Source organism: Thermomonospora catenispora, assembly GCF_006363815.1.
Taxonomy (GTDB): Bacteria; Actinomycetota; Actinomycetes; order Streptosporangiales; family Streptosporangiaceae; genus Thermomonospora; species Thermomonospora catenispora.
Genome location: NZ_RRYT01000011.1, coordinates 1 through 56,770, shown reverse-complemented (window position 1 = coordinate 56,770; position 56,770 = coordinate 1). Strand labels below are relative to the sequence as shown.

General features: G+C 74.2%; 51 protein-coding genes, 1 tRNA gene and 2 riboswitches. Of the genes, 34 read left to right on the top strand and 18 right to left on the bottom strand.

Going from position 1 to position 56,770, the window contains the following annotated elements; genetic code table 11:
- Nucleotides 1–69: 69 nt before the first annotated feature.
- Both qcrB and EIO00_RS11045 read right to left on the bottom strand, forming a co-directional pair.
- Nucleotides 70–1,701, bottom strand: coding sequence for a cytochrome bc1 complex cytochrome b subunit (qcrB, locus tag EIO00_RS11050; protein WP_140177849.1), 1,632 nt, complete (start codon nucleotides 1,699–1,701; stop codon nucleotides 70–72).
- A 285-nt stretch (nucleotides 1,702–1,986) separates the two neighbouring features.
- The gene (locus EIO00_RS11045; protein ID WP_140177847.1) at nucleotides 1,987–2,571 is read right to left on the bottom strand and encodes a hypothetical protein; all 585 of its coding nucleotides are present in this window, start codon (nucleotides 2,569–2,571) and stop codon (nucleotides 1,987–1,989) included.
- A 210-nt stretch (nucleotides 2,572–2,781) separates the two neighbouring features.
- On the opposite strand from EIO00_RS11045, the gene EIO00_RS11040 reads away from it, so the two are divergent.
- Nucleotides 2,782–2,858, top strand: a tRNA-Arg gene (locus EIO00_RS11040).
- A 544-nt stretch (nucleotides 2,859–3,402) separates the two neighbouring features.
- Nucleotides 3,403–4,209 carry an inositol monophosphatase family protein gene (locus EIO00_RS11035; protein ID WP_140177845.1) on the top strand — a complete coding sequence of 269 codons (807 nt, stop codon included), beginning with the start codon at nucleotides 3,403–3,405 and terminating at the stop codon, nucleotides 4,207–4,209.
- Nucleotides 4,210–4,323: 114 nt separating this feature from the next.
- On the opposite strand, the gene EIO00_RS11030 is transcribed toward EIO00_RS11035, so the two are convergent.
- The 5 genes from EIO00_RS11030 to EIO00_RS11010 all read right to left on the bottom strand — a co-directional run bounded on the left by EIO00_RS11030 (nucleotide 4,324) and on the right by EIO00_RS11010 (nucleotide 8,957).
- On the bottom strand, nucleotides 4,324–5,166 hold the full coding sequence (locus EIO00_RS11030; RefSeq protein WP_140177843.1) for an ABC transporter ATP-binding protein: 843 nt from the start codon (nucleotides 5,164–5,166) through the stop codon (nucleotides 4,324–4,326).
- Nucleotides 5,163–6,203 (bottom strand): FecCD family ABC transporter permease, encoded by a 1,041-nt coding sequence (locus tag EIO00_RS11025; protein WP_206664104.1) that lies wholly within the window; start codon nucleotides 6,201–6,203, stop codon nucleotides 5,163–5,165. The genes EIO00_RS11030 and EIO00_RS11025 overlap by 4 nt, the downstream gene beginning before the upstream one ends.
- Nucleotides 6,200–7,234: a FecCD family ABC transporter permease gene (locus EIO00_RS11020; RefSeq protein ID WP_140177841.1), complete on the bottom strand. Its 1,035-nt coding sequence runs from the start codon at nucleotides 7,232–7,234 to the stop codon at nucleotides 6,200–6,202. The genes EIO00_RS11025 and EIO00_RS11020 overlap by 4 nt, the downstream gene beginning before the upstream one ends.
- Before the next feature lie 4 nt (nucleotides 7,235–7,238).
- Complete coding sequence (locus EIO00_RS11015) at nucleotides 7,239–8,258, bottom strand: iron-siderophore ABC transporter substrate-binding protein (protein ID WP_140177839.1); 1,020 nt, start codon at nucleotides 8,256–8,258, stop codon at nucleotides 7,239–7,241.
- Nucleotides 8,259–8,324: 66 nt separating this feature from the next.
- The gene (locus EIO00_RS11010) at nucleotides 8,325–8,957 is read right to left on the bottom strand and encodes an MSMEG_1061 family FMN-dependent PPOX-type flavoprotein (protein WP_140177837.1); all 633 of its coding nucleotides are present in this window, start codon (nucleotides 8,955–8,957) and stop codon (nucleotides 8,325–8,327) included.
- A gap of 104 nt (nucleotides 8,958–9,061) precedes the next feature.
- Here EIO00_RS11010 and EIO00_RS11005 point away from each other — a divergent pair, with 104 nt between their 5' ends.
- The 6 genes from EIO00_RS11005 (at nucleotide 9,062) to EIO00_RS10980 (ending at nucleotide 15,708) form a co-directional block, all read left to right on the top strand.
- A complete protein-coding gene (locus EIO00_RS11005; protein ID WP_241661271.1) occupies nucleotides 9,062–9,874 on the top strand; it encodes a phosphotransferase in 813 nt (270 codons plus the stop codon).
- Complete coding sequence (locus EIO00_RS11000; protein ID WP_140177834.1) at nucleotides 9,858–10,799, top strand: cobalamin biosynthesis protein; 942 nt, start codon at nucleotides 9,858–9,860, stop codon at nucleotides 10,797–10,799. The genes EIO00_RS11005 and EIO00_RS11000 overlap by 17 nt, the downstream gene beginning before the upstream one ends.
- Nucleotides 10,796–12,289 carry a cobyric acid synthase gene (locus EIO00_RS10995; protein WP_140177832.1) on the top strand — a complete coding sequence of 498 codons (1,494 nt, stop codon included), beginning with the start codon at nucleotides 10,796–10,798 and terminating at the stop codon, nucleotides 12,287–12,289. Before EIO00_RS11000 ends, EIO00_RS10995 begins: the two co-directional genes overlap by 4 nt.
- 61 nt (nucleotides 12,290–12,350) lie before the next feature.
- Nucleotides 12,351–13,004, top strand: coding sequence for a DUF1444 family protein (locus EIO00_RS10990; RefSeq protein ID WP_140177830.1), 654 nt, complete (start codon nucleotides 12,351–12,353; stop codon nucleotides 13,002–13,004).
- 137 nt (nucleotides 13,005–13,141) lie between these two features.
- A complete protein-coding gene (locus tag EIO00_RS10985; RefSeq protein WP_140177828.1) occupies nucleotides 13,142–14,578 on the top strand; it encodes a hypothetical protein in 1,437 nt (478 codons plus the stop codon).
- Nucleotides 14,572–15,708: an ARPP-2 domain-containing protein gene (locus tag EIO00_RS10980; protein WP_140177826.1), complete on the top strand. Its 1,137-nt coding sequence runs from the start codon at nucleotides 14,572–14,574 to the stop codon at nucleotides 15,706–15,708. The genes EIO00_RS10985 and EIO00_RS10980 overlap by 7 nt, the downstream gene beginning before the upstream one ends.
- Nucleotides 15,709–15,785: 77 nt before the next feature.
- Here the strand turns inward: EIO00_RS10980 and EIO00_RS10975 are convergent, their stop codons facing one another.
- Nucleotides 15,786–16,145, bottom strand: a complete 360-nt coding sequence (locus tag EIO00_RS10975; RefSeq protein ID WP_241661282.1) for a cupin domain-containing protein — start codon at nucleotides 16,143–16,145, stop codon at nucleotides 15,786–15,788.
- A 317-nt stretch (nucleotides 16,146–16,462) separates the two neighbouring features.
- Nucleotides 16,463–16,587, top strand: a riboswitch (cobalamin riboswitch).
- 59 nt (nucleotides 16,588–16,646) lie between these two features.
- Here EIO00_RS10975 and cobN point away from each other — a divergent pair.
- Complete coding sequence (cobN, locus tag EIO00_RS10970) at nucleotides 16,647–20,360, top strand: cobaltochelatase subunit CobN (protein ID WP_140177822.1); 3,714 nt, start codon at nucleotides 16,647–16,649, stop codon at nucleotides 20,358–20,360.
- Here cobN and EIO00_RS10965 read toward each other — a convergent pair.
- Together EIO00_RS10965 and EIO00_RS10960 are read right to left on the bottom strand one after the other, a co-directional pair.
- Nucleotides 20,321–20,722 carry an RloB family protein gene (locus EIO00_RS10965; RefSeq protein ID WP_241661281.1) on the bottom strand — a complete coding sequence of 134 codons (402 nt, stop codon included), beginning with the start codon at nucleotides 20,720–20,722 and terminating at the stop codon, nucleotides 20,321–20,323. The genes cobN and EIO00_RS10965 overlap by 40 nt on opposite strands.
- Nucleotides 20,670–22,079: an AAA family ATPase gene (locus EIO00_RS10960; RefSeq protein WP_140177820.1), complete on the bottom strand. Its 1,410-nt coding sequence runs from the start codon at nucleotides 22,077–22,079 to the stop codon at nucleotides 20,670–20,672. Before EIO00_RS10960 ends, EIO00_RS10965 begins: the two co-directional genes overlap by 53 nt.
- Nucleotides 22,080–22,273: 194 nt before the next feature.
- Between EIO00_RS10960 and EIO00_RS10955 the strand changes: the two genes are divergently transcribed.
- Nucleotides 22,274–23,239 (top strand): alpha/beta hydrolase, encoded by a 966-nt coding sequence (locus EIO00_RS10955; protein ID WP_140177818.1) that lies wholly within the window; start codon nucleotides 22,274–22,276, stop codon nucleotides 23,237–23,239.
- Here EIO00_RS10955 and EIO00_RS10950 read toward each other — a convergent pair.
- Nucleotides 23,212–24,879, bottom strand: coding sequence for a serine/threonine-protein kinase (locus EIO00_RS10950; protein WP_140177816.1), 1,668 nt, complete (start codon nucleotides 24,877–24,879; stop codon nucleotides 23,212–23,214). The two genes, EIO00_RS10955 and EIO00_RS10950, sit on opposite strands and share 28 nt — an antisense overlap.
- A gap of 293 nt (nucleotides 24,880–25,172) precedes the next feature.
- Between EIO00_RS10950 and EIO00_RS10945 the strand changes: the two genes are divergently transcribed.
- From EIO00_RS10945 to EIO00_RS10930, 4 genes are all read left to right on the top strand, one after another.
- Nucleotides 25,173–25,445, top strand: coding sequence for a hypothetical protein (locus EIO00_RS10945; protein ID WP_241661270.1), 273 nt, complete (start codon nucleotides 25,173–25,175; stop codon nucleotides 25,443–25,445).
- A 343-nt stretch (nucleotides 25,446–25,788) separates the two neighbouring features.
- Complete coding sequence (locus EIO00_RS10940) at nucleotides 25,789–27,264, top strand: MFS transporter (RefSeq protein WP_140177814.1); 1,476 nt, start codon at nucleotides 25,789–25,791, stop codon at nucleotides 27,262–27,264.
- Nucleotides 27,265–27,524: 260 nt separating this feature from the next.
- On the top strand, nucleotides 27,525–28,376 hold the full coding sequence (locus EIO00_RS10935; RefSeq protein WP_241661269.1) for a hypothetical protein: 852 nt from the start codon (nucleotides 27,525–27,527) through the stop codon (nucleotides 28,374–28,376).
- Nucleotides 28,377–28,378: 2 nt separating this feature from the next.
- Nucleotides 28,379–29,026, top strand: coding sequence for a class F sortase (locus tag EIO00_RS10930; RefSeq protein ID WP_140177812.1), 648 nt, complete (start codon nucleotides 28,379–28,381; stop codon nucleotides 29,024–29,026).
- Nucleotides 29,027–29,391: 365 nt separating this feature from the next.
- On the opposite strand, the gene EIO00_RS10925 is transcribed toward EIO00_RS10930, so the two are convergent.
- The 3 genes from EIO00_RS10925 to EIO00_RS10915 form a co-directional block, all read right to left on the bottom strand.
- Nucleotides 29,392–30,075 carry a DUF4328 domain-containing protein gene (locus EIO00_RS10925; protein WP_140177810.1) on the bottom strand — a complete coding sequence of 228 codons (684 nt, stop codon included), beginning with the start codon at nucleotides 30,073–30,075 and terminating at the stop codon, nucleotides 29,392–29,394.
- 86 nt (nucleotides 30,076–30,161) lie between these two features.
- Complete coding sequence (locus tag EIO00_RS10920) at nucleotides 30,162–30,494, bottom strand: hypothetical protein (protein WP_140177808.1); 333 nt, start codon at nucleotides 30,492–30,494, stop codon at nucleotides 30,162–30,164.
- A gap of 106 nt (nucleotides 30,495–30,600) precedes the next feature.
- On the bottom strand, nucleotides 30,601–31,788 hold the full coding sequence (locus EIO00_RS10915) for a sensor histidine kinase (protein WP_140177806.1): 1,188 nt from the start codon (nucleotides 31,786–31,788) through the stop codon (nucleotides 30,601–30,603).
- Nucleotides 31,789–31,978: 190 nt separating this feature from the next.
- Here EIO00_RS10915 and EIO00_RS10910 point away from each other — a divergent pair, with 190 nt between their 5' ends.
- The gene (locus EIO00_RS10910) at nucleotides 31,979–32,197 is read left to right on the top strand and encodes a hypothetical protein (RefSeq protein ID WP_140177804.1); all 219 of its coding nucleotides are present in this window, start codon (nucleotides 31,979–31,981) and stop codon (nucleotides 32,195–32,197) included.
- A gap of 307 nt (nucleotides 32,198–32,504) precedes the next feature.
- Here EIO00_RS10910 and EIO00_RS10905 read toward each other — a convergent pair whose 3' ends face one another.
- From EIO00_RS10905 to EIO00_RS10895, 3 genes are all read right to left on the bottom strand, one after another.
- Nucleotides 32,505–33,524, bottom strand: a complete 1,020-nt coding sequence (locus EIO00_RS10905) for an LLM class F420-dependent oxidoreductase (protein WP_140177802.1) — start codon at nucleotides 33,522–33,524, stop codon at nucleotides 32,505–32,507.
- Nucleotides 33,525–33,627: 103 nt separating this feature from the next.
- A complete protein-coding gene (locus EIO00_RS10900; RefSeq protein WP_241661268.1) occupies nucleotides 33,628–33,837 on the bottom strand; it encodes a DUF397 domain-containing protein in 210 nt (69 codons plus the stop codon).
- 5 nt (nucleotides 33,838–33,842) lie between these two features.
- Nucleotides 33,843–34,682, bottom strand: a complete 840-nt coding sequence (locus tag EIO00_RS10895; protein ID WP_140177800.1) for a helix-turn-helix domain-containing protein — start codon at nucleotides 34,680–34,682, stop codon at nucleotides 33,843–33,845.
- A gap of 179 nt (nucleotides 34,683–34,861) precedes the next feature.
- Between EIO00_RS10895 and EIO00_RS10890 the strand changes: the two genes are divergently transcribed.
- A complete protein-coding gene (locus EIO00_RS10890; protein WP_140177798.1) occupies nucleotides 34,862–35,416 on the top strand; it encodes an ATP-binding protein in 555 nt (184 codons plus the stop codon).
- A gap of 64 nt (nucleotides 35,417–35,480) precedes the next feature.
- On the opposite strand, the gene EIO00_RS10885 is transcribed toward EIO00_RS10890, so the two are convergent.
- A complete protein-coding gene (locus tag EIO00_RS10885; RefSeq protein WP_140177796.1) occupies nucleotides 35,481–36,356 on the bottom strand; it encodes an oxygenase MpaB family protein in 876 nt (291 codons plus the stop codon).
- Nucleotides 36,357–36,497: 141 nt separating this feature from the next.
- Nucleotides 36,498–36,567: riboswitch (cobalamin riboswitch) on the top strand.
- A 63-nt stretch (nucleotides 36,568–36,630) separates the two neighbouring features.
- Between EIO00_RS10885 and EIO00_RS10880 the strand changes: the two genes are divergently transcribed.
- The 18 genes from EIO00_RS10880 (at nucleotide 36,631) to ssb (ending at nucleotide 56,661) form a co-directional block, all read left to right on the top strand.
- Complete coding sequence (locus EIO00_RS10880; protein ID WP_175596188.1) at nucleotides 36,631–38,646, top strand: putative cobaltochelatase; 2,016 nt, start codon at nucleotides 36,631–36,633, stop codon at nucleotides 38,644–38,646.
- Between the two features lie 13 nt (nucleotides 38,647–38,659).
- A complete protein-coding gene (gene cobO / locus EIO00_RS10875) occupies nucleotides 38,660–39,262 on the top strand; it encodes a cob(I)yrinic acid a,c-diamide adenosyltransferase (protein WP_140177794.1) in 603 nt (200 codons plus the stop codon).
- Nucleotides 39,259–40,617, top strand: coding sequence for a cobyrinic acid a,c-diamide synthase CobB (locus tag EIO00_RS10870; RefSeq protein WP_140177793.1), 1,359 nt, complete (start codon nucleotides 39,259–39,261; stop codon nucleotides 40,615–40,617). Before cobO ends, EIO00_RS10870 begins: the two co-directional genes overlap by 4 nt.
- Nucleotides 40,614–41,147, top strand: coding sequence for a GNAT family N-acetyltransferase (locus EIO00_RS10865; protein WP_140177791.1), 534 nt, complete (start codon nucleotides 40,614–40,616; stop codon nucleotides 41,145–41,147). Before EIO00_RS10870 ends, EIO00_RS10865 begins: the two co-directional genes overlap by 4 nt.
- A gap of 36 nt (nucleotides 41,148–41,183) precedes the next feature.
- On the top strand, nucleotides 41,184–41,903 hold the full coding sequence (gene cobI, locus EIO00_RS10860) for a precorrin-2 C(20)-methyltransferase (RefSeq protein ID WP_140177790.1): 720 nt from the start codon (nucleotides 41,184–41,186) through the stop codon (nucleotides 41,901–41,903).
- Nucleotides 41,900–42,721, top strand: coding sequence for a precorrin-4 C(11)-methyltransferase (gene cobM / locus EIO00_RS10855; RefSeq protein ID WP_140177788.1), 822 nt, complete (start codon nucleotides 41,900–41,902; stop codon nucleotides 42,719–42,721). The genes cobI and cobM overlap by 4 nt, the downstream gene beginning before the upstream one ends.
- Nucleotides 42,718–43,911, top strand: a complete 1,194-nt coding sequence (locus EIO00_RS10850; RefSeq protein WP_140177786.1) for a cobalt-precorrin-5B (C(1))-methyltransferase — start codon at nucleotides 42,718–42,720, stop codon at nucleotides 43,909–43,911. The genes cobM and EIO00_RS10850 overlap by 4 nt, the downstream gene beginning before the upstream one ends.
- Nucleotides 43,908–45,197, top strand: a complete 1,290-nt coding sequence (cbiE, locus tag EIO00_RS10845; RefSeq protein ID WP_140177784.1) for a precorrin-6y C5,15-methyltransferase (decarboxylating) subunit CbiE — start codon at nucleotides 43,908–43,910, stop codon at nucleotides 45,195–45,197. The genes EIO00_RS10850 and cbiE overlap by 4 nt, the downstream gene beginning before the upstream one ends.
- On the top strand, nucleotides 45,194–46,900 hold the full coding sequence (gene cobJ / locus EIO00_RS10840) for a precorrin-3B C(17)-methyltransferase (RefSeq protein ID WP_140177782.1): 1,707 nt from the start codon (nucleotides 45,194–45,196) through the stop codon (nucleotides 46,898–46,900). The genes cbiE and cobJ overlap by 4 nt, the downstream gene beginning before the upstream one ends.
- A complete protein-coding gene (locus EIO00_RS10835) occupies nucleotides 46,891–47,091 on the top strand; it encodes a DUF362 domain-containing protein (protein ID WP_140177780.1) in 201 nt (66 codons plus the stop codon). Before cobJ ends, EIO00_RS10835 begins: the two co-directional genes overlap by 10 nt.
- Complete coding sequence (locus EIO00_RS10830) at nucleotides 47,088–47,705, top strand: precorrin-8X methylmutase (protein WP_140177778.1); 618 nt, start codon at nucleotides 47,088–47,090, stop codon at nucleotides 47,703–47,705. Before EIO00_RS10835 ends, EIO00_RS10830 begins: the two co-directional genes overlap by 4 nt.
- Nucleotides 47,702–48,616 (top strand): sirohydrochlorin chelatase, encoded by a 915-nt coding sequence (locus tag EIO00_RS10825; RefSeq protein WP_140177776.1) that lies wholly within the window; start codon nucleotides 47,702–47,704, stop codon nucleotides 48,614–48,616. Before EIO00_RS10830 ends, EIO00_RS10825 begins: the two co-directional genes overlap by 4 nt.
- Nucleotides 48,606–49,628 carry an Rv2231c family histidinol phosphate aminotransferase CobC gene (gene cobC, locus EIO00_RS10820; RefSeq protein WP_140177775.1) on the top strand — a complete coding sequence of 341 codons (1,023 nt, stop codon included), beginning with the start codon at nucleotides 48,606–48,608 and terminating at the stop codon, nucleotides 49,626–49,628. The genes EIO00_RS10825 and cobC overlap by 11 nt, the downstream gene beginning before the upstream one ends.
- Nucleotides 49,629–49,721: 93 nt before the next feature.
- A complete protein-coding gene (gene cobT, locus EIO00_RS10815) occupies nucleotides 49,722–50,894 on the top strand; it encodes a nicotinate-nucleotide--dimethylbenzimidazole phosphoribosyltransferase (protein WP_140177773.1) in 1,173 nt (390 codons plus the stop codon).
- A gap of 204 nt (nucleotides 50,895–51,098) precedes the next feature.
- Nucleotides 51,099–52,391 (top strand): uroporphyrinogen-III C-methyltransferase, encoded by a 1,293-nt coding sequence (gene cobA, locus EIO00_RS10810; protein WP_241661267.1) that lies wholly within the window; start codon nucleotides 51,099–51,101, stop codon nucleotides 52,389–52,391.
- Complete coding sequence (locus EIO00_RS10805; protein ID WP_241661266.1) at nucleotides 52,388–54,256, top strand: AAA family ATPase; 1,869 nt, start codon at nucleotides 52,388–52,390, stop codon at nucleotides 54,254–54,256. Before cobA ends, EIO00_RS10805 begins: the two co-directional genes overlap by 4 nt.
- Before the next feature lie 85 nt (nucleotides 54,257–54,341).
- The gene (locus EIO00_RS10800; protein WP_175596187.1) at nucleotides 54,342–56,012 is read left to right on the top strand and encodes a GTPase family protein; all 1,671 of its coding nucleotides are present in this window, start codon (nucleotides 54,342–54,344) and stop codon (nucleotides 56,010–56,012) included.
- A 127-nt stretch (nucleotides 56,013–56,139) separates the two neighbouring features.
- The gene (ssb, locus tag EIO00_RS10795) at nucleotides 56,140–56,661 is read left to right on the top strand and encodes a single-stranded DNA-binding protein (RefSeq protein ID WP_140177767.1); all 522 of its coding nucleotides are present in this window, start codon (nucleotides 56,140–56,142) and stop codon (nucleotides 56,659–56,661) included.
- The last annotated feature ends 109 nt before the right edge of the window (nucleotides 56,662–56,770 follow it).

The following is a 56,770-nucleotide window of genomic DNA, read 5'->3' as shown; positions in this document are numbered from 1 at the left end:
CCGGGCCGTGGGCGGCCTTCCTCGAGCCCGGTCCCCGCGGGCGGGGACGATCGGCGCGGTCGATGCCCGTCAGCGCTTGCCGCGCTGCTCCACGGCCGGGCGTTCGGCGCGTTCCCCGTTCGGATGCGGGGCGACGGGCTCGCGCAGGTCCCGCAGGAAACGGCGGTTGAGCGCCAGCCGGAGCCGGCCGGGCGGCTTGGGGGCGCCGATGCCCTCGCCCGGCCGCTCCAGCGGGATCGCGGCGGGCCGCCGCTCGTCGGTGAGCGGAGAGGCCGCCTCCTTCGACAGCGGCACCTCCATCTCGGAGAAGGCGCCCTCGGGGGACATCTGGATGACCCCGGTCTCCAGGCCGTGCTCCAGCAGCCGCCGGTCCCGCCGCTGCAACCCCAGGCACCAGCGGTAGGCGACGATGTAGCCGATGATCGGCCCCAGGATGACCGCGAACCGGAAGAACCAGGTGGTGCCGAACAACGGGACGTTGAAGGTCTTGGCGATGATGTCGTTGGCCCCCGCCAGCCACAGCAGACCGTAGAACACGATCCCGGCGACGCCGATCGAGGTGCGCACCGGCACGTCGCGCGGCCGGTCCAGCAGGTGGTGGGCGCTGTGGTCACCGGTCATCCAGCGTTCGATCCACGGGTACATCATCAGCCCGCCGAACAGCACCCCCGGCACCACCAGCGCCGGGATGATCACGCTGAGCGTGAGATTGTGCCCCCACAGCACGATCTCCCAGGAGGGCATCAGCCGCAGCGAGCCCTCCAGGAAGCCCATGTACCAGTCCGGCTGCGAGCCCGCGCTGATCGCCCCCGGGTCATAGGGCCCGTACAGCCACACCGGGTTGATCTGCGCGAACGTCGCCAGGAACGTGCAGACCCCGAGCGTCCAGAACAGATAGGCGGTGGTCTTGGCGACGAACACCGGGAGGAACGGATAGCCCTTCTGCATCCGCTCCGTCGCGCCCCGGCCGGGGAACGTGGTGTGCGTCTGCCGCCAGGTCAAGATCACCGCGTGCAGCGGGACCAGCGCCAGCAGGATCGCCGGGATCAGCAGCACGTGGATGGTGAACAGCCGCGGGATGATCTCCTCGCCGGGGTATTCCCCGCCGAACAGGAACATCGCCAGGTACGAGCCCACCACCGGGATCGACAGCAACACCCCGTTCAGGATCCGCAGCCCGGTGCCCGACAGCAGGTCGTCCGGCAGCGAGTAGCCAAGCAGCCCGTTCAGCAGCACCAGCAGGAACAGCACGACCCCGATCACCCAGTTGGCCTCGCGCGGCTTGCGGAACGCCCCGGTGAAGAAGTTCCGCAGCATGTGCACCAGGATCGCGGCCAGGAAGAGCACCGTGGCCCAGTGGTGGATCTGCCGTACCAGCAGCCCGCCGCGGACATCGAAGGAGATGTGCAGGGCCGAGGCGTACGCCTCCGACATCTGCACGCCTCTCAGGTTGGCGTAGGAGCCGTCATAGACGATCGGGGTGGCGCTCGGCTTGAAGAAGAACGTCAGGAACACCCCGGTGAGCAGCACGATGACGAAGCAGTACAGCGCGATCTCACCGAGCAGGAAGCTCCAGTGATCAGGGAACGCCTTCTTGATCGACTTGATCCCGAACCCGCCGCCGCCGAATCGGTCGTCGATGGCGCGCCCGGTGGCCCTGAGCACCCCGGGAGCCTGTCCCGGCCGTTGCGGATCGGTCACCTCGGCCCACCTCCCGCGCTGGGGACACGCGGCGACGCCCCGGCGAGGGCGCCGCGGTGCCAAGAGTGCTACCCCCGCTTCCGATCCGCGCACCGGGCCGGGGAGCTATTTGACCGAATGAAGTGTTACGGCGGTTAAGTCAGGGTTTTCTTTGTCGCGGGATGGGCGGGCCTTGAAGGTGTGGAGCGGGTCGGCTCGAAGCCGCCCGCTCCGGCGGGCGCAGAACCGCTCGCCTGACGGCTTTTTGCCGTGAGCGCGGTCGTCGAGCGAGCGAGTGCCGAGGGCTCAGGACTTGTCGCCCTCGGGTTTGACGCATCCGGACTGCGCCGCGAAGCGCAGCTCCCCTCCACCGCTCCTGATGTACAGCTCGATGTTGTCACTCTCCAGGCTGGTGTCACTGTACGCCGTGACCCAGGGTTCGTTTTTCTCGTATCCTCGGGACTCTTCAATGTAGAAGTCGAGTTCCTTCTCCCAGAATTTCTCGATCTTCCGGGCCGTCGCGTTGATCTGCTGGGGGGTGAGTCCCTCTACTTCGGCCTTCATGGAGACCAGGACCTTGGTGTTCTTGCCGGTGATGAGGTTGACGCAGCTGTCGGAGGAGGACACGTCGAGCTCCTTCACTTTCACCGGCAGACCGTCGGCCTTCAGCACCTCGACGGTCCGCTGCATGTACCGCTCGATCTTCGGCTTGACCTCGTTCTCGGTCGCTGTGCCGCAGCCGGTCACCGCGAGCCCCAGCAGGGCCAGGGGCAGCATGATCCGAAGACCGCGCACCACCCGCTCCTCCCATCTCGATGCGTTCTGGATGTGACGCTCCGGTCCGATTCGCGGCAGGCGGCGTCCTTGTCCGCTCCGCGTTCGAACGGTCACGGTGGGGTGACCTCTTCTCAGACGCCGCCGCTTCGCCCGTGGACGTGTAATCCGCCTCACATCCGGCGCAGCGGGCTTCACCCTCTCTCGCGGCCTTTACCGCTGGAGCCCGCAAGCCCCCACCCCTACACTGTGGGGCGGCACCCGGCCCCGCGGGCCGGCCGATGCGAAGCCGTGGCCCGTGACCATCGGCGAGCAAGGTGAGTGCGAGCGCCCGTAGCTCAGCTGGACAGAGCACCGGACTTCTAATCCGACGGTCGCAGGTTCGAATCCTGCCGGGCGCGCCACCTCCTCCAACCGGCCGCTTCTGAGCTGGTTCTTCGCGCTTCCTCGGGGCCGTCCACGGGCGAACGCGAGCCCATGGGCCGCCCGTTCGCGGCTCTGAGCGGGGCCGCGGTGCGCACACGGGAGCGGTCCCGGCCGCCTCGCCGCGATCCGGCCGCGACCCCGCGCCCGTCCTTCACCCTCTCGCCTTCGCCGGACCGGTCGACCGGTCCGAGGGCGGTCGAACGCCGTCGCGTGCAGTCCGACGCGGCGGCTCGATGCGCGCCGCCCGACGGTCGGGCCGGTCGGGGATCGCCTCGGCCGCCGAGGCGAATGCGGCGGGGCTCGCCGGCGCAGGACCGCCGGGCGCGACCCGCGGCGTCGGATCGGGCGTGCGCGACGGCGCGCAGACGCCGCGACCGCAGGACGTCCCCAGGTCGTCGGGCTGCCGCGGTCCACCGGACGGTTCACCGGACATTTGTGTGCATACGCTCTCACCGGCACCACGAGCACCGGCCCTGCCGCGCGCCGGCCGGGTCCTCACCTGGGGGAAGGAGCAAGTCCGGTATGACCGTCGAGCCCGCCTCGCTGCTGCCCGTCGCCCTGGACGCGGTCGCCCTCGCCGCCGACCTCATGCGCACCCGCGCCCCTGGCCCGCTCACCGCCAAGGGCGACCGGGACATGGCCTCGGAGGTGGACTACGCCGTCGAACGCGCCGTGCGCGAGCACCTGCGCGCCAAGACCCCCGACATCGCCTTCCTCGGCGAGGAGGAGGGGCTCACCGGCGACGGCGAGCTGATGTGGGTGCTCGATCCGGTGGACGGCACCGCCAACTATGTCCGCGGCCTGCCGCTGTGCGGCGTCTCCCTGGGCCTCATCCACGGGGACCGGCCCGTTGTCGGCGTGATCGACCTGCCGTTCCTGGACGTCCGCTACCACGCCGCCCAGGGCGCCGGCGCCTTCGCGGGGGAACGCCGCCTGCGGGTCGGCGCGACCGACCGGCTGCAGGACGCCGTGGTCGCGATCAGCGACTACGCGGTGGGGGAGGGGGCCGACGCCGAGAACCGGATCCGGCTGGCGCTCAGCGGGCGTCTGGCCGCCACCGTCCAGCGGGTGCGCATGCTCGGCTCCGCCGCGTTGGACCTGGCGTGGGTGGCCGACGGGAAGCTGGACGCGGCGGTGCTGCTGTCCAACAAGCCCTGGGACACCTCCGCCGGGGTGCTCATCGCCCGCGAGGCCGGGGCGGTCGTGGTCGACCTCGACGGCACCGACCACACCACCGCCTCGACCGCCGCCATCGCCATCGCCCCCGCCCTCGCCGACCGGCTGATCGCCCTCATCCGCGAAGTCCACCCGGCCGCCTCCGGCTCGTGATCCGGCCGGCCCGCCGACGCGCCCGCGCCCCGGGCCGGCCGGGGACGTCCCGCACGGCCCCGCGACCGGCCGGGGCGCGCCGAACGCCTCCCGCCTGGGCGCGGCCGGGGGCGTTCAGCGCGGGCCGGACGAGGCGGAGGCGGGCGCGTCGGCGGCCGTCTTCCGGACGTGGTGGCGGCCCACCGGCACGACGAGCGGGGTGCCCGACACCGGATCCTCGATCACCCGGCACGGCATGGCGAACAGCTCGGTCACCGTCCGCTCGTCGACCACGTCGGCGGGCGGCCCCTCGGCGACCACCCGGCCGTCCTTCATCGCGAGCAGATGGTCCGCATAGCGGCAGGCCAGATTGAGGTCGTGCAGCACGGCCACCACGGTGGTGCCCTCGGAGGCGTTCAGATCGGCCAGCAGGTCCAGCACCTCGACCTGGTGGGCGACGTCGAGGTAGGTGGTGGGCTCGTCCAGCAGCAGGATGTCGGTGCGCTGGGCGAGGGCCATCGCGATCCAGACGCGCTGACGCTGGCCGCCCGACAGTTCGTCGACCGGCCGCTCGGCCAGTTCCAGCGTCCCGGTCGCGGCCAGCGCCGCGGCGACCGCCTCGTCGTCGGCCGGCGTCCACTGCCGGAACCAGCCCTGATGCGGGTGGCGGCCCCGGCCGACGAGGTCGACGACGGTGATGCCCTCGGGGGCGATCGGGCTCTGCGGCAGGATGCCGAGCCGGGTGGCGACCTGCCGGCTCGGCAGCGAGCAGATGTCCTTGCCGTCCAGGTAGACGGCTCCGGCCACAGGACCCAGCAGCCTGGCCAGCCCGCGCAGGAACGTGGACTTGCCGCAGGCGTTCGGCCCGACGACCATCGTGATCCGGCCGGGCGGGATCCGCACCGACACGCCGTCCACCACCGTGCGGGACCCGTAGCCGAGCCGGAGCCCTTCGGTGTGCAGGGTGGTCTCGTTCATCGGCGACGTCCTCCGCGGTCGGCGACGGCCAGCAGCCACAGCAGGTAGGGGGCGCCCACGGCGCCGGTGACGACCCCGACCGTCACCTGGGCGCCCGGGATCAGGTGCTGCGCGGCGAAGTCGGCCGTCACGGTGACCAGGGCGCCGACCAGGGCGGCGGGCAGCAGCCCGGGGGCGCCGCGGGTCAGGCGGGCGGCGATCGGGCCCGACACGAACGCCACGAACGCGACCGGCCCGGCGGCCGCGGTGGCCGCCCCGGTCAGCGCGACCGCGACGAGCAGCAGCGCCCGCCGCCGGCGTTCGGCGTCCACGCCCAGGCCGCGCGCCGAATCGTCGCCGAGCTGCAGGGCGCGCAGCGAACGGCCGAGCAGGAACGCGGCCGGGACCAGCACGGCCATCGCGGCGGCGAGCGGGGCCACATGGTCGGCCCGCCCGTACAGGCTGCCGGTCAGCCACAGCAGCCCTTCGGCCGCGACCTTGACGTCCGTCCTGGTCAGGAAGAACGACACGACGCCGTTCAGGCCGGCGGCGACGCCGACGCCGACCAGCGCCAGTCGATGCCCCGTCACCCCGCGCCGCCAGGCCAGCAGGTAGATCGCGGCGGCCGTCAGCAGCGCGCCGGCCAGCGCGCCCGCCGCCAGCGGCGGCCCGGAGACCCCCGCCAAGGCGATCAGCGCGATCGCGCCGACGCTCGCGCCCGAGGCCACCCCGATCACGTCCGGGCTGGCCAGCGGGTTGCGCACCACCTGCTGGAAGATCGTGCCGGCCAGGCCGAACGCGACGCCGACCAGCACCGCCAGCTCGGCCCGGGGCAGCCGCAGCCGGTGCACGACGTAGTCGACCGCCGGGGTGCCCCGCGCGGTCAGCGAGGCGATCAGGTCGCCGAGCCCGATCGGATAGTCGCCGACGCACAGGCTCAGCGTGAACATCGCCAGCACGGCCAGCGCCAGCGCGGCGCTCACCGCGCGCACCCGGGCGGCGCCGCGGCCGCGGGCGCGGGCGACGCTCCGCACGGCGTCCGGCGGTGCGCAGGTCACGGCGCCGCCGCCTTCCGCCGGCGGGCCAGCGCCACCAGGACGGGCGCGCCGAGCACCGCGGTGACGATGCCGGCCTGGATCTCGCCCGGGCGCGCCACCAGCCGGCCGGCGATGTCGGCCGCGAGCAGCAGCAGCGGGCCGAGCAGCATCGAGTACGGCAGCAGCCAGCGGTGGTCGGGACCGGTGACGGAGCGCGCCAGATGCGGCACCGCCAGCCCGACGAAGGCGATCGGGCCGGCCAGCGCGGTCGCCCCGCCGGCCAGCAGCACGATCGCCAGCCCGCACACCGCCCGGGTCGCCGTCACGTTCCGGCCCCAGGCCCGGGCCATGTCGTCGCCCAGGGCGAGCGCGTTGAGCGCCCGTCCGCAGCACAGCGCCAGCGCCATCGCCGCGACCAGGAACGGCGCGGCCTGCGCCACGACCGTCGCCTCCCGCCCGGCCAGCCCGCCGACCTGCCAGAACCGGAACTGGTCGAAGGACATGGTGTCGGTCAGCAGGACGGCGGTGGTGAGCGAGCCGAGCGCGGCGGTCAGCGCCGCGCCGGCCAGGGTGATCTTCAGCGGGGCGGCGCCGTCCCGGCCGAGCGAGCCGATGCCGTACACCAGCGTCACGGCCGCCGCCGCGCCCGCGAATCCGAACCACACGTATCCGGACAGGTCATGCACGCCCAGCACGCTGATCGCCAGGACGACCGCCAGGGCCGCGCCCGCGTTCACCCCGAGGATCCCCGGGTCGGCGAGCGGGTTGCGGGTCAGTCCCTGCACCATCGCCCCGGCCAGGCCGAGCGCGGCTCCGGCCAGCAGGCCGATCAGGGTGCGCGGCACGCGCAGCTCCACCACGATCAGGTGATCGGGGTCGCCGCGGTCCAGGTGGAGCAGCGCGTCCAGCACCGTGGACGGGGGAAGCTGCTTGGCGCCGACGGCGAGGCTGAGCGCGGCGGTCGCGGCGACCGCCGCGCCCAGCGCGACCAGCCCGGCGGCGCGGGAGCGGCCGCCGGAGGACGCGGTGACGGGCAGGCCGTTCGCGCTCACCGGCTCACTCGGTCAGGGCCTCGGCGAACTGCGGGACGACCTTGTCCAGCGCGTAGGTCATGCCGGGGACCGAGGCGCTGGAGAAGGCGTCGCTGACCGCCTTGTCCGACAGCACCACCGAACGCCCGGCCTTGACCGAGGGGACGGCCCGGTAGAGCGGGTCGCCGGTGACCTTCTCGGGGGTCTGGCCGATCAGGAACATCACGGTCAGGTCGGCGTCCAGCAGGTCCATCCGCTCCTTGGAGACGGCGACGGTGAACTGGTCCTTGGCGGCCAGGCTCTGGACCTTCGGGGAGTTGACGAAGCCCAGCCGCTTGAGGAACTCCACGCGCCCGTCGCCGTCGACGTAGGCGGAGTAGGCGTCGGCGGTGCGCGCGGCCGCCACGACGTGCTTGCCGGCGAACTCCGGGTGCTCCTTGCGGGCCCGGGCGAACGCGGCCTCCATGGCGGAGCGCAGCTTGTCGGCCTCGGCGCTCTTGCCCAGCGCCTTGCCGACCAGCTCCAGCTGCTTCTCCCACGGGGTCAGGTACGCCTTGGCGCCCGGGGGGATCCCGACGACCGGGACGCCGAGCTCGCTGAGCCGCTCATAGCGCTCCTTGGTGCCGTCGGAGCGGGTGTCCAGGATCAGGTCGGGGCGCAGCGCGGCGAGGGCCTCCATGTTCACCTCGAGGGTGCCCAGCATGACCGGGGGCTTGGTGTACCGGGCGGTCACCCAGGGGCCGAGCCCGTCGCCGCCCACCCCCAGCCAGTCGGCCGCCCCCACCGGCTCGACGCCCAGCGCGAGGGCGGTCTCGGCGTCGCTCCAGCCGAGCGCCACCACGCGCTGCGGTCGCTTGGGGATGGTGACGTCGCCGAACTCGGTCTGAATCGTCACTGGGAACGTTCCATCACCGTTCCCGCCGGAGCTCCCGGCGGCGTCGGTGGTGTTCGTGGCGGCGCACCCGGTCGTCAGCGCGACCACCGCGAGCGACGCGGCCAGCAGGCCGCGCAGCCGCCGGGCGAGCCGGGGCGGGGCAGAACGCATGCGCACTCCGATTGAGTCTGAGGGTGGATGAAGCTTAGGTAAGGCTAACCTAAATCATGGTCGGGTTCATGCCGAGGTCAGGTCCCGTCCCAGCTCCGCCATCCGGGCGGCCAGCATCTCCCGGCCCGACGGCGCCGCGTCGGGGGCGAGCCACTTCTCCGGCTTCCAGGCGTTGGAGAAGTTCAGCGACCGGGGACAGTGCATGAACACCTCCTGCGGCTCGACCAGCAGCACGGCGTTCGGCCGGTCGCCGCTTTCGGTCGGCATCCGCTCCAACAGGTCGGGCCGCATGCTGACCAGGGCCCGGCCGTTGACCCGGACCGTGTCCGGGCGGCCCGGAACGAGGAACAGCAGTCCCACGCGACCGGTCTCCACGACGTTGCGCAGCGTGTCCAGTCGCCGGTTCCCCTTCGCGTCGGGCATCGCCAGCAGCCGCTCCCCGAGCACCCGCACGAACCCGGGCGGACCGCCGCGGGGGGAGGCGTCCAGCCGGCCGTCGGCCCCCTGGCTGGCCACCACGACCAGGGACGAGGCGGCCACGAAGCGCGCCGTCGTCGCGTCGAGACGGTCGGAGACCTTGTCGATGACCAGCCGGTGCGGCTCGCCGTAGACCTCTCTGAGCCGGGCGGCCGAGTCGACGGCGTCGCGCTCGTAATCCGACAGCGACTCCTCAGGCATGTCCCAGGAACTCCTGCTCATCGGGGGAAGGACTGGCTTAGGTTAGCCTCCCCTAAAGCGGCCTCCCGGGTCGGGGGTCGCGGGCGGCGTGCGGAGGGCGCAGTGCGCGCCTATCGTTGTGCTCCGTGACTGCGGAGCGGGTGCGGGAGGTCGCCCTCGAGGGCGGGGACGTCACCGAGGGCGTCGTCCGCGTGGGGCGGACGGTGCGGCGGCCGCTGCGGGCGCACAGCCCCGCCGTGCACGGGCTGCTGAGGCACCTGGAACGGGTGGGCTTCACCGGCGCCCCCCGCTTCCTGGGGATCGACGAGCAGGGGCGCGAGGTGCTCACCTATCTGGAGGGCGAGGTCCCGGGCCGGCCCCTGCCGGCGTACGCGGCCGCCGACGAGGCGCTGGCGGGGGTGGCCCGGCTGCTGCGGCGGTTCCACGACGCCGTCGACTCCTATGAGCCTCCGCCGGACGCGCCCTGGGACACGGCGTTCACCACGAACGTGGACGACCCGCCGGAGCTGATCGGGCACTGCGACGTGACCCCCGACAACGTCGTCTTCCGGAACGGGGCGCCGTACGCACTGATCGACTTCGATCTGGCCCGGCCCACCACGCGGCTGTTCGACGTGGTCAACACGCTGCGCACCTGGGGGCCCCTGGCCGACCCGGCGGACCGGGAGGCGGTGTTCGCCCGGCTGGACGCCGACGCGGTGGCGCGGCGGATCCGGCTGTTCTGCGACGCCTACGGGCTGCCCGAGGACCAGCGCCGCCGGGTGCCGGCGGTGGCCCGGCTGCGGCTGGAGCGCTCGCATGCGTCGATGCGGGCGCGCGCCGAGCATCTGGGCGGCGGCTGGGCGCGGATGTGGCGGGAGGGCGTCGGCGACCGGATCCGCCGGGCGCAGGACTGGCTGGACCTCAACTGGGACGTGCTGGATGCCCGCCTCGTCTAGGGCGTCGGGGCTGCTGGCGGGGGCGGCCCTGGACGCGGTGTTCGCCGACCCGCGGCGCGGCCACCCCGTCGCGGCGTTCGGCCGGGCGGCGGGCGCGCTGGAACGCCGCATGCACGCCCCCTCCCGGCGGCGCGGCGCCGCCTATGCGGCCCTGCTGACGGGGGCCGCCGCGGCCGCCGGCCTCGCCGCCGAGCGCCTGGCCCGCACGCCGGCGGCGAGAGCGGCCCTCACCGCCGTCGCCGCCTGGGCCGTGGTGGGCGGCACGTCCCTGGGCCGGGAGGGGAGGGCCATGGCGGCGCTGCTGGAGGCGGGCGACCTGGACGCCGCCCGCGCCCGGCTGTCCCACCTGTGCGCCCGGGACCCCCGCGGCCTGACCGCCGGGGAGCTGGCCCGCGCCACCGTGGAGTCCGTCGCCGAGAACACCTCCGACGCCGTCGTCGCCCCCCTGGTGTGGGGCGCGGTGGCGGGCGTGCCCGGGCTGTTGGCCTACCGCGCCGTCAACACCCTGGACGCGATGGTCGGCTACCGCGACGACCGGTACGGCGCGTTCGGCTGGGCCTCCGCCCGCCTGGACGACCTGGCCAACTGGGCGCCGGCCCGCCTCACCGCCGCGCTCGCCGCGGCGTGCGCGCCCCTGGTCGGCGGCGACCCGCGCCGGACCTGGGCCGTGGTGCGGCGGGACGGGGCGGCCCACCCCAGTCCCAACGCCGGACGCTGCGAGGCCGCGTTCGCCGGGGCGCTGGGGGTGCGTCTGGGCGGCGTCAACGTCTACGGCGGCAGGAGCGAGCGCCGCCCCGGGCTCGGCGACGGCCCCCCGCCCGGCGTCGCCGACATCCGCCGCGCCGTCCGCCTGTCCCGGGCGGTCGGCGTCGCCGCCGCGGCCGTCTGCGCGGCGGTCGCCTGGACGCTGGAGAGGACACGATGAACGGCGCGCTGCTGGTCGCCGGGACGACCTCGGACGCGGGCAAGAGCGTGCTGACCGCCGGGCTGTGCCGGTGGCTGGTCCGCCAGGGCGTCCGGGTGGCCCCCTTCAAGGCCCAGAACATGTCGCTGAACTCGGCGGTCACCGCCGACGGCGCGGAGATCGGCCGGGCCCAGGCCCTGCAGGCCCAGGCCGCCCGGATCGAGCCCACCGCCCACATGAACCCGGTGCTGCTCAAACCCGGCGGCGACCGGCGCAGCCAGGTCGTGGTGCTCGGCAGGCCGGTCGCCGACGTGGACGCCCTGGGCTACCGCGACCACAAGCGGTGGCTCCGCGACGTGGCCCTGGAGAGCCTGCGCACGCTTCGCGACCGGTACGACGTGGTGATCTGCGAGGGCGCCGGCAGCCCCGCCGAGATCAACCTGCGCGAGGGCGACATCGCCAACATGGGGCTGGCCCGGGCCGCCGGGCTGCCGGTGCTGGTGGTCGGCGACATCGACCGCGGCGGGGTGTTCGCCGCGCTGTACGGAACGGTCGCCCTGCTGGAGCCCGCCGATCAGGCCCTGATCGCCGGTTTCGTGATCAACAAGTTCCGGGGCGCGAGGGAGCTGCTGGAGCCGGGCCTGCACCAGCTGGAGAAGCTCACCGGACGCCCCACCTACGGCGTGCTGCCCTGGCTGGAGGGCGCCCGGATCGACGCCGAGGACAGCCTCGGCCTGGACGCCCCGCCCGCCGCCGCGCGCCCCCCGTACGGCGCCCAGACCCTGCGCGTGGCCGTCGTGCGGCTGCCGCGGATCTCCAACGTCACCGACATCGACGCGCTCGCCTGCGAGCCCGGCGTGGCGATCCGCTACGCCACCACCCCCGGCGAGCTGGCCGACGCCGACCTGGTCGTGCTCCCCGGCTCCCGCGCCACCGTCGAGGACCTGGCCTGGCTGCGCGCCCGCGGCATCGCCGACGAGATCGTCCGCCGGGCCCGCCGCGGGGCCCCCGTCCTGGGGGTGTGCGGCGGCTACCAGATGCTCGCCGAGGAGATCGTCGACGAGGTCGAGTCCGGCGCGGGCCGGGTCGAGGGGCTGGGCCTGCTCCCGGTGCGGGTGGAGTTCGCCCCCGACAAGACCCTCAGGCGGCCCACCGGCACCGAATACGGGCATCCGGTGTCCGGCTATGAGATCCATCACGGCGTCGCCACCGTGCGCGACGGCGCGCGTCCGTTCCTGGACGGCTGCCGGACCGGTAGCGTGTGGGGCACCACCTGGCACGGCGTGCTGGAGAACGACGACTTCCGCCGGGCGTTCCTGCGGGAGGTCGCCGAACTGGCCGGACGGGACTTCACCCCCGCCCCGGACGTCTCCTTCGGCGCGCTGCGCGAAGCCCGGCTGGACGCGCTCGGCGACCTGGTCGAACGACACCTCGACACCGCCGCGCTGTGGCGGCTGATCGAACACGGCGCCCCCGCCGGCCTGCCGGTGGTGCCCCCGGGAGGCCCGTGAGCGGCCGACGACGCCGGTAGGGTGGTCCGTTCTACAGGCCAGAGCCGCAGGAGGGTCGTGGATGATGCAGTCCCGACACACCGTCGCCCCGCCGCAGGCGGAGGCGCTCGCCCAGATCGTCCCGGTGATGCGGGCGCGCGTGCCGGTGCGGATGCAGCTGGAGTTCCCGCTGCCGGACGACGAACGGCCCGTCGTCGAGCCGTTCGTCGGCGACCTGCTGGTGGAGTACGCCTTCGACCGCGCCGAGGGCGGGCTGGAGCGGCTGGCCCCCCGGCACTGCGCCCGGCTCGGCGTGGACCCCGCCGAGCTGCGGGAACGCGCGGTGGCCAACCTGCGGGTGCGCCGCCCGGAGGTGTCGTTCACCTGGTACCCGGATGCACGGGCGGTGTCGGTGCGGGCGGGCGGCGACCTGGAGGCCGCGCTGATCCTCGACGAGGGATTCGCCGAGAAGCTCGCCCAGGACGTCGACGGCGACCTGGTGGTGGCGGTGCCCGCCCGGGACGTGCTGGTGGCGACCGGAACCGGGCATCCGGAGGGGATCGACAAGCTCCGCTGGGCGGTCGACCAGATCTGGACCGACGAGCGCTACCGGCGGCCCGAGGCCGAGCAGGCCACCGGCCTGCCGGCGGGCGGGGTCGCGCCCGGCCGGGCGTCCCTGCTGCTCACCCGGGACCTGCTGGTGCGTCGCGGAAATTCATGGGAAATCGTGACATAGGCGGTGTTACGGTACGGAAGCCGGCCGCGGGACTTGCGGTGCGACTTTCGGAATCGCCTTCGGCAGACGATGACCCGCTGTTCGCGCCCTCCATTCCCCGGCCGGCGCCCTGAGCCGGCATCGGGGGAGGGGGCATCGTGGAGACCGCCGCCGACCTGGTGGCCGCCGAGGACCTGCTGCTGTTCGTCAATGCGGCGATCACCTCCACCGGACAGCGCGAATTCCATTCTGACGCCGCCGAGCAGCAGGCCTCCCTGGAATTCCTGCACGAGTACGTACGGGTCAACTATCGCGACCTTTATGCGGCGGCGCTGGCGCTGGACGTCAACGACCACAATGCCGCGCTGATCGCCTGGAATCTGCTGATCAGCGCCGGGGAGGCGACGCCGGAGCAGCGCCGCCTCGAAGGGCGGCTGATCGCCCGCCGGCTGGAGCTGCTGCCGCCGCAGCGGGTGTACCGGCTGTTCCGGCGGCTGCGGCGGGCCGGGGTCAACAACCGGCGCACCCGGGCGATCATGCGAGACTGGCTGAACTCCCGGCCCGACCTGGCCTTCCACGCCGTCAAATACCGCGGCCTCCTCAAGGAGGCGTTCCGGCACGCCCATCTGAAGCCGCCGGGGGAGCTGGGCGACTTTTTGTTCCAGTGGCGCAGGCGGCGCCGGTACACCACGCCCGTGCTGGACGCCTGGCGCCGCGCCCACTACGAGCGGGAGGCGATCTACCGGCTGCCCTACACGGTCGCCGAGGGGTTCGCCGCTCACCACCGCATCCCCCGCAAGGTCTTCCTGGAGCGGATCGAACCCAACCTGACCCGCCTGGAACGGCTCCGCCTGCAGGAGACGGCCCGGGAGCTGAAGGTCGACGGCGTCCGGGCCGACCTGACCCGCATGCCGCTGACCCGGCTCGCCGGATACGTGCTGTCGCTGCCGCCGTCGACGCGGGCCGAGCGCCGGGAGGAGCTGACCGGGGCGCTGCGCGCCGCCGCCCGCCGGACCGCCGGCGACCAGGCCGGACGGTGGGGACGGGTGGTCGCGGTCCTGGACGACAGCTACTCCTCCTCCGGATCGGGGCACAAGCGCCGCCGTCCCCTGGCGGTGGCGCTGGCCTGCCACTTCCTGCTGGAGGCGCTGGCGGGGGAGTACACGCCGCTGTGGCTGTCGGGCCGTCGCGACGCGCTGCTGGCCCGCCCCTACGGGGCGACGCCGCTGGGGGAGTGCATCCTCGACGCGCTGGAGCTGGCCCCCGAACGGCTGCTGATCGTCTCGGACGGGTGGGACAACGCCCCGCCCGGCCTGGCCGCCGAGGTGCTGCGGGTGTGGCGGTCCCGGCTGGACCCCGACGGGCGCTGCGAGGTCGTCCACCTCAACCCGGTGTACGACGCCGAGGGCTACGACGTGCGGCGGCTGTCCCCGGCCGTGCCGACCGCCGGGGTGCGCAACGCCGAGAACATGCCGGCGCTGGTGGAGCTGGCGCGGTTCGCGTCCGGGCGCGGCGGCCTGGCCGAGCTGCGCGCGCATCTGGACCGGCGGGTCGCGGCGTTCCTGGGGGAGACGCGCCTGGGGGAGACGTGCTGACGCTGGACGGACTGACCGTCCGCCCCGCACAGGTGTGGGGCGGGGTGCGGCTCGTCCCCCTGATCCGGGACGAGCCGATCGAAGGGCTGCGCCTGGAACCGGAGCTCTATGAGGAGGCCTGCGGCGTGGTGCAGGTCGACGAGCGGACCTGCTACGCCTCCTACATCCCGCACGGGTTCGTGGCCCGCTGGTCGGCCGAGGGCGTGTCGGCCGCCTACGGCACCCAGCTGCGCGGGCGGACGGAGCGCAGGTACCTGCCCGCGCGCATGGCGATGCGCTTCCACCGGCGCATGGCGCGGCGGGCCGACACCGGGCGGCTGCGGTTCCTGCCGCTGCACCTGGCGATGGAGGGCTATCTGTCGCTGCACTTCGGGGGGCCGGAGATCGCCTGGGAGGAGTGGTCGCGGGAGGCGCTCCGCAAAGGGCTGTCGCCGCGCGTCGAGGAGGCCTACCACGGCGCGGAGATCCGGGGACTGGAGGACGCGCTGCGGATCTTCGAGATCCACCACGGCCAGTGCGGGGTGCTCCTGTACATCGGCGACGCCCTCGCCGCCGCGTTCATCGTCCCGCACCCGGCCGACTACCGGGCGCTGCACCCCACGCTGCTGCAGGACATGTACGGGGAGCTGCTGTACCACCACGCGGTGCTGGCGACGGCCGTGCCCGACTTCCGCGCCGCGATCGACGACGCCCGGGTGCGGTCGCTGGCGGACCTGCGGGCGGAGGCGGCCCGGCAGCACCGGGAGTGGGCGGCGTTCCACGACTCGGCGATGGCGGCGGGACTGCTGGAGGGCGAGTACACCGTGGAGGAGGTGTACCGGATGGGGCCGTTCCGGCTGTCGCGGTTCCTGCCGTCGTTCCGCCGGGACGCGGAGAACCACATCGGCGAGATCATCACCGACCAGGCCGGGCGGCCGGCCTATCTGAAGACCTTCCGGCTGTCGCGCGCCCAGGTCCGCCGCGGCCGTCTGCTCACCCTGCTCGCCGCCCACGACTGGCGGCTGTCCGCCGCCGCCGAGGCGCTCGGCGTCCCCGAGCACGCCCTGGGCATGCGACTGGAGGCCGCCGGGCTGGGCGCACTGCTCCGCCGGGACCTGCTGGAGCGCTTCCGCGCCCGGGCCCGCCGCTGACCGGCCGGGCCGCCGGGAGGGGGAGGGGAGGCGCGACGGCGGCCCCGCCGCGGCGGGGCCGCCGGAGACGGAGAAGATCAAGTGGCCTCGGCCTTGGCGTAGTCGTCGATGCTCCCGGAGAAGTCGTACATCACACAGGCCTCATCGCCCAGCACCCAGGCGTCGTGGCCGGGCGGGACGACGGCGATGTCGCCGGGGCCGATCTCCTGCTCGCTGCCGTCCCTCATCCGGATCCGCATCCGGCCCTGGACGCAGTAGAGGTTGTGGTGGAATTCGCACACCTCGGTGCCCGCGAGCGGCTTGACCGACTCCGACCAGCGCCAGCCCGGCTCGAACGTCGCCCGCCCGAAGACCAGGCCGGTGAGCTGGACGGTCTCCAGATGCCCCCGTGGAAAGTCCCGGCGTTCGTCGGGCTTGTCGAGAGTCTTCACTTCCATCATGGTGGGTCCCCCTTCCCCCTGAACCCTCACGCTTGCACCGTTCCACTACGCCGTCAAGGACGCCCTCGCCGGCGCGAACGCCGCCCCGGTCGTCGTCCGTCCGGCCGCGTCGCTCGGGCCCGGCCGCATCCGCCCGGAACCGCTCGGGCCCGACCTTGTGCACCCGGGTCCGGCCGCATCCGCTCGTGTCCGTCCGGGTCCGGCCGCATCCGTCCGCGTCCGGCCGTCCCGGCCCCTCCCGGCGTGCCGCGGCCCCGATCACCGAGGCCCGCCGCCCGAGGGGGCGGACCGTAGACTACCGACCGGCGGCAGGGCAGGAACCCGGTGCGAATCCGGGGCTGTCCCGCAACTGTGACCGGGGAGCGCCCCCCTCACCGAACGGCCACGGCGGACGCCGGAAGGCCGAGGGGGAGGCGATGATCCGGGAGCCAGGAGACTGCCCGTCGCCGTGTCCGCTTCGCTGCGAACCGGGGCGCGGAACCCCGGAGGAGGCGTCCGATGCGCATACTGCTGCTGTCCACGGCCGACACCGACCTGCTCGCCGCCCGGCAGGCGCAGGCGGGATACGTGACCGCCAACCCCGCCCGGCTCGACCCGGAGGACCTGCCCGCCCTCGCCCGCGACGCGGACGTGGCGGTGGTCCGGCTGCTGGGCGGCCGCAAGACCTGGCCGGAGGGCGTCGAGGCGCTGCGGGCGAGCGGGCTGCCGCTCGTGCTGCTGGGCGGGGAGGCCGACCCGGACGCCGAGCTGATGGCGCTGTCGACCGTCCCGGCCGGGGTCGCCGCGGAGACGCTGAACTACCTGCGCGAGGGCGGGGTCGCCAACCTGCGGGAGCTGGCCCGGTTCCTGTCGGACACGGTGCTGCTGACCGGCGAGGGCTTCCGGCCGCCGATCACCATGCCCGCCTACGGGGTGCACGGCGAGCGGTCCCGACGCGACGACAGGCCCACGGTGGGCGTGGTCTTCTATCGGGCGCACGAGCTGGCGGGCAACACCGCGTTCGTCGACGCCCTCTGCGACGCCGTCGAACGCAGGGGCGCCAACGCGCTGCCGGTCTTCTGCGGCTCGCTGCGCGGCGCCGACGAGGGGCTGCTCGCGCTGCTGGACGAGGCCGACGCCCTGGTGGTGACGGTGCTGGCGGCCGGCGGATCGACCGCGGCCGCGGCCGGCGCCGGGGGCGAGGAGGACGCCTGGGACGCCGGGGCCCTGGCCGCCCTGGACAAGCCGATCATCCAGGGCCTGTGCCTGACGACCTCCCGCCGGGCCTGGGAGGAGTCGGACGCGGCGCTGTCCCCGATGGACGCGGCGATGCAGGTGGCGATCCCCGAGTTCGACGGGCGGCTGATCACGGTGCCGTTCTCGTTCAAGGAGGAGGGCCCCGACGGCGTCCCCGTCTACCGGGCCGACCCCGAACGCGCCGACCGCGTCGCCGGGATCGCCGTCCGGCACGCCCGCCTCCGGCACACGCCCGCCGCGCGGCGCCGCGTCGCCATCGTGCTGTCGTCCTACCCCACCAAGCACTCCCGGGTCGGCAACGCCGTCGGCCTCGACACCCCCGTCTCGGCGGTCCGGCTGCTGCGCCGCATGGCCGAGGCCGGCTACGACCTCGGCCCCGACCACGCCCTCTGGCGGGACGCGGACGACGGCGACGCCCTCATCCACGCCCTGATCGCCGCGGGCGGCCACGACACCGAGTGGCTGACCGAGGAGCAGCTCCGCAACGCCGTCGCCCGCGTCCCCCTCGCCGCCTACACCGCCTGGTTCGACGCCCTCCCCGCCGACCTGCGCGACCGGATCCGCGAGCACTGGGGCGAGCCGCCCGGCGAGCTGTACGTGGACGGCACCGACATCGTCCTGGCCGCGCTGCGGTTCGGGAACGTGGTGCTGATGATCCAGCCGCCCCGCGGGTTCGGGGAGAACCCGATCGCGATCTACCACGACCCCGACCTGCCGCCGTCCCACCACTACCTGGCCGCCTACCGCTGGCTGGAGGAGGAGTTCGGCGCCGACGCGATCGTCCACCTGGGCAAGCACGGAACGCTGGAGTGGCTGCCCGGCAAGGGGCTGGGCCTGTCGGCCTCCTGCGCGCCAGACGCGGTGCTGGGCGAGTCGCCGATGATCTACCCGTTCATCGTGAACGACCCCGGCGAAGGCACCCAGGCCAAGCGGCGCGGCCACGCCACCGTGGTCGACCACCTGGTGCCGCCGATGGCCCGCGCCGACACCTACGGCGACCTGGCCAGGCTCGAGCAGCTGCTGGACGAGTACGCCACCGTGCAGGCCCTGGACCCGGCCAAGCTCCCGGCGGTGCGGGCGCAGATCTGGACGTTGATCAAGGCCGCGCGGCTCCACCACGACCTCCGGGTCGAGGAGATGCCGCCCGAGGAGGAGTTCGACGACTTCCTGCTGCACGTCGACGGCTACCTGTGCGAGGTCAAGGACGTGCAGATCCGCGACGGCCTGCACGTCCTCGGCCGGGCCCCGCAGGGCGAGGCCCGGGTCAACCTGGTCACGGCGATCCTGCGCGCCGCCCAGATCTGGGGCGGCGTCAAGGGCGCGTTCCCCGGCCTGCGCGCCGCGATCGCCCGCGTCCACGGCGTGGACGAGGGAGAGCTCCTCGCCGAGCCCGGTCGCAGGGTGCACGTCGAGGGGGAGGACCGGCCCGCGCCGGCCGGGGCGATCACCGTTCCGCGGCGGCTGGCCGCCCGCGGCGACCGGCCTCCGCGCACCGCCTCCGACGTGGTCGACATCCTGGAGGGGACGGCCCGCGAACTGGTCGAGGCCATGGAACGGCACGGCTGGCGGCCCTCCGCCGGCAAAGAGGTCTGCACGGCGGTCCTGGGCGGCGACGGCGCGGCCGTGGAGGCCGTTGCGCGGGTGCTGGAGTTCGCCGCCGAGGAGCTGGTGCCCCGCCTGGCCGCCACCGAGGGCGAGATCGACGCGGTGCTGCACGCCCTCGACGGCGGCCATGTCCCCGCCGGCCCCTCCGGCTCGCCCACCCGAGGGCTGGTGAACGTCCTGCCGACCGGCCGCAACTTCTACTCCGTCGACCCCAAGGCCATCCCCTCCCGCAACGCCTGGGAGGTCGGCGTCGCCCTCGCCGATTCGCTGATCAAGCGGTATCTGGACGACACCGGCGCCTATCCCGCCAGTGTCGGCCTCACCGTGTGGGGGACCAGCGCCATGCGCACCCAGGGCGACGACATCGCCGAGGTGCTGGCGCTGATCGGCTGCCGCCCGGTGTGGGACGAGGCCTCCCGCCGCGTCACCGGGTTCGAGATCCTCCCGTTGGAGGAGCTGGGCCGGCCGCGGATCGATGTGACGCTGCGCGTCTCCGGGTTCTTCCGCGACGCCTTCCCCCACGTCATCGACCTGATCGACGACGCCATCACCGCGGTGGCCGGGCTGGAGGAGCCCCCTGAGCGCAACCATCTGCGCGCCCACGCCCTGGAGGACCACGGGGTCCACGGCGACTGGCGGCGCGCCACCACGCGGATCTTCGGCTCCAGGCCCGGCGCGTACGGGGCGGGGCTGCTGCCGCTCATCGACGCCCGCAACTGGCGGGACGACCGCGACCTGGCCGAGGTGTACGCGGTGTGGGGCGGCCACGCCTACGGCCGCGGCCTGGACGGCCGGGAGGCCCGCGCCGACATGGAGGCCGCCTTCCGGCGGATCTCGGTGGCCGCCAAGAACGCCGACACCCGCGAGCACGACATCGTCGACTCCGACGACTACTTCCAGTACCACGGCGGCATGGTCGCCATGGTCCGCGCCCTGACCGGGAGCGATCCCGCCGCATACATCGGCGACTCGGCCGTGCCCGACCGGGTGAGGACCCGCACCCTGGCCGAGGAGACCCGCCGGGTGTTCCGCGCCCGCGTGGTCAACCCGCGCTGGATCGCCGCGATGCGCCGCCACGGCTACAAGGGCGCGTTCGAGCTGGCCGCCACCGTGGACTACCTGTTCGGCTACGACGCCACCGCCGGGGTGGTGGACGACTGGATGTACGCCGTCCTCGCCGAGAAGTACGTCTTCGATCCCGAGACCCGCGAGTTCATGACCCGGTCCAACCCGTGGGCGCTGCGCGGCATCACCGAGCGCCTCCTGGAGGCCGCCGACCGGGGCCTGTGGGCCGAGCCGGACCCGGCCGTCCTCGACCGCCTGCGGGAGACCTATCTGGAGCTCGAAGGGGACCTGGAGGGCGGGGACTGATCCCCCGCCTTCCCCGACCGTTTCATGGCGTCGACCAGCAGCCACACCTCGAAGCACGGATTGGACACCACGAGGTTGACGTTCTCCCGGCGGGCCAGTGACAGGGCGCTGTGGAGGGTGGCATGGTCGTCGACGTCGACGACGCACCAGACCGCGTCGTAGGCGAGGAAGGCGTCCTGTTGGGCGCGGGCCCGCTGACGGGCCTGGTCGCGGAGGCGGACCGCAAGCTCGACGGTGCTGTGGGGGTCGCGCCCCTTGCCCACGCAGTCGTACTCGACGACGTCCACGGGGATCGCCCGTAGATGGTCTTTAAGGCCGTCGAGATACCGCTTCTCGGTGACCGTGCCCTCGCAGACGACCAGCAGCCTGGCCTTCGGCCTGCGGGTCGCCGTCGTGCGCCGCAGGCTCCGAGGGCTGCGCCGATGCCTCATCCGACTCCGCTCTCAACTGCTGGAATATCGACCTGATGCGGTCAAAGCTGAGATACGGAACAGCACCGTAGCGGCCCTGCAGGTAGCCGCGCTCGATGTTCTCGTCACGTCGCGGCGTGAATTCGGCGAGCGAATACAGCGTAGTGGCGCCGGTCTCGTCTTTCTCGGTGAACCAGACCTCGTCCCGGTCGAGCAGGCCGTCGTCCAGCAGCGAGCCGAGCAGCGTGGTGTCGTGCGAGGCGAAGATGAGCTGAGAACGGTGGGGATTGACCGTCTCGTCCTTGAACATTCGGATGATGGTGGAGCTCAGGTGCGGGTGAAGGCTGGAGTCGACCTCGTCGACGAGCAGGACCGAGCGTCGCAACAGCGTGTCCAGTAGGGGCCCCACCAGCGAGAACCAGACCTGCGTTCCGGCGCTTTCCTCCCGGAAGTCGAAGGTCCGGACACCGTTCATTCCCGTGTGCACGAACTGGAGAACGGTCTCCAGCTCCCGGACGCGCCGCTCGCTCAGCGGCTCCCGCCCCGCCGAGGACAGCAGCCGCAGGGCGTCTTCGGGCAGCGGTCGACGGCTCAGCCTGACGTCGGAGATGCCCAGATCGGCGGCCTGCAGGAGCTGTCGGATGGAGTCCGCCACCTCGGCGTTCCGCAGCAGGTGCTGGGTGTACCTGGTGCGGATCCTCTGATCGGAGTCGGTCTGCCGGGCCAGCCGGATGTACCGGGTGAGCCAGTGGTGCAGGCCGCCCAGCAACGGATGGTCGTTGTTGGCGGCCGACGACAGGTACAGCGAGTTGGCGCGCGTGAGCTTGGCGATCCGGACGGTCTCGCCCTTCAGCGACCGGCCGAACTTGTATTCGTCCGGCCCGAAGCGCTCGAACAGCCGACGCGGCCGGCCTTCGGGGAAGGAGAACAGCCATTCGCCGAGCACCCGCTCGTCGTCGATCTCGAAGCCGTAGGAGTAGCGGGTGCCCCGGTGCACGAAGTCCAGCTCGTAGAAGGAGGGGCGGGCGGTGTCGGCGTCCTCGATCCGGAAGGGGTGTCGGGGGATTCCGCCGTCGGGGCTCCACCGGGTCTGGGACTCGTCGATGCACCGGAGCATGTAGGCCAGTGCGGACAGCACGTTCGACTTGCCCGAGGCGTTGGCCCCGTAGACGCCCACGACCCGCACGGTGGGGGGGATCTCGGCGGCTTTCGGTCTGCCCTGACCGCGCCGGGGCGTGGCGACGAAGGACAGCGTCTGCTCGTCGCGGATCGACCTGTGATTGGCGACCCTGAAGCGCAGCAGTGTCACTGGTCCTCCCTGCGGTCGATGGCAGAGTTCATGCAAGCACAGCGCGATCTACGACGTTCTTTCCCTTAAGAAAGCTTTTGCAAGCAGTCTCCAAGTCGTTATCGAGCCTGTGCGGCGTCACACGGCCGTTTCCCGCCCGCCGGGGTGATCTACGCTGACCCCGACACATGCGATGGGACGGGAAGGGAGCCGCCGTGGACGTTAAGGAGGACGTGCTCGGTCCCGAGTACGAGGCGATCGTGCTGCCGCTGGGGGAGGACTTCGAGGGGGAGGTCATCGCCACCCTGGTGCGGCGGCGGGCCGCCGCCCCCACCCGGCGGGCGGTGCTGTACGTGCACGGCTTCGTGGACTACTTCTTCCAGCGACACCTGGCCGACTTCTATGTGGAGCGCGGGTTCGACTTCTACGCCCTCGACCTGCGCAAGTACGGCCGGTCCCTGCTGCCCCACCAGACGCCCAACTTCATCCACAGCCTCAGCGAGTACTTCACCGAGATCGACGAGGCGGTGCGGATCATCCGTGAGGCGGACGGGCACGACGTGCTGCTGATCAACGCCCACTCCACCGGCGGGCTGACCACCTCGCTGTGGGCCGACCGGGTCAAGGGGAAGGGCCTGGTGCAGGGCCTGTTCCTCAACAGCCCGTTCTTCGACATGAACATCCCCGCGCCGGTGCGGATCGCGGGCGATGTGCTCTCCAAGGCCCTGCGGGCGCGCTGGCCCACCGTCAAGCTGCCCTCGCCCCGCGCCGGGCTGTACGTCCGCCACCTGCACCGCGACTACGAGGGGGAGTGGGACTTCGACCTGAACTGGAAGCCGATGTTCGGGTTCCCGGTGCGGGCGGCCTGGCTGGCGGCGATCCGGCGGGCGCACGCCCGGCTGCACGCCGGGTTGGAGATCGACGCGCCGGTGCTGGTGATGGCCTCCACCCGCAGCGCCCGCGGCAGGGCCGCCGAGCAGGCGGTGTCGGTCGCCGACATCGTGCTGGACGTGGATCACATCGCCTGCTGGGCGCCCAAGCTCGGCCCGCGCGTGACGGTGGTGCGGATCAAGGACGGCATCCACGACCTGGTGCTGTCCGGCAAGGAGGCCCGCGAGCAGGTGTTCACCGAGCTGGACCGGTGGATCCGCAGCTACTTGCCCGAGCCGCCCAGCGCGTAGTCGTCGAAGACCGCCGTCAGGCCGGGCTCCTTGGCGGACGGCCGGTTGGCGACCAGCCCGACCTGGTCCACCGGCAGCGGCGGCCGGTCGCGGTCGGTCGCCTCGACCATCCGCTCGCCGTTCACCCACAGCGTCAGCGTCATCTCGCCCTCGCCCTGGGCGCAGCGCGCCGTGACCCGGTTGAACTCCCCGGGGTCGATGGCGGACTTGGCCGGCGAGCCCAGCTCCACGGCGCGGTCCTGGGTGACCTTGCGGATGCGGGCGGTGCCGTCGCGCCGCAGCAGCAGCTCGTACCACAGGTCTTCGCGGCCGCAGTACAGCCCGCCCTCGGCGTTGTCGCCGTCGGAGTCGACGCGGACCTTGACGTCGGCGACGATCGACTCGGGCAGATCCTCCTTCACCGGCGTCTTCGACCAGGTCGAGGTGTCGACGACGCCGGTGACCGGCAGCGTGTAGTGGCCGTCCTTGTAGCGGTCGTTGAACACGCCGCCGTCCCATCCCGACTGCGGGTCGTTGAAGTTGTCGTTGAGCAGGACCTTCTCCAGCGAGCTCACCGTCGGCGCCTTCTGCTCGCCGGAGCGCAGCGCGAACCAGGCGACCGTCCCCGCGGCGACCGCCAGCGCGGCGACCGCGGCCGCCGCTCCCAGCAGCGGCCCGCGTCGCCGGGGCCGTGGCGGAGCGTCGTCGGCCCGGGTCGGCATCGCCTCGGGGGGAGCGGTCCGGGACGGCGTGCCGTGGGCGGTGCCGTGCGGGCGTGCGCCGTGGGCGGCCGGACCCTGCCAGGAGGCCTGCAGGGTCTCGGCCAGCCGGACCGGGTCGGGCCGTTCCCGGCCCACCAGCCGGGTCAGCAGGTCCTGGACGGTGGGACGCTTGCGCGGGTCCTTCTCCAGCGCGGCGGCCACCAGGTCCCGCAGGGCGGGGTCCAGCCCGTCCAGCCGGGGCTCGGCGTGCGCGACCTTGTAGAGGATCTCCGGGACCGTGTCGCCGCCGAACGGGGTCCGTCCGGTGCCCGCGTACGCGATCACGCATCCCCAGGAGAACACGTCCGAGGCCGGGGTGACCGGCTCGCCGCGCAGCAGCTCCGGCGGCAGGTAGCTGGGGGTGCCGACGAACTGGCCGGTGCGGGTGGGCCCGTCGGGGGCGTCCAGCGCCCGGGCGATGCCGAAGTCGATCACCCGCGGGCCGGTGGCCGACAGCAGCACGTTGGCGGGCTTGAGGTCGCGGTGCACGATCCCGGCGGCGTGGATGGCCGCCAGCGCGGTGGCCACCCCCACCGCCAGGCCCTCCAGGTCCGAGCCGGGCAGCGGGCCGCGCTCGGCCACCGCGCGCTCCAGGCTGGGGCCCTCGATGTACTCGGTGACCACGTACAGCGGGTCGCGGTCCAGCTCGGCGTCCAGGACCGGCGCGGTGCAGAACCGACGGACCTGCCGGGCGGCGGTCACCTCGCGGCGGAACCGCTCCCGGAACGCCGGTTCTCCGGCCAGCTCGCGGTTGATCACCTTGACCGCCACCCGGCGGCCGGACGGGTCCGTGCCGAGCAGCACCGTGCCCATGCCGCCGCGGCCCAGCCGCGCATGCAGCCGGTAGGGGCCCAGCTCGCGAGGGTCGTCCGGGTGGAGGGGGTCACCGATCGGGGTCATCGCCGTCCTGTGAAGTCCGTTGTCTGCCGAGGGCAACCCTAGCGAGGAGATTTCCGGCAGATCGCCTGAACGTCCGAGGATCGGGCACGGGGAACCGGCGGAGCGAACACGACGTCTGCGTAAGGACGAAATCGTGTGAACGAACCCGCTATTGTCCCGTTGCGGCCGGTTGATCTATGGGTGGCGGCCGCTTGGGCATTAGCGGTCATCCTTGGGACGGGGTTGCCTTATGTCACCGTCTGTGCGCAGACTGTCATGGGTTGTGGGCCTTTCGCACCGGCGAGGCAGCTGACTTGCCCCCGTTCGGCGCCCGGGAGATGGCCGAGGCGCGCCGGCACTATCTGGCCGCGCTGGCGTACGAGGTCGAGGTCCGCGGGCTGAGCTGGAGGCTGACCGGGCCGGGCGAGTCGGTGCTGCACGTGACCCATCCGGTGACCCGGCGGCAGGTGATGGTGGTGGCCATGTTCGCCGGTGACGGCTGGCGCTATCTGTGGGCGGGCGGCGGCACCGGCGACGTCGGCCGGCCCGCGCTGGCCGCCGACCAGATCGCCCGCATGCTCGGCTGACCGCGTACCGGCCCCGGCGCGGCGGATGCGCCCGCCGCGCGTTCGGACCCCATCGTCCGCCGCCGGCCGGTGCGGTCGCGCGCCGCGGATCTCTCGCGGGCCTCCGGTGATCGGCCGCGGCTCTTCGGCGAGCGTCTTCTCTGCGCCCCGGGCGTGCGCCCGGCGCGGCGCGATGCCGTGGCGGACCGGCGGGCCGCCCTGCTCCGGCCGTCCGACGCGTCCGGGGTCGCGGGAACGCCGTCCGCTCGTGAGCGAATCCGGAGAGGAACGGTCATCGACAGATAGTCTGTAACGAAACTATCTGTTAGCGTCTTATCCGTCGTCAGAGCGAAGGAGGAGACCGATGACCGACGAGAGGACCGCTCGACCGCCCGGCGCGCGCTCGCGGTGGCTCGCCCTGGTCCTGATCTGCACCGCCTCGATGATGATCATCCTGGACGGGACGATCGTCACCGTGGCGCTGCCCGTCATCCAGGCGGACCTGGGCCTGTCGGCCTCCGGGTCGGCCTGGGTGATCAACGCCTACCTGATCCCGTTCGCCGGCATGCTGCTGCTCGCCGGCCGGCTGGGCGACCTGCTCGGCCGCACGAGGGTGTTCCTGGCCGGGGTGGCCGTCTTCACGCTCGCCTCGCTGCTGTGCGGCCTGGCCGCATCCCCGGAGCTGCTGATCGCCGCCCGCTTCCTGCAGGGCGCCGGAGGCGCGCTGGCCTCGGCGGTGGGGCTCGGCATGGTGGTGCTGCTGTTCGCCGAGCCGCGCGAACGGGCCCGGGCGATCGGCGCGCACGCCTCCGTGGGCGCGGCCGGGGCCTCGCTCGGCCTGATCGCCGGGGGAGTGCTCACCGACGTGCTGAACTGGCACTGGATCTTCTTCGTGAACGTGCCGGTGGGCGTGGTCGTCGGCGGGCTGGCGGCCGTCGTGCTGGTCGCCGACCGGGGCCCGGGACTGCGCGGCGGCGCCGATGTGCTGGGGGCCGTGCTGGTCACCGCCGGGCTGATGCTGGCCGTCTACGCCATCATCGCGACCGAGCGGCACGGCTGGGTCTCGGCGCGCACCCTCGGCCTGGGCGCGCTCGCCCTGGCGCTGCTGGTCGCCTTCGTGGTCCGCCAGGCGACCGCCGCCCGGCCGCTGCTGCGGCTGCGGGTGCTGCGCTCGCGCGACGTCGCCGGCGCGAACCTGGTCCAGCTGCTCACCGTCGCCGGCATGTTCGGCTTCCAGGTCGTCGTCGCCCTCTACATGCAGCAGGTGCTCGGGTACGGGGCGGCGCGGACCGGGTGGGGGATGTTCCCCGTCGCCGTCGTGATCGGACTGGTGTCGTTGCTGGTCTCCACCCGGCTGACCGCCCGGTTCGGCGGGCGGGCCGTGCTGACCGTCGGGCTGGTGCTGATCGCCGTCGGGCTGGGATGGTTGTCGCGGACGCCGCACGACGGCAGGTACCTGATCGACCTGCTCGGCCCCATGATGGTGGCCGGCCTGGGCAGCGGGCTGGCGCTGCCGGCGATGGCCGGGCTGGGCATGTCGGGCGCCACCGAGGAGGACTCCGGAGTGGTGTCCGGCCTGTTCAACACCACCCAGCAGATCGGCGCGGCGTTCGGCTCGGCCACCGTGATGGCCCTGGCGGCGGCCCGCGCCGGGGAGCTGCACGCCGCCGGGATCCCGGCCGCCCAGGCGCTGACCTCCGGCTACACCGTGGCGTTCGCGATCGGCGCCGCCCTGGCCGCGCTGTCGTTCGTGATCTCGATCACTCTCTGGTGGGGAGGTCGGGCGCCGTCCGCCGGGCCGGCCGAGGCCGCCGCGACCCGTGCGCCGATAGACGTCTGACCAGCGGTTTCTCTGAATTGAGACAGTTGTCGTCGAAGGAGGCTCGGCGTTCTTCGGGCGAGATTCGCGTTGGCCGTTTCCGGCCATCGGCGTCCGGAATGGGAGCGAGCGTCGGTCCCTATCTGTATGATCCTGGGCTCCGGCCACCGGTTTCAAACATCTCAATCGTATAACGCGGCGAAATTCGTCAACCATGAGCCGCATTGATGCGTCGTAGACGGTGGCCGAGTCCGTAAGTTCCGAGAGAGTTACGGAGAAACATGCGCAAGACCTTCGCTCTGGCCGGTGCCGGCGCGGCCGCCGCCGCGCTCGTTTTCGCCGGTCCTGTGTCCGCCGCGACACAGCCGTCGATTTCGGCCTCCCCGAACCCGTTCTACCCCGGTGACACGCTCACCCTGACCGCCAAGGGCTGCACCACCGCTCCGCAGCTGCAGTCCGACAGCGGCCTGTTCGTGTCGCCGCCCCAGTTCCGCGGGCAGCCCACCACCTGGATCGCCCAGGGCAAGACCCGGTCCAACCTGACCCCGGGCAAGACCTACGTCGCCAAGTGGACCTGCCAGATCGAGGGCGGCAGCGCCGTCCTGTCGCTGACCACCACCCCGGGCAAGCGGCCGGACCGGCCCACGCCGACGCCGACCCCGACCAGGCCGACCTTCTCCTTCGGCTACGACGACGTGCAGCTGTCCACCCGCCGGGTGGTGCCGGGCGGCAGCACCACCTTCACGGTGACCTGCCCGACCTCGGTGACCATCACCGGCAACGGCTTCACCCAGAGCCCGCTGAAGGTCACCAAGATCGGCGAGAACAAGTGGCGGGCCACCGGCGTGTTCAAGAAGAACCTGCCGAACCCGACCACCGCCACGGTGATCTGCAAGGGCCACGGCTCGGTCAAGTACACGACCAACCCGGACAAGGGCGACAACAACAACATGAAGCCCAAGCCGAGCACCAAGATCCCCACCGGCCCGATCAACACCGGTGACGGGACCCTGTACATGGCCGAGAAGAACGGCTCGGCCATGCCGCTGGCGGCCGCCGGCGCCGGTGCGGCGCTCGCCGCCGGCCTGGGCGCCGTCGTGCTGCGTCGTCGGATGGTGCGGGGGCGTTCGTAACGTTGGCCGGACGCTTCGCCGCGGCCGTCGGTCGCCGCGCCCTGGGCGCGGCGACCGGCGTGCTGCTCACCGCATCCTTGCTGACCGCCTGCGGCAGTGAGGACAAAGACGCGGCTCCCGCCGGTCCGTCGTCCTCCGCACCCGCGGCCGACAGCCAGGACACCACTCAGGCGGCGGGCGTCGTGCCGCTGGGCGAGTCCAAGCCCACCCGGATCGCCATCCCCAAGATCGGCGTCTCGGCCCCGGTGGAGGGGGTCGGGCTGCTGCCCAACGGCCGGGTGGAGGAGCCGCCGCTGTCCCGGCCCAACCTCGCCGGCTGGTACTCCGAAGGCGTGACCCCGGGTGAGGCCGGCCCCGCGGTCATCTTGGGACACGTCGACGCCAACAAGAAGCCGGCGGTGTTCTACCGCCTCAAGGAGCTGACCAAGGGCGACAAGATCCAGATCACCCGGGAGGACGGCTCCACCGTGACGTTCGCCGTCACCGAGCTCAAGCGGGTGGACAAGAACGCGTTCCCGCACCAGCAGGTGTTCGGCGAGCAGCTGGACCATGCGGCGTTGCGCCTGGTGACCTGTGGGGGCGCATTCGACCCGCAGTCCGGCCACTACAAGGACAATCTCATCGTCTACGCGACGATGGTGGCCGCCTGATTCACGCGCTCGCCCGGCCCTGCGTTTCGGCGCAGGGCCGGGCGAGCGTTTTTTCTGCCCCTCGGCGATCGGCCCGGCGAGCGTATTCCGATCACTCGATGAAGCGCGGGAAATCGTGGCGCACGACACAGATCGGTCGCGATCTGGAGCACATTGCAGATGCTCAGGATGAGCGTCGGCGGCGCCACCGTGATGAGCCCGGCGATGTGCATATGACCGCCGCTGAGGAAACGCCGCGACGGTCTCACCGGGATGGGACCGGCCGGCGCGCACGGCGTCGGTTCCATCCCGCCACGACCCGCTCGCCCGGCCGTCGTCCGACGGCGGCCGGGGGACGTCGTCGCGCCCACCCGGCCGTTCTGTGCTCAGGTCGCCACGGGGCGAGTCAGCTGCAACCGGGTGATCTGGAAGACCGACACCATGCACAGCGCCGCCGCCAGCGCCTGGCAGGCCGCCGCCGCGACTCCCATGTGCACGCTGAACCGGGCCTCCGGCAGGCTCTCGGCGCCAGTGGGGAACGCCTGACCCAGCCCGAACGCCGCCAGCAGGCTGACCCACCAAACGAGCACCACCGCCCCCACCGCATGCCGCCCGGCCATGGTGAACCGGCCGCTGCTCACCCACAGGTCGTGCACGATCCGGGGCGGCAGCACCAGGTTGACCACCGGGATCAGCCAGCCGAGCACCACCCAGCCCCGGGGATAGGGGCGCGGCCCGGCGGCCTGCCCGGCCACCCGCCACAGCCAGATCAGGTACAGCGCGCCGGTGATGGCGGCCAGCACCGCGGAGACGGTGAACACGTCCGCGTAGGCGGCCAGCGCCCGCGCGGTGGCGGCGGCGTCATAGCCGTCCCTGGTCAGCTCGGCCAGCGGTGAGTCCAGCCGCAGCAGGCTGATCCCCGTGCCGAAGGCGATGAACGCGTTGAAGCCCAGCAGCATGAACACCGCCACGCCGACGGAGCGGAAGTCGCGCCGCCGGGCCCAGGCGCCGCAGGCCGGGCACCGAGCGACCTGTGAGGGGATGATGTCGCCGCACAGCGCACACGGCATTGGCCACCTCCGGGGTCCTTTGCACCCTTTTCACCCCGATGCTACGTACCTTTGACCGATGCCGGGTCCGAACTCATAAGCCCAGGTCAAACGATCAATGCCGTCAGCCAGACGGCCAACGCTCCGGACGTCGCCAACCAGGCGGCCAGCCTGGCCGTGCCGTGCCGCACCGGATCGGCCAGCCGCCAGGGCCGGCCCAACGTGACCAGCACCGCCGCCCACCACTCGGCGACCAACGCCAGCAGCGCGAACAGCGCCCCGTACCCGAGGGTCATGGTGATCAGCAGCACCCCGACCGGGGTGAGCGCGTGCGCGGCCAGCGCGGCGGTGCGGGCGGCGCCCGCCGGGCCGCGGAACAGGCCGGCCGCCACCAGCAGCCAGCCGACGCCGGCGAGGATCCACACTGCGGAGGGGGTCATGGCGCGTCCGGCCTCCGCGTCCGGACGGCGGCCGGCACGAAGATCGTCATCCCTCCATCGTTCCACCGCGCCGATGCCGATCGGGACGGCCGATCGGGACGCCCGATCAGGACAGCGGCAGGAACGCCGTCACCCGCCAGCCTCCGGCCGGGTCGGGGCCGGCGTGCAGCTCACCGCCCAGCGCCTGCACCCGTTCGGTCAGCCCCACCAGCCCGAACCCGCCGCCGGGCAGCCGTCTGCCGCCGCCCCGGCCGTCGTCGTGCACCGTCACCTCCAGCCCGTCGGGGCGGCGCCGCACCGCCACCCGCACCGCGGTGGCGTCGGCGGCGTGCTTGCGGACGTTGGTCAGCGACTCCTGCACCACCCGATGCACGGTGGCGGCGATCTGCACGGGGAGCTCTCCCGACTCCTCGACCCGCGGGTCCAGCTCCAGCGCGGCGGGCGGATCGGTGAACTTCTCGACCAGCTCGGCCAGCCGTTCCAGGCCGTCGGCCGGGTGGACGGGGCCGCCGCGGGCGTCGCCGTCCGGCGAGGCGTCCCCATCGCTGCGGAGCAGCCCGACCATCCGCCGCATCGACGTCAGGGCCTCGGTGCCGGCCCGTTCGATCGCGCCCAGCATCTCCGCCACCTGCTCGGGGTCGCGCATCGCGCCCGACCCGGCCGCGTACCGGGCCGCCTGCGCCTGCACCACGATCCCGGTGATGTGGTGGGCGACGAAGTCGTGCAGGTCCCGGGCCAGCGCCAGGCGTTCGTCCCGGCGCGCGTCGGCCAGCGCCCGGGCCCGCCGGGCGTCCAGCGCCCGCAGGTACAGTCCCGTGCCGACCGCCATCGCCACCAGCACCATCAGCGGGGCCGACAGCACCGCGACGGCGAGCATCGAGTGCCGCCCCGGCGTCGCCAGCGCCGCGCCGGCGGGCAGCGCCGCCAGCGCCACCACCCGCGGCATGGGCACCCGCCACACCGCCCGCATCGTCAGCACCAGCAGCGCGGGGAGCTCCACGACCATCGACGGCGCCGGCGCCGGGTCGCCCAGCCCCATCACCACGGTGGCCGCCAGCGATGACGCTCCGGCGGCCACCGTCCACTCCGGAAGTCTGCGCACGCTGACCGCCCCGAGCAGGCACACCGCCGCCGCGGCCGTCAGCGCCGGCGTCTGCGGCACCGGGCCGCCGACCAGCAGGCAGCCCAGCACGAACAGGCCCCCGCACACCCGGACCGCCGTCCGCACCAGCACCCCGCCGCAGGAGTGCACCGCATCCAGCGCCGTCCGCCGTCCGGTCGCCTCCGCCCTCATGACAGCCGAGGCTAGATCCCGCACCGGCGGTCGCGGATCGCTCTCGGGAGTGATCCTGAGTCGATCTTCTGTTCGAAAGGAATGTCAGTGGGGCCGGATAGCGTTGAGTGAACAGAGGGAATGACTCCCTCGAACCCTCGGGGCGCACCCCGGGCGCCCCCGCCACGGCGACACGGAAGGGGACCGCGGCATGAACATCCACCACGGCACGGCCCACATCACCCACGCGTCGCTGCACGGACCGGCCGAGCGCACGCTCATCGAGCCCTGGCTCACCGAGTACGCCGGCCTGATGACCAACGCCTACCCCGAGGCCCCCGCCCCGCCCCCCGAGGAGCCGGAGGAACGCCCGGCCACCGTCACCGCCCTGCCCACCGCGCCGGGCCGCACGATTCCGCTGGCCGCCTGAGACCACGGCGCGCCTTCCCGGTCCCGCGTTCGAGGACGGTCTCATCGAACGCCCCGGCCCAGGAGGGCGCGCCCTGTCGTGTCCGCCGCCTCCTCCCCTGTCCCCGTCCCCCCGTCGCCGTAGCCTCCGGGGCGTGTCCGCGTCCGGGCCGCCCGTTCGGGTGCGCGCCGTGCCCGACGATTTCTCCGGGGCGTGAGCCGGACCCGATCGGCCGCGTCCGGGTGCGCGCCGTCTCCGTGCCCTCTCCGTCCGTGCGCGTTCGCGCGCCCGCGGGCGCGTCCGGTCGCTCGCCCGGCGGGACGCCCGGTCAGGAGTCGACGGCCTCCTTGAGGGCCCGGAGGGTGGGCTCGTCGCGGATCCCGCCGATGAGCAGGGTGGTGACGGGACTGTCGCGCCACACCCGGATGCGCTCGCGGATGCGGGGGAGGGGGCCGAGCAGCGAGATGGAGTCGGCCAGCTCGTCGGGGACGGCCTTGACGGCCTCCTCGCGGCGGCCGGTCAGGAACAGCTCCTGGACCTTGACCGCCTCGTCGGCGTACCCGAGGCGGGCGATCAGGTCCAGATGGAAGTTGCGGTCCTTGGCGCCCATGCCGCCGATGTAGAAGGCGATCGGGATCTTGGCCAGCTCCAGCGCGGCGGGCAGGTCGTCGGTGACGATCGTGGTGACGGTCGCGGCGATCTCGAAGCCGGGCGGGCGATGCGCCAGGGAGGCGCCGAACAGGGCGTCGATCTTGGTCGGGTCCACGAAGAGGGGCAGCCATCCCTGGGCGATCTCGGCGGCCAGGGCGACGTTCTTCGGCCCCTCGGCGCCCAGGTAGATCGGGATGTCGGAGCGCAGCGGGTGGACGATGGACTTCAGCGGCTTGCCCAGCCCGGTGCCGCCGGGGTACGGCAGCGGATAGTGCGGACCGTCGTTGGTCACCGGCGCCTCGCGGCGCCAGATCTTGCGCAGGATGTCGACGTATTCGCGGGTGCGGGCCAGCGGCTTGGGGAACGGCACCCCGTACCAGCCCTCCACCACCTGGGGCCCGGACGCGCCCAGTCCGAGGATCAGCCGTCCGCCGGACAGCGCGTCCAACGTGAGCGCGTGCATCGCGGTGGCCGCCGGGGTGCGGGCCGAGATCTGCGCCACGGCGGTGCCCAGCTTGATCCGGCTGGTGCGGGCCGCGTACCAGGTCAGCGGGGTGAAGGCGTCGGAGCCGTAGGCCTCGGCGGTGAACACGCAGTCATAGCCCAGCCGTTCGGCGGCCAGCACCGTCTCGGTCTGGTCGTCGATGTCGCGCTGCCAGTAGCCGACGTTGATGCCGAGCTTGAACGGGGCGGACACGCAGAGCACCTCCGGTCGTCGCGACGCACCACGATACTAGAACACGTTCTAGTAGGGTGGAAGGCGGTGCGGATGGACGACCGGAGGCGCCCTGTGCCGCGGATCAGCGGCTGCCGACGTCCTCGATGAACGAGCGCCAGCCGGCGGGGCTCAGCACCAGCGCGGGACCGTGGGGGTCCTTGGAGTCGCGCAGCGCGCGGCGGCCGTCGCCGAGCGCGGCGACCTCCACGCACTGGTCGCCGCTGCCGCTGTAGGAGGACTTGCGCCAGACGGCGCCGGACAGTTCGTCGGTTGCGGGGTGGACGTGCTTCACGACCTTTAGTACTCCTTCGCTGCCTCTACGAGGAGGTGCGCGGATTCCTCCGGGGAGAGGGCTGCATCGATGATCCGCTTGAATCTCGACTCATGTTGTCCTATTTCCCCTGCACTCTCAAGGTAAACGTCGCCCATGGTCCCCTCTACGTAGGCGATATCGGGGTCTGCAGGGTCAGGAAACGACAAAATCGTAAATCTGCCATCAAGTCCGGCATGTTCACCCGCTGTGAACGGCAGGATCAGCACCGTGATCTTGGGGCGCTCGGCCAGCCTGGCCAGATGGCGCAGCTGGTCGCGCATCACCGCCCGGCCGCCGATCGGGCGGCGCAGCACCGCCTCGTCGAAGACCATCTGCAGCTCGGGGGCGTTGGGGCGGTCCAGCAGCGCCTGCCGGGCCTTGCGGGCCGCGATCCGGCGCTCCACGTCGGCCTTGGTGGGCAGCATCCGACCTGCGGTGATCACCGCACGGGCGTACTGCTCGGTCTGCAGCAGCCCGTGGATCAACTGGGCGTCCCAGGAGCGGATCAGCGAGGCCTCGTCCTCCAGCGCCACGTAGCTGCCGGTGAACACATCGGCGTAGGCGGTCCACCAGCCGCGCTGGCCGGCCTGTTTGGCCAGGGCGATCAAGGCGTCCCGCTCCGGGCTGGGCACCCCGTACAAATCGAGCATCACCGCCACGTCGGTGTGCCGCGGCCGGGTCTGCCCGGTTTCCAGCCTGGACACCGTGGCCCGCGACCAGCCGAGCCGGTCGGCGACGTCCTGCAAAGTGAGCCGTTCCCGTTCGCGCAGCCGGCGCAATTCCCGCGCCAGCCGGCGGCCTCGGACGGTGGGGCGGTATGTCATGGGCGCAAGTGTGGTGTTTCGGTCTGCACCGCACAACGCGAACGTCATGTCCGGTGGGCAAAAGTCCGCGACTCGGTTGCGGCCGTGCAACTTTCACGAGACGCTGTGTTCACGTGACCGGTCGGGGACCCAGCGTGACAATCGGTTCACCTGACGCAACGGCTGGAGGCGACTCTCCCGTGCAGACCTCACCCGAGATCGGCGGCCCCCTCACCGTCCCGGCGGGCCGGAGTCCGGAGTTCTCCGTCGACGCCGGCGGACCGGCCGAGGCCGACGACCACGGGCGCGCCGGATGGGCGTGGGCGCTGCCCGTCGGGCCCGGGTGCGCGCGGGAGGCGCGGGCGGTCCTCGGGCAGGCGCTCGGCGCCCTCGGCGCCCCCGCCAACCTGATCGCCGACGCCCAGCTGATGGTCAGCGAGCTGGCCACCAACGCCTACCAGCACGCCGACGGCAAGGGGCCGTACGAGCTGTGGCTGTATCCGGACGCCGGGTCCGCCCGGTATCGCCCGCACGGCCGCGAGCTGCGCTGCGCGGTCTTCGACGGACTGCCCGACGTGCACCTGCCGGGCTATTCGTGGACGTCCGGCGACTTCGGCCGCGGGCTGAGCATCGTCCGGGAGCTGTCGGGCGGGCGCTGGGGCGTCCACCGGGAGCGCTCCAGGCTCGACGGCCGGCGGCTCGGCAAGATCGTGTGGTTCGCGCTGCCGTCGGCGTCGTGCCCGGGGGCCCGATAGCGGATCCGGTGCGGGCGTCCGCCGCGCCGGACCCGGTCCGGGCGCGCGCACCCCGCCGGATCGCTCAGGCCGCCCGCGCCGCGCGCCGCCGCCTGCCCGGCGGGGTGCGCAGCAGGTTCAGCGGCCGGTCCCGGGACACCAGGTAGTCCACGGGCCGGTGCCGCACCGTGGCGGGGACGACCCGGGCGCCCGCCCGGTGGGCGGCCAGCATCGCGTTGAACGCCCGCTCCCGGGCCGGGCTCCAGGGGATGTCGAGCATCTCGCGCACCCGCGGCGGCAGCAGCGCGCCCGCCAGGAACGCGTTGAACCGGGTGTAGGCGGAGACCATCGGGCCGGGCAGGGGCGGCCGCGGGGAGCCGGGGCGGCGGCGCAGCAGCTTCTGCGCCAGCGGGGTCGGCTTCAGCTCCGTCTCCACGACGTGGTCGACGTACGCCTCGAACGCCTCCAGGTCCGGCGGGCAGTGCCCGTCGGGGATGGCGCAGCCGCGGGCCAGCAGCTTCTGCTCCTCGTAGTAGCGGGCGCGCTCGGCGTCGGGCAGCCGCCCGAAGGTCCGCTCATACAGGTCCAGGGGGACCCGGACGCCGGTGGCCCACACCCACATCAGCAGATCGGGGTCCAGGGCCCGATAGGGCACGCCTTCGTCGCTGACGCCCTCGACGCGCTTGTGGATGCGGTGGAACAGCGCCGACTGCCTGGCCGACACCTCGGGGGACCCGAAGGCCATCTTGAGCATGATGTCGGCGGTCCGCCACAGCCGTCCGAACGGGTCGGCGGCGTAGTCGGAGAACCGCTCCACGCCGGCCGCGATCAGCGGGTGCGTGACCTGGAGCAGCAGCAGGGTGGACAGGCCGAGGTTCTGCACCGGCTCCCGGAGCACCGTCCAGCAGACGTCATCGGGCCGGTAGGGGAGGGTGCGCCCGGTGGCGACGAGATCGTCCATGGCGTCAGTGAAGCACCTTATTGGCAACCTGCCAATAGTCTGTCGACATTGCGTCCACTATCTTTCGCGGGCGATGTCACCCGACCGCGACTAGGGGGCCGCCCGGGCGGTGTGTCATCCTGTGCAGGCGACGGACACGGTGGAACCCGGTGCGAATCCGGGGCTGTCCCGCAACTGTGACCCGCCGGGCGACCGGCGGGGAGCCAGGAACGCCGACCGTCGTTCAGTGCCGAACCTCACGGGCGTGGACACCCGAGGAAGGACGGATCGACCCATGTCGCCTGCCGCCCCCGCATCGATCGCCCCCCGCATCGGCCGGGGCCTCATGAGCTCTCCCCGCTATCCCTTCTCCGCCGTCGTCGGGCTCGCCGACCTCAAGCTCGCCCTGCTGATCAACGCCGTCTCCCCGGGGGTCGGCGGGGTGCTGGTCCGCGGCGAGAAGGGCACCGCCAAATCCACCGTCGTCCGGGCGCTGGCCGCGCTGCTGCCCCCGCTCACGGTCGTGCCGGGCTGCCGGTTCTCCTGCGACCCGGCCGATCCCGACCCCTCCTGCCCGGACGGTCCCCACCCGCCGGACGGCGGCGGCGCGCGGCGGCCCGCTCGGCTGGTGGAGCTGCCGGTGGGCGCCTCCGAGGACCGGCTGCTGGGGTCGCTGGACATCGAACGGGCCCTCACCGAGGGCGTCAAGGCGTTCGAGCCGGGGCTGCTGGCCGCCGCGCACCGCGGCGTGCTCTACGTCGACGAGGTCAACCTGCTGCACGACCACCTGGTCGACCTGCTGCTGGACGCCGCCGCCATGGGCCGCTGCCATGTGGAGCGCGAGGGCGTCTCGGTCCAGCACGCCGCCCGCTTCCTGCTGGTCGGCACCATGAACCCCGAAGAGGGCGAGCTGCGCCCCCAGCTGCTGGACCGGTTCGGGCTGACCGTCGAGGTCGCCGCCACCCGCGACCCGGCCGAACGCGCCGAAGTGGTGCGCCGGCGGCTGCGGTTCGAGGCCGACCCCGCCGGGTTCGCCGCCGCATGGGCCGACGCCGAGGCCGAGCTGGCGGCGCGGATCGCCGCCGCCCGCGAGCGGCTGCCCGGCGTCGCGCTGACCGACGCGGCGCTGCGCCAGATCACCGCCGTGTGCGCGGCGTTCGAGGTGGACGGGCTGCGCGCCGACCTGGTGACCGCCCGCGCCGCGATCGCCCTGGCCGCCTGGCACGGCCGCGACGCGGTCACCGCCGACGACGTCCGGCAGGCGGCCCGGCTGGCGCTGCCGCACCGCCGCCGCCGCGACCCGTTCGACGCCCCCGGCCTGGAGGAGGACAGGCTCGAGCAGGCCCTGCGGGAGCACGCCCCCGAGCCGCCCGACGACGACGGCGACGGCCCCGGCGGCGGACGGGGCGCAGGCCCGGACGGCCCGGCGGACTCCGCGGAGCGGGACGGGACGCCCCCGGGCGCCCCCTCCCCGGCGCGTCCTCCGGCGCAGCGGGGCGCCGGCGGCCGGCGGGAGGACGAGCCCGCCCCCGCCGACGCGATCTGCCGGCCGCGGCTGTTCACCGTGCCCGGCGTGGGAGAGGGGACGCCCGGCCGCCGCTCCAAGGCCCGCACCCCGCACGGGCGGGCGACGGGCGCACGGCCCGGGACGCGGGACGTCCACCTGACCGCCACGCTGCGCGCCGCCGCCCCCCACCAGCGGGCCCGCGGACGCACCGGCCCCGGGCTGATCCTCACCCCCGACGACCTCCGCCGGACCGTGCGGGACGGCCGCGAGGGCAACCTGGTGCTGTTCGTCGTGGACGCCAGCGGCTCGATGGCGGCCCGGCGGCGGATGCGGGCCGTCAAGGGCGCGGTGCTGAGCCTGCTGCTGGACGCCTACCAGCGGCGCGACAAGGTCGGGCTGATCACCTTCCGCGGCACCGGGGCCGAGCTGGTGCTGCCGCCGACCTCCTCGGTGGAGGCCGGCGCCCGCCGCCTGCGGCGGCTGACCACCGGCGGCCGCACCCCGCTGGCCGCCGGGCTGCGGCGGGCCGCCGAGGTGCTGCGGGCCGAGCGGCTGCGCGATCCGGCCCGCCGCCCGCTGCTGGTGCTGGTGACCGACGGCCGCGCCACCCACGGTCCCGACCCGGAGCGGGCCGCCGCCCTGCTGCGCGGCGTCGCCGCCGTGGTGGTGGACTGCGAGTCGGGGCCGGTGCGGCTCGGCCTGGCCGGGCGGCTGGCCGCCCGGCTGGACGCCGAGGCCGTCCGGCTGGAGGAACTGGCCGCGAGCGGGCTGAGGCGGGTCGTCCGCGACGCCCGGGCGGCGTGAGAGGGTGCCGAGAATGCCACAGGGCAGGCCGGAGCACGTTCCCGACGACGGGCTGACCACCCGGCAGCGCCGCCACCGGCCGCTGGTGATCGTGCACACCGGGCCGGGCAAGGGCAAGTCCACCGCCGCGTTCGGGCTGGCGCTGCGGGCCTGGAACCAGGGATGGCCGATCGGGGTGTTCCAGTTCGTCAAGTCCGCCAAATGGCGGATCGGCGAGGAGACCGCGCTGCGGGTGCTCGGCGAATCCGGCGAGGGCGGCACGGTGGCCTGGCACAAGATGGGCGCCGGCTGGTCGTGGATCCGGCGGCCCGGCACCGAGGCCGACCACGCCGCCGATGCCCGCGAGGGCTGGGAGCAGATCAAGCGGGACCTGGCGGCCCAGACCTACCGGCTGTACGTGCTGGACGAGTTCACCTACCCCATCGCCTGGGGCTGGATCGACGTCGCCGACGTGATCGACGCGCTGCGGAACCGGCCCGGGCACCAGCACGTGGTGATCACCGGCCGCGACGCGCACCCGGACCTGGTGGAGTTCGCCGACCTGGTCACCGAGATGGGCAAGGTCAAGCACCCCATGGACCGGGGACAGAAGGGCCAGAAGGGCATCGAGTGGTGACCGCCCGGATCGTCGTCGCCGCCCCCGCCTCCGGATCGGGCAAGACGACGGTGGCCACCGGGCTGATGGCGGCGCTGACGGCGCGGGGCCTGACGGTCTCCCCGCACAAGGTCGGCCCCGACTACATCGACCCCGGCTACCACGCGCTGGCCACCGGGCGGCCCGGCCGCAACCTCGACCCGTTCCTGGTCGGCGAGGAGCTGATCGTCCCGCTGCTGCGGCACGGGGCGCGCGGCGCGGACATCGCGGTGATCGAGGGCGTGATGGGCCTGTACGACGGGGCGGGCGAGCGCGACGACTTCGCCTCCACCGCGCACATCGCCCGGCTGCTGGACGCCCCCGTGGTGCTGGTGGTGGACGCCTCGGCGGCCGGACGCTCGGTGGCGGCGCTGGTGCACGGCTTCCGGAGCTACGGGGACGTGCGGCTGGGCGGGGTGATCCTCAACCGGATCGGCTCCGAGGCGCACGAGCATCTGTGCCGCACGGCGATCGAGGAGCTGTCGGTGCCCGTGCTGGGGGCGCTGCGGCGCCGCGACGACATGGCGGCCCCCTCCCGCCACCTGGGGCTGATCCCGGCCGCCGAACGCGACGCCGAGGCGGTCCGGCTCGTGCGGCGGCTGGGGGAGATCGTCGCCGAGAGCTGCGACCTGGACGCCGTGCTCGCCCTGGCCCGCTCCGCGCCCCCGCTGACCGCCCCCGCCTGGAGCCCCGCCGACGCGGTGGGGCCGCGTCCCGGCGGCGCGCGGCCGGTGGCGGCGGTCGCCGGCGGACCGGCGTTCACGTTCGGGTACGCCGAGAACGAGGAGCTGCTGGAGGCCGCGGGCGCCGAGGTGGTCCGCTTCGATCCGCTGCGCGACGAGGCCCTCCCCGACGGCGTCCGGGGCCTGGTGATCGGCGGCGGCTTCCCCGAGATGTACGCCGGGGAGCTGTCGGCCAACGAGCGCCTCCGCGCGCAGGTCCGCCGGCTGGCGGCCTCGGGCGCCCCCGTGTACGCCGAGTGCGCCGGGCTGCTGTACCTGGTGCGGGAGCTGGAGGGGAGGCCGATGTGCGGGGTGCTGGACGCGACCGCGGCGATGACCTCGCGCCTGACCCTGGGCTACCGCACCGCCGTCGCCCTCACCGACTCGGTGGCGACCCGTGCGGGCGAGCGGCTGAACGGGCATGAGTTCCACCGGACGGCCGTCGACCCGCCCCACGGGCCGGCGCCGGCCTGGCAGTGGGCGATGCGCCCGCGCGGCTCCCGCAAGGACGGGTTCGCCACGGGCTCCTGCCTCGCCTCCTACCTGCACCTGCACTGGACCGGCCGGCCGGAGATCGCCCGGCGCCTGGTGGACGCGATGGAGGGACGCCGATGACGTTCGACCGGGGCGTCACGCTGACCACCGACCGGCTGGTGCTGCGGCCGTTCGCCGCGGGTGACGCGCCCGACGTGGTCGAGGCCGCCCGCGACCCGCAGATGCTGCGCTGGATGCTGTGGGCGGCGGAGGAGGACCTCGAGCGGGCCCGGGAGTTCTGCACCCGGATCGCCCACGAGGACCCGATGCACAAGATCACCTTCGCGATCGAGGCGGACGGCCGCTGCTCGGGCTCGGTGGGCCTGCAACGCGCCGACTGGATGTTCGGCCGGGTCGAGATCGGCTACTGGCTGGCCCCGTGGGCGCGCGGCCGGGGCCTGGCCACCGAGGCGGTCCGCCGGGTCACCGACTACGCCTTCCAGACGGGCCTGTACCGGGTGGAGCTGCTGGCGGCGGTCGGCAACGCCCCCTCCCGGCGGGTCGCCGAACGCGCCGGCTTCGCCCGCGAGGCCGTGCTGCGCCGCGCGGGCCTGCTGCCCGGCGGGGCGCGGACGGACCTGGTGATGTTCGCCCGGCTCGCCGAGCCCTGATCCGGGGCCGCGGCGACGACGAGACGAGGAAACGCGATGAAGCTGATCGGGATCGGGGTGGGGCCCGGCGACCCGGAGCTGGTCACCGTCAAGGCGGTGCGGGTGCTGCGCGAGGCCGACCTGACCCTCGTGCCGGTGACGGCGCCGAAGGAGCCGGGCCGGGCCGAGTCGGTGGTGCGCTCCTACACCGACCGGTTCGAACGGGTGGTGTTCGCGCTGAACGACCGGGGCGGGGTCACCCCGCGCCGCGCCGCCGCCTGGGACGGGGCGGCCGACCGGGTGGTGCGGGCGTTCGACGAGGGCGCGGGCACGGTCGCGTTCGCCACCCTCGGCGACCCCAACGTGTACTCGACGTTCACCTACCTGGCGCAGACGGTGCGGGAGCGCCGCCCGGAGACGACCGTGGAGACCGTCCCCGGCGTCACGGCCATGCAGGACCTGGCCTCCCGGTCCGGCACCGTGCTCGCCGAGGGCGCCGAATCCCTCGCCCTGGTGCCGCTGACCGGCGGCGTCGAGGGCCTGCGCCGGGCGCTGCGGAGCGGCGACACGGTGGTGGCCTACAAGTTCGGATCCGTCGCCGAGGAGGTCGTGGAGGCGCTCAAGGAGACCGGCCGGCTGGACGAGGCGGTCTGCGGGATCCGCCTGGGCCTGCCCGGGGAGCGGGTCCGGCCCGCGCGCGAGCTGGCGGGACCGGTGCCGTATCTGTCCACCCTGCTCGTCCCCGCCGCCCGCACCGTCCGGGGAGGGAAGCTGTGACCGGCGGGGACGCGACCGGGGGGAAGGTCGTCTTCATCGGCGCCGGCCCCGGGGCGGCGGATCTGCTGACGCTCCGGGCGGCGCGGGCGATCGGCGCCGCCGACGTGGTGATCTGGGCCTCCAGCCTGGTGCACCCCGACGTGCTGGAGCACGCCCGGGAGGGGGTCGAGATCGTCGATTCGGCGGCCCTCCCCATGGAGGGCGTCCTGCCGTACTACGAGCGGGCGCTCCGGGAGGGGCTGACCGTGGCGCGCATCCACTCCGGCGACCCCGCCCTGTGGGGGGCGCTGCAGGAACAGCTCGACCGGTGCCGGGAGATGGGGCTGCGGACCGAGGTCGTCCCGGGGGTGTCCAGCTTCAGCGCGGTGGCCGCCGCCGTGCAGCGGGAGCTGACCGTCCCCGAGGTCGCCCAGTCGGTGATCCTGACCCGGCTCGGCGGCGGCAGGACCCCGATGCCGCCGGGGGAGGAGGTGCGCCGGTTCGCCGAGCACGGCACCACGATGGCGCTGTTCCTGTCGGCGGCCCGGTCCCGGCGGCTGCAGCAGGAGCTGCTGGAGGGCGGCTACCCGCCGGACACCCCCTGCGTGGTGGCCTACCGGTGCACCTGGCCGGAGGAGCTGATCGTCCGCTGCACGCTGGGCGAGCTGGCCGACACCGTCAAGGCCCACAGGCTGTGGAGGCACACCCTGGTGCTGGTCGGCCCGGCGCTGGCGGCCGGCGGCACCCGCTCGCACCTGTACCACCCGGGCCACTTCCACGGGTTCCGGCGCGCCGACCCGGCGGCCCGGGCCGAGCTGAGGGAGACCCGCCGGCCATGACCGTCGACGAACCGGAGCTGCGCGAGCCGGACATGCCGCGCACCATGAAGGAGCGGCGGCGGGCGCTGCGCACCGGCTGGACCACCGGCTCGTGCGCCAGCGCCGCCGCCAAGGCCGCCACCGCCCTGCTGCGCACCGGCGAACCGGCCGACCACGTGCAGATCGCGCTGCCGTCCGGCAACCGGGTCACCTTCAAGGTCGAGCACTCCGCGCTGACCGGCGGGCGGGCGCGGGCCGTGGTGGTCAAGGACGCCGGCGACGACCCCGACGTCACCCACGGCGCGCACATCACCGCCGAGGCGTCCTGGCTGGAGGGGCCCGGCATCGAGCTGGACGGCGGCGAGGGCGTCGGCGTGGTCACCAAGCCGGGACTGGGGCTGGAGCCGGGCGGCCCGGCGATCAACCCGGTGCCCCGCCGCATGATCACCCTCGCGGTCGCCGAGGCCCTGCTGGGCGCCGACCTGGCCGAGCCGCCCCCGCGGCCCGCCGAACCCGGCACCGGACGCGGCGTGCGGGTGGTGATCTCGGTGCCCGGGGGCGAGCGCATGGCCCGCAAGACCACCAACCGGCGGCTGGGGATCCTCGGCGGCATCTCCATCCTCGGCACCACCGGGATCGTCCGGCCGTTCTCCACCGCCGCCTGGCGCGCCAGCGTCGAGCAGGCGGTGTCGGTGATGGCCGCCCAGGGCGAGGACACCCTCGTGCTGTGCACCGGCGGGCGCACCGAGAAGGGCGCCATGAGGCTGCTGCCCCACCTGCCCGAGGTGTGCTTCGTGGAGGTCGGCGACTTCACCGGGGCGGCGCTGCGGCGGGCCGTGGAGCACCGGCTGCGGCGGGTGGTCTTCGTCGGCATGATCGGCAAGCTCACCAAGCTCGCCGCCGGGGTGCTGATGACCCACTACACCCGGTCGCGGGTGTCCACCGATCTGCTCGCCGAGATCACCGCCGAGGCGGGCGCGGCCGGGGCGGCGCGGCGGGTCGCCGCCGCCAACACCGCCCGGCACGTCTATGAGCTGTGGGAGGAGGCCGGGCTGCTGGAGCGCTGCGGGCGGGAGCTGTGCCGCCGGGTCGCCGGCGTGCTGGAGCGGTTCGCCGCCGAGGAGGCCGGAGGGGAGCTGACGGCCCGGGTGATGATGGTGGACTTCACCGGCGAGCGGATGATCGCCGAGTACGGACGGTCGACGCGATGATCACCGTGATCGGATGCGACGGATCGCCGCTGCCCGCCCCGGCCCTGGAGCACCTGGCGAGGGCGCGCCTGGTGGTCGGCGGCGCCCGGCACCTGGCCGCGGCGCCGGTCCCGGCCGAGGCGCGCACGGTCGTGTTGGGCGACGTCGGCGCGGCCCTGGCGGAGATCGACCGGGCGGCCGGCGAGGACGCCGGGGACGTGGTGGTGCTGGCCAGCGGCGATCCCGGGTTCTTCGGCATCGTCCGGGCGCTGCGGGAGCGCGGCCACCGCCCGAGAGTGCTGCCCGCCCTGTCGTCGGTCGCGCAGGCGTTCGCCCGCGTCGGGCTGTCGTGGGACGACGCGCTGGTGGTCTCCGCGCACGGCCGCGAGCTGCGCCGCGCCGTCAACGCCTGCCGCGCCCACCCCAAGGTCGCCGTGCTCACCGCCCCCGGCGCGGGCCCCGCCGAGCTGGGCCGGGCGCTGTTCCCGCAGCACCCCCGCACCTTCGTGGTGTGCGAGGACCTGGGCGGCCCCGAGGAGCGCGTGGTCCGCTGCCGCCCCGCCGAGGCCACCACCCGGCCCTGGCGCGATCCCAACGTGGTGCTGGTGCTGGCCTCCGAACGGGCGGCGGGGGAGCGGGGCTGGATCGCCGGCGCCCGCCCCGGCCCCGCGGCGTGGGCGCTGCCGGAGGAGGCGTTCGACCACCGGGACTCGATGGTCACCAAGGCCGAGGTGCGGGCGCTCGCGCTGGCCCGGCTGGGACCGCGGATCGGCGACATGATCTGGGACGTCGGCGCGGGCAGCGGCTCGGTCGCCGTCGAGTGCGCCCGCTTCGGCGCCGCCGTCGTCGCCGTCGACCGCGATCCGGCCGCCTGCGAGCGCATCCGCGCCAACGTCCGCGCCCACGGCGTCCGCGTGGCGGTGTCGCGCGGCGAGGCCCCCGCCGTGCTGGAGCACCTGCCCGACCCCGACGCCGTCTTCGTCGGCGGCGGGGGACCCGAGGTGGTGCGCGCCTGCGCCGCCCGCGCCCTGCGCAGCGTGGTGGTCGCCCTGGCCTCCGTCGAACGCGTCCGTCCCGCCCTCGACGCCCTCACCGCCGCGGGCTTCACCGCCCGGGCCGTGCAGCTCCAGGCCAGCCGCCTGTCCCCGCTCCCCGGCGACGTGCACCGGCTGGCCGCCGTCAACCCCGTCTTCGTCGTCTGGGGCGACCGCGACGCCGCATCGTCCCCGCCCGCCCCGCCGGCCCGGACCGCGCCGCCCGAGCGCCGCCCCCAGACCCTCGCCGAACTCCCGGAGGCCGACCGGTGATCGGTGTCGTCGCCGCGACCGCCGCGGGCCGCGCCGCCGCGGCCGCCCTGGCCGAACGCTGGCCGGAGGAGGTCCGCCTGTGCACCGGCGCCGGCCCGGCCGACGCGCTGCGCGAGGCCTGGCGGACCTGCGAGCAGATCGTCGCGTTCCTCGCCGTGGGCGCCGCCGTCCGCATCCTGGCGCCTCTGCTCGGCCACAAGACCACGGACCCGGCCGTCGTCTGCGTCGACGAGACCCTGCGCTTCGCCGTGCCCGTGGTGGGCGGCCACCACGGCGCCAACGAACTCGCCCGCCGCCTGGCCGACGCGCTGGGCTGCACCCCCGTCATCACCACCGCCAGCGACCGGCGCAACGTCACGGCCCTGGACGGCTACGGGGCGGACCTCGGCTTCACGGTGGCCGACCCGGACATGCTCCCCCGGGTGGGCGCCGCCGTCCTGTCCGGAGACCCCGTCCGCCTGGCCGCCGACCTGACCTGGCCGCTGCCCGCGCTGCCGCCCAACGTCCGCCCCGACGCCGACGCCTCCTTGACCATCCGCATCACCGACCGGCTGCGGCCCGCCTCCGCCGGCGAGCTGGTGTACCACCCGCCGTCGCTGGTGGTCGGGGTCGGGTCGGCGCGCGGGGTCGCCGCCGACGAGGTCGACGGGCTGATCGGCCGCGCCCTGGCCGAGGCGGGGCTGGCCCCGGCCTCGGTGCGGTGCCTAGCGACCGTCGACCGCAAGGCCGACGAGGCCGGCATCGTCGCGGCCGCCCGGCGGCGGGACCTGCCGGTGCTGACCTTCCCGGCGGAGGAGCTGGCCGCGGAGGACGTCCCCCACCCCTCGCCGGTCGTGCGGGCGGCGGTGGGGACGCCCAGCGTGGCCGAGGCGGCGGCGCTGCGCGCGGCGCGCTCGCTGGGCCGCGCCGCCGAACTGGTCGTGACCAAGCGCAAGAGCGCCAGCGCCACCGTGGCCGTGGCCCGTCTGGTGCCCAAGGGACGGCTGATCCTCGTCGGGCTCGGCCCCGGCGCGCGGGACCTGATCGCCCCCCGCGCGGTCTGCGCCCTGCGGCGGGCGTCGATCGTCGTGGGGCTGGACCGGTACCTCGACCGGATCCGCGACCTGCTGCGCCCCGGCACCCGCGTGCTGGCCAGCGGCCTCGGCCGGGAAGAGGAACGCGCCCGCGGCGCCGTCGCCCACGCCCGCGAGGGGCACGCGGTGGCGCTGGTCGGGTCCGGGGACGCCGGGATCTACGCGATGGCCTCCCCGGCGCTGGAGTTCGCCGGCGAGGACATCGACGTCGAGGGCGTGCCCGGGATCACCGCCGCCGTCGCCGCCGCGCATCTGCTCGGAGCCCCGCTCGGCCACGACCACGCCTATATCTCCCTGTCCGACCTGCACACCCCCTGGGAGGTCATCGAACGCCGGATCCGGGCCGCCGCCGAGGGCGATTTCACCGTCTGCTTCTACAACCCGCGCAGCCGGGCCCGGGACTGGCAGCTGCCCAAGGCGCTCGCCGTCCTCGCCGAGCACCGCCCCCCGCACACCCCGGTCGGCGTGGTCCGCAACGCCGGCCGCCCCGACCAGGAGGTCACCCTCACCACGCTCGCCGAGGCGGACCCCCGCCGGGTCGACATGGTCACGGTCGTGCTGGTCGGCTCGAGCCGCAGCCGCATCGTCGCCGGACGGTTCGTCACCCCCCGGGGGTACCGATGGGCGTGACGGTGACCGAACGCTGCCAGGGCTGCGGCGCCTGCCTGCTGACCTGCCCCGAGCACGCCCTCCGGCCGCGCGGCCCCGCCCTGCTGGTGCGAGCCGACCTGTGCACCGGCTGCCTGGAATGCGTCGAGATCTGCCCGGTGGACGCCATCGAACCCGCCGTCGGGTCCACTGAGGCGCGAGGAGGACGATGAACGAGCCCGGCTCCGCGGGCGTCGCCGCCCGCCGCCCCCACCCGATCGAGGTGCGCTCCTATGAGATCCTGCGCTCGCAGGTCGACCTGTCCTCGCTGCCGCCGCTGCGGCGGGCGGTCGTCGAGCGGGTGATCCACGCCAGCGCGGACCTGGAGTACGCCGCCGACCTGGTCACCGACGAGGCCCATCTGGAACGCGGGCTGGCCGCGCTGCGGGCGGGCGCCCCCGTGGTGGCCGACGTGGAGATGGTCGCCGCCGGGATCACCGCCCGCCGCGCCGTGTGCCGCGTCGCCGACCCGGCCGCCGCGCGCCTGGCCGCCGAGGAGGGCCTGACCCGGTCCGCCGCCGGGATCCGGCTGGCCTGCGCCGAGGTCGGCCCCGGGGCGGTCTGGGTCGTCGGCTGCGCCCCCACCGCGCTGGAGGAGATCCTGCGCCTGGACGCGCGGCCCGCCCTGGTGGTCGGCCTGCCGGTGGGGTTCGTCGGCGCCGCCGAGGCCAAGCGGGCGCTGCGCGACTCCGGGCTGCCGCAGGTGTCCAACGTCTCCGCCAAGGGCGGCTCGGCGGTCGCCGCCGCCGCCGTCAACGCCCTGCTCTACCACGGAGGACCCCGGTGACGGCGCCGCCGCTGCTGCTGGTCGGTCACGGGACCCGCGACCGGGCGGGCGCCGCCGAGTTCGGCAGGTTCGTGGAGCGGATGCGCGCCCGGATGCCGGTCGACGTGGCCGGCGGGTTCATCGAGCTGTCCCCGCCGCCGCTCACCGAGGCGGTCGCCGAACTGTACGGCCGCGGGCACCGGCGGATCGCCGCCGTCCCGATCGTGCTGGTCGCCGCCGGGCACGGCAAGGGCGACATCCCCGGCGCCATGGCCCGCGAGCAGATCCGCCGCCCCGGCCTGTCGTACCTCTACGGCCGTCCCCTCGGCCCCCACCCCGCCCTGCTGTCCCTGCTGGAGGAGCGGCTGCGCGCCGCGGCGGCCCCCGCCGAGGACACCGCCGTGCTGCTGGTGGGCCGGGGCTCCACCGACCCGGACGCCAACGCCGAGGTGCACAAGGTCGCCCGGCTGCTGTGGGAGGGCCGCGGAGCGGGCGGCCCCGACCAGGGGCTGGGGCTGATGACGGTGGAGGCGGCGTTCGTGTCGCTGGCCCGCCCCGGCGTCCCCGAGGGGCTGGAGCGCTGCCGCCGCCTGGGCGCCCGCCGCGTCGTGGTGCTGCCGTACTTCCTCTTCCCCGGCGTGCTGCCGGACCGGGTGGTCGCCCAGGCCCGGGCGTACGCGGCCGGGCATCCCGGGCTGGAGGTCCGCTGCGCACAGGTCATCGGCGACTGCGACGGCCTGGCCGACCTGGTCGCCGAACGCTACGCCGAGGCCCTCGCCGGGGACATCCGGATGAACTGCGACACCTGCGTCTACCGCGTCGCCATGCCCGGCTTCGAGGACCGGGTCGGCGCGCCGCAGACCCCCCACCACCACCCCGACGACCCCGCCCACGGCCACGGGCACGCGCACGGTCACGGTCATGGACGCTGACGGCATCGATCTGCGACACCACGGGGACGCCGAGGCCGCCGACGGGCTGGTGGACTTCGCCGTCAACGTGCGGGCCGGCACCCCGCCCGCCTGGCTGGCCGAGCGGATCCGCCGCTCGCTGGAGGACCTGGCCGCCTACCCCGACCCGCGCGAGGCCCGCCGCGCGGTGGCCGCCCGGCACGGCCGCCCCCCGCGGGAGGTCCTGCTGACCGCCGGGGCCGCCGAGGCGTTCGTGCTGCTGGCGCGGGCGCTCCGGCCGCGCCGCGCGGTCGTGGTGCACCCCCAGTTCACCGAACCGGAGGCGGCGCTGCGGGCCGCCGGGCATGCGGTGGACCGCGTGATCCTCGACGGCGACTTCACGTTCGATCCGACGCGCGTCCCCGCCGACGCCGACCTGGTGGTGATCGGCAACCCCACCAACCCGACCTCGGTGCTGCATCCGGCCGCCGACATCGCCGCGCTGACCCGCCCCGGCCGCACCGTCGTGGTGGACGAGGCGTTCATGGACTGCGTCCCCGGCGAGGGCGAGAGCCTCGCCGCCGCCCGCCTCCCCGGCCTGGTGGTGCTGCGCAGCCTCACCAAGACCTGGGGACTGGCCGGGCTGCGCGCCGGATACCTCCTCGCCGAGCCCTCGCTGGTCGCCGCCCTCGCCGAGGCCCAGCCGCTGTGGGCGGTCTCCACCCCCGCCCTGGTCGCCGTCGCGGCCTGCTGCGAGCCGGCCGCGCTGGCCGAGGCCGACGCCTGGGCGCGGGAGATGTCCGCCGAACGCGACCGGTTCGCCGCCGAGCTCGCCCGCCGCGGCCTGACGCCCGTCCCCGGCGCCCGCGCCTCGTTCCTGTGCGTGCACGCCGTGGACGCGCGCGAGCTGCGCGAGCGCCTGCGCGCCGCGGGGTTCGCGGTCCGCCGCGGCGACACCTTCCCCGGCCTGGGTCCGCAGTGGCTGCGGATCGCGGTCCGGGACCGCGCGACCGACGACGCCCTGCTGGAGGCGCTCGATGACCTTCGCCGCTGACCGGGCCGCCGTCCGGCCCGCCCCCTCGGCCCGCCGGGCCGAGCCGCCCCCCAGGAACTCCACGGCAGTCGTGGTCCGTCAGGAGAGGAACCCGTGGATCTGATCGCCCAGACCGTCGCCGCCGTCCGCCCCCCGCACGAGGCCGCCATGGCCGAGGCCCGCGACCTGCAGTCCCGGCTGACCAAGCCGCCCGGCGCCCTCGGCGCCCTGGAGGAGCTGTCGATCCGCCTGGCCGGGCTCGCCGGGGCCTGTCCGCCGCCGATGCCCGAACCCGCCGTCGTGGCGATCTTCGCCGCCGACCACGGCGTGCACGCCCAGGGCGTGTCCCCCTGGCCGCAGGAGGTCACCGCCCAGATGGTGGCCAACTTCCTGGCCGGGGGCGCGGTCGTCAACGCCTTCGCCGGCCAGGTCGGCGCCGAGGTCGTCGTGGTGGACGTGGGGGTGGTCGCCGACCTGCCGGAGGTCCCCGGCCTGCTGTCCCGCAAGATCGCCCACGGCACCGCCGACCTGTCCCGGGAGCCCGCGATGACCCTCCGGCAGGCCCGGCGGGCGGTGGAGACCGGCATCGAGGTCGCCCGCGACCTGGTCGCCGCCGGCCACCGCTGCCTGCTCACCGGCGACATGGGCATCGCCAACACCACCGCCTCGGCCGCCCTGATCGCCGCGTTCACCGGACTGCCCCCCGAACGGGTCACCGGCCGCGGCACCGGCATCGACGACGCCACCCACCGCCACAAGATCGAGGTGGTGCGCACCGCCCTGCGCCGCGCCGAGCCCGACCCCGCCGACCCGCTGCGGGTGCTGGCCGAGCTCGGCGGGCTGGAGCACGCCGCGCTGGCCGGGTTCATCCTCGGCGGGGCGGCGGCCCGCGTCCCGGTGGTGCTCGACGGCGTGATCGCCGGGGCGGCGGCGCTGGCCGCGGCGGCGCTGTGCCCGGGGGCGACGGCCGCCTGTGTGGCGGGACACCGTTCGGCGGAGCCGGGACACGCCGCTACGGTGGAGAGACTGGGACTGCGTCCGCTGGTCGACCTCGAGCTGCGGCTCGGCGAGGGCACCGGGGCCCTGCTGGCGCTGCCCCTGGTGCAGGGCGCCGTGCGCGTGCTGCACGAGGTCGCCACGTTCGACGCGGCGGGCGTCAGCGACAAGAGCGAACACGGAACCCGGCACCGAAGCGGACGCCCGAGCGGACACCGAAGCGAACATCCGAGCGAACACCGAAGCGAACACCGAAGCGAACACCGAAGCGAACAAGGCCGTTCGCGCTGAACCCCCGCCCGGGCCTCGCGGCCCGGCGCCGGACCGCGAGGCCCGGGCGGGCGACGCCGCAGCGAGGCCCAGTGTCACGCTCCGCTATCGACTGCGGTCGACCACTCTCCATATCCCTGCGAACCCGAGTACCTTTGGTCGTCGAAAGCCATGCCCGTCACGTCTTCTCCCCGCTGTCCAGACCGTCCCGACCGAGAGAGCACCGTGCCGCCCTATCTGCTTGGCCTGCGACTGCGCGGGCGCCGAGTCGTCGTCGTGGGCGGCGGACGGGTCGCCCAGCGCCGCGTCCCCGCGCTGCTGGCGGCCGGTGCGCGGGTGGTGCTGGTGGCCCCCGAGGTGACCCCCTCGCTGGAGGACCTGATCGCCGACGGGCGGGTCGTCTGGGAGCGCCGCCCCTACCGCCCCGGCGACCTGGACGGCGCCTGGCTGGTGCAGGCCCTCACCGACGACCCCCGGGTGAACGAGGCGGTCGCCGCCGAGGCCGAGCGGTCCCGGATCTGGTGCGTGCGCGCCGACGACGCCGAGGCCTCCGCGGCCTGGACCCCGGCCGGCGGCCGGGTGGGGGAGGTGACCGTCGGCGTGCTGGCGGGCGGCGACCCGCGCCGCGCCGCCGGGATCCGCGACGCCGTCGTGGACGGGCTGCGCGACGCCACCCTGGAGGCGCGGCGCTCCCGGCGCAAGCCCGCCGGGGTGGCGCTGGTCGGCGGCGGCCCCGGCGACCCCGGCCTGATCACCGTGCGCGGCCGGCAGCTGCTCGCCCAGGCCGACGTGGTGATCACCGACCGGCTGGCGCCCCGGCTGCTGCTGGACGAGCTGCCCGCCGACGTCGAGGTGATCGACGCCGCCAAGATCCCCTACGGCCGGACCGTCGCCCAGGAGCGGATCAACGAGCACCTGGTCGAGCACGCCAAGGCCGGGAAGTTCGTGGTGCGGCTCAAGGGCGGCGACCCGTTCGTGTTCGGCCGCGGCGCCGAGGAGGTGCTGCACTGCGCCCGGCACGGCGTCCCGGTGACCGTGGTCCCCGGCGTCACCAGCGCGGTCGCGGTGCCGGCGGCGGCCGGCGTCCCGGTCACCCACCGCGGCGTGGCCCAGGAGTTCCACGTGGTGTCGGCGCACGTGGCCCCCGGCCATCCGGCCTCCACCGTCGACTGGGAGGCGCTGGGACGCTCCCAGGGCACCCTGGTGCTGCTGATGGCCGTGGAACGGATGGCCCGCATCGCCAACGCCCTGATGCGCTATGGTCGGTCGCCTGACACGCCCGTGGCCGTCGTCCAGGACGGTACGCTTCCCAGACAGCGGGCCCTCTTCGCCACTTTGGAGACGGTGGTGGAGGAAATGACGGCGGCCGGTGTGCGGCCCCCGGCGATCGTGGTCGTGGGCGACGTGGTGGACGTGGCGCGAGAGATCGACATGATACGAGCGGACTACCTGGCCGCCGAGGCGGGCTCCGCGGCACCCCCGGCAGATCAGCATGGAGATATGGGACGGGCTCCGTGACATCCCCAGCAGATCAGAGCGCGGTTCACGGCGACCGGCCCGGCGGCGGGACGGCCGAATCCGCCCCCGAGACCCTTGAGGCCGCCGCGGTCGACACCGCCAAGTCCTCCGCCGACCTCGACGAGCGGGCCGAGGAGACCGTCGTGGAACCGGTCGAGTACAGCGTGGCGCCCGATCCTGCCCGCGAGGTCGACCTGGCCCGGGTGCTCACCGAGCTGCGCGACCACGTCGACCAGGTGCGGCTGGTGCTCGAGGTGCCCGGGGTGGAGGAGGCGCGCGCCGCCCAGGCCGAGATCCGCAGCCAGCTCGACGACTATGTGCTGCCGCGGATCCGCGGCAAGACCGCCCCGATGCTGGTGGTGCTCGGCGGCTCCACCGGCGCGGGCAAGTCCACCCTGGTCAACACGCTGGTCGGGGCCCGGGTCAGCGCCACCGGCGTGCTGCGGCCCACCACCTCCAGCCCGATCCTGGTCTGCCACCCCGACCACGCCGACTGGTTCCTCAAGGGGCCGCTGCTGCCCGACATGGGCCGCGTCCCCGGCCCCGCCCCCGACGCCATCGCCGGCGACCAGCTCGTGGTGATCAGCAGCGACCGGCTGCCCGAGGGCCTGGCGCTGCTGGACAGCCCCGACTTCGACTCGGTCTTTGACGACCACCTGGAGTTCGCCACCAAGCTGATGGCCGCCTCCGACCTGTGGCTGTGCGTCACCACCGCCGCCCGGTACGCCGACGCGCAGGTCTGGCAGATGCTGCAGCGCGCCAAGGAGCAGGGCGCCACCATCGGCGTGGTGCTGTCGCGGGTGCCGCAGGGCGCCGGCACGGAGGTGGTCGACCACTTCGCCGAGATGCTGGACGAGCACGGGGTCGGCGACGCCCGCAGGTTCACCATCCCCGAGACCCGGGTCGAGGACAGCCGGCTGCCGGAGGAGACCGTCGAGGACATCCGCGCCTGGCTGCTGGAGCTGGCCGAGAGCCCGGCCCGGCGCACCAAGATCATCCGCGACACCTTCGGCGGCGTGCTGGACAGCTTCCGGGTCCGGGTGCCGGAGCTGGCCAAGCACGTCGAGGCCCAGGCCGAGGTGCGCACGGTGCTGCGCGAGGAGGTCGAGGCCGCCTACGCCACCGCGCTGGCCGAGCTGGACGAGGCCACCCGCAACGGGTCGCTGCTGCGCGGCGAGGTGCTGGCCCGCTGGCAGGACTTCGCCGGCACCGGCGACCTGCTGCGCGCGCTGCGGGTCCAGCGCGGCCGCGGCGGCCACCGCGGCGGACGCAAGGGCCGCCGCAACCCGACCCGGCTGCGGGCGCTCAAGGCCGCGCTGCGCGCGGCGCTGGAGTCGCTGATCCTGTCGGCCGCCGAGCACGCCGCCGAGGAGGCGCTCGGCCGCTGGCAGGCGCATCCGGCCGGCCGGCAGATCCTGGCGGACGTGGCGGGCGACCTGTCCGGGGTGTCCCCGGAGCTGCCGCGCCGGGTCGGCCGGGCGGTCTCCTCCTGGCAGGACCATGTGCTGGAGCTGGTCCGCACCGAGGGGGTCACCAAGCGCACGGTGGCCAAGCTGGTCTCCTTCGACGAGGAGGCGCTGTCCATCGTCCTGATGATCGGGCTGCTGGGATACGGCACCTCCGACGTCTCGGTCAAGGGCGGCACCAGCGCGGTGCCGCAGCGGCTGCTCAAGGCGCTGTTCGGCGCCGAGTCGCTGCGCGGCATGAGCGCCAAGGCCCGCGCCGACCTGCGCAGCCGCATCGGCATGCTGTTCGATGAGGAGGCGATCAGGTACGGCCAGGTGCTGGATGCGGCCGAGATCCCCGACGAGACCGCCGCCGTCCGGCTGTATCAGGCCACCCACAAGCTGGAGGTCGCCCGATGAGCGCAGTCATCGGCCGCGTGCGCGCGCCGGGCCGCCCCGGTCTCGCCGCGGCCCCGGACGATCCCAAGGCCGGCAGGTGAATCCGATGACCACGACCACGACCGCGACGCAGGAACGGGGCTCGGGGGCCGAATCCGGCCTGGCGGCCAGGCTGGAGGGGCTGCGGCGGCTGGTCGACCTGGGGAGCGGACGGATCGACCCGGGTCTGCTGGCCGACGCCGCCGCCCTGCTGGAGCGGGCCGAGCAGCGGCTGGGGCTGTCCGGCGAGCACACCGTCGTCACCCTGGCCGGCGGCACCGGCAGCGGCAAGTCCTCGCTGTTCAACGCGATCTGCGGGCTGAAACTCTCGCCGGTCGGGATGCGCCGCCCGATGACCTCCAAGGCGCACGCCTGCGTGTGGGGGCTGGACGGCGCCGGGCCGCTGCTGGACTGGCTGGGGGTCGACAAGCGGTACCGCTACGCCCGCGCCGGGTCGCTGGAGACCGGCGGCTCCGGCGCCTCCTCCGGGTCGCTGCAGGGGCTGGTGCTCATCGACCTGCCCGACCACGACTCCATCGCCGAGATGCACCGCGCCGAGGTCGACCGGTTCGTGTCGGTCGCCGACCTGCTGGTGTGGGTGGTCGACCCGCAGAAGTACGCCGACGCCGCGCTGCACCGCGACTACATCGTCCCCTACGCCCGGCACGCCGACGTCACCGTCATCGTGCTCAACCAGATCGACCGGCTGCAGCCGGAGGAGGTCGGGGAGTGCGTGTCGGACCTGCGCCGGCTGCTGGAGGCCGAAGGACTGGCCGACCCGCGCATCGTGACCACCTCCGCCGTGGCCGAGGGCGGCATCGCGGACCTGCGGGACGTGCTGGTGGAGACGATCGCCGCCCGGCGGGCCCGGGTCGAACGGCTGATGGTCGACGTCGACCGGCTGGTGGAGCGGTTCGCCGGCTACGCCACGGCCGCCGAGCCGCCGTCGACGATCGGGGAGCGCCGCGCCGCCGAGCTGGTCGACGCGCTCACCGACGCGGCCGGCGTCTCCGCGGTCGCCGAGGCCATGGAGAGCGCTTATGAACTGCGCGCCGAGGACTATGTGGGCTGGCCGATCTCCCGGCTGACCGCCCGGCTGCGCAGCGACCCGCTGCGCAAGATGCGGCTGACCGAGCTGCGCGAGGAGCTGCGCGGCGCGTTCACCGGGCCGGTCGGCGCGCAGCAGGGCGATGTGGACACCGCGTTGCACGGGGTCACCGACGAGGTCACCGCCGGGCTGCCGGAGGACTGGGCGCGCGCGGTGCGCGCCGCGTCCCGCTCCCACGCCGCCGACCTGCCGGAGGCGCTCGGCGACTCGCTCAAGGACGTGCTGCCGGAGTTCAACCAGGTGCCCCGCTGGTGGTGGCTGATCAAGACCTGGCAGTATTTCCTGCTCCTGGTCAGCGTGGTGTCCCTGGTGTGGATCGCGCTGCTGGTGGCCTGCGGGGTGGCCGGGGTGTGGGACGATCCGCCCGCCCTGATCGGCGAGGCCGGCCTGATCCCCTATGTGGCGGTGCTGCTCGGCTGCGTGCTCGGCATGGGCGCGCTGACCGCCTCGGCCTGCCGGAACGTGGTGGCGCTGTCGTCGGCCCGGCACGGCGAGCGGATGGAGGAGCAGATGCGCGCGCGGATCGCCGAGGTCGCCGAGGAGCGCGTGCTCTATCCGGTCGCCGACGAGCTGCGGGCCTACGCCCGTTTCCGCGACGAGGCGAACGCGCTGCTGCACAGGTCCTCCTGAGCGGTCCCCGCACGGTCGTCCGGTTGTCCACATTCCGTGCGGAGCCTTCTGCGTCGCGGTGCGGGTCCGTCACCGTGGGCGGTGCGCGACCCGGACGCGCACCGCACTCGATGTGGAGGACCGCGAGATGAACGAAGCGCACGTCACCGTCGTCGGCTGGCTGGCTCAGGACCCCTTCTACACGATGACGGCCAACGGCACCCCCTTCCTGGCGCTGCGGGTGGGCTGCACGCCCCGCCGCTACGACCGGCAGACCGGCCAGTGGCAGGACCAGGAGTCGATGTTCCTGACCGTCAACTGCTGGCGGTCCCTGGCCGAGAACATCAACGCCAGCGGCATGCGCCGGGGCGAGCCGGTGATCGTCACCGGCCGGCTGCGCATCCGCGAGTACGTCAAGGACGGCCGGCTGCGCTTCTCCGCCGAGATCGAGGCCACCACCGTCGGCCATGACCTCAGCCGGGGCAGCGCCCGGTTCCGCCGGATCCAGCGCGGCGTCATGACCGAGGAGGATCGGCTGGAGGCCCGCGATCTCACCGATCAGTGGTCCCTCACCGCCGACCCGCCGGAGGACGGGGACGCCGCCCCGGGCGCGGTCGAGGACCGGCCCGATCCGCACCCCGCCGAGGCCCTCGACCCGCAGGCGGCCTGACCGCTCGCCCGGGCCGCTCCGGTGCGCCCGGTCCGATGCGGCGGCGCCGTGCGGCGGCCCGCCCGGCGCAGGGCGGGCGATCGGCGCCCGCGTCGGGCACCGCCCCTCC

Coding starts and splice junctions, on each gene's coding strand:
- EIO00_RS11035 (WP_140177845.1), top strand. CDS start 3,403: ATGACCGTCGAGCCCGCCTCGCTGCTGCCCGTCGCCCTGGACGCGGTC.
- EIO00_RS11030 (WP_140177843.1), bottom strand. CDS start 5,166: ATGAACGAGACCACCCTGCACACCGAAGGGCTCCGGCTCGGCTACGGG.
- EIO00_RS11015 (WP_140177839.1), bottom strand. CDS start 8,258: ATGCGTTCTGCCCCGCCCCGGCTCGCCCGGCGGCTGCGCGGCCTGCTG.
- EIO00_RS11010 (WP_140177837.1), bottom strand. CDS start 8,957: ATGAGCAGGAGTTCCTGGGACATGCCTGAGGAGTCGCTGTCGGATTAC.
- EIO00_RS11000 (WP_140177834.1), top strand. CDS start 9,858: ATGCCCGCCTCGTCTAGGGCGTCGGGGCTGCTGGCGGGGGCGGCCCTG.
- EIO00_RS10995 (WP_140177832.1), top strand. CDS start 10,796: ATGAACGGCGCGCTGCTGGTCGCCGGGACGACCTCGGACGCGGGCAAG.
- EIO00_RS10990 (WP_140177830.1), top strand. CDS start 12,351: ATGATGCAGTCCCGACACACCGTCGCCCCGCCGCAGGCGGAGGCGCTC.
- EIO00_RS10975 (WP_241661282.1), bottom strand. CDS start 16,145: ATGGAAGTGAAGACTCTCGACAAGCCCGACGAACGCCGGGACTTTCCA.
- cobN (WP_140177822.1), top strand. CDS start 16,647: ATGCGCATACTGCTGCTGTCCACGGCCGACACCGACCTGCTCGCCGCC.
- EIO00_RS10950 (WP_140177816.1), bottom strand. CDS start 24,879: ATGACCCCGATCGGTGACCCCCTCCACCCGGACGACCCTCGCGAGCTG.
- EIO00_RS10940 (WP_140177814.1), top strand. CDS start 25,789: ATGACCGACGAGAGGACCGCTCGACCGCCCGGCGCGCGCTCGCGGTGG.
- EIO00_RS10935 (WP_241661269.1), top strand. CDS start 27,525: ATGCGCAAGACCTTCGCTCTGGCCGGTGCCGGCGCGGCCGCCGCCGCG.
- EIO00_RS10925 (WP_140177810.1), bottom strand. CDS start 30,075: ATGCCGTGTGCGCTGTGCGGCGACATCATCCCCTCACAGGTCGCTCGG.
- EIO00_RS10920 (WP_140177808.1), bottom strand. CDS start 30,494: ATGACCCCCTCCGCAGTGTGGATCCTCGCCGGCGTCGGCTGGCTGCTG.
- EIO00_RS10915 (WP_140177806.1), bottom strand. CDS start 31,788: ATGAGGGCGGAGGCGACCGGACGGCGGACGGCGCTGGATGCGGTGCAC.
- EIO00_RS10910 (WP_140177804.1), top strand. CDS start 31,979: ATGAACATCCACCACGGCACGGCCCACATCACCCACGCGTCGCTGCAC.
- EIO00_RS10895 (WP_140177800.1), bottom strand. CDS start 34,682: ATGACATACCGCCCCACCGTCCGAGGCCGCCGGCTGGCGCGGGAATTG.
- EIO00_RS10885 (WP_140177796.1), bottom strand. CDS start 36,356: ATGGACGATCTCGTCGCCACCGGGCGCACCCTCCCCTACCGGCCCGAT.
- EIO00_RS10880 (WP_175596188.1), top strand. CDS start 36,631: ATGTCGCCTGCCGCCCCCGCATCGATCGCCCCCCGCATCGGCCGGGGC.
- cobO (WP_140177794.1), top strand. CDS start 38,660: ATGCCACAGGGCAGGCCGGAGCACGTTCCCGACGACGGGCTGACCACC.
- EIO00_RS10865 (WP_140177791.1), top strand. CDS start 40,614: ATGACGTTCGACCGGGGCGTCACGCTGACCACCGACCGGCTGGTGCTG.
- cobI (WP_140177790.1), top strand. CDS start 41,184: ATGAAGCTGATCGGGATCGGGGTGGGGCCCGGCGACCCGGAGCTGGTC.
- EIO00_RS10850 (WP_140177786.1), top strand. CDS start 42,718: ATGACCGTCGACGAACCGGAGCTGCGCGAGCCGGACATGCCGCGCACC.
- cbiE (WP_140177784.1), top strand. CDS start 43,908: ATGATCACCGTGATCGGATGCGACGGATCGCCGCTGCCCGCCCCGGCC.
- EIO00_RS10835 (WP_140177780.1), top strand. CDS start 46,891: ATGGGCGTGACGGTGACCGAACGCTGCCAGGGCTGCGGCGCCTGCCTG.
- EIO00_RS10830 (WP_140177778.1), top strand. CDS start 47,088: ATGAACGAGCCCGGCTCCGCGGGCGTCGCCGCCCGCCGCCCCCACCCG.
- cobC (WP_140177775.1), top strand. CDS start 48,606: ATGGACGCTGACGGCATCGATCTGCGACACCACGGGGACGCCGAGGCC.
- EIO00_RS10800 (WP_175596187.1), top strand. CDS start 54,342: ATGACCACGACCACGACCGCGACGCAGGAACGGGGCTCGGGGGCCGAA.
- ssb (WP_140177767.1), top strand. CDS start 56,140: ATGAACGAAGCGCACGTCACCGTCGTCGGCTGGCTGGCTCAGGACCCC.